Below are 57671 nucleotides of genomic sequence, written 5' to 3'. Positions count from 1 at the left end.
GGGCGTTCGCCTTGGCCCGCACCGTCGCGTTGCTGTCGGAGGCACTCAGGCCCTGCACGACGAGCGGGCCGGTGCTGAAGTTGTCACCCAGCACCGCCCAGTTCATGCCTCGGAACTGGTTGGTGGCGGCGGTGGCGGGCGACGACGTGACGACGATGGTGCCGACAAGCACTGTCAACGCGGTCACCAGAGTGATCGCCAGCCGACGTGCCGACCTGATCCGTGCCATGACATGTCCAATCGGTGTGGGCTCAGACGACGTTCAGCTGGTCACGCGGAATGTGGCGTCGGCGCGGCTCTGCGCGTCGGTGACCGGATCGAGCCGGAGCAGGTAGTTGTAGTGCCTGATGTAGCGGTCGGGGTGGCTGTAGGACTGGAACGACGTCCACGACGAGTTTGCGAGGCCGGCGACCTGCCGGAACGTGGCGTCGGACGCGAAGGTGGTGGTGCCGTCGTTGGCTTCCAGTCGGAAGTCGAACCCGTAGTGGCGCAGGTAGTAGCCGGGGTAGTTGACCGACTGGATGGAGACCGTGCCGGAGCCGGCGAGGCCGGGCACCAACCGCCACTGGCCGTCCTGGGCGGGGCTGACGTTCGCGTCCACGCGGGCGTCGTAGTTGGCGTGCCGCACGTACCGGTCCTGGAGGTTGTACGACTGGATCCGGTTGACCGCTGTGGCGGGCCAGCGGGCGAGCACGCGGCTCTGTTCGGCGGCGGTCAGGTTGAGGATCGATCCGTGGCGTTTCTTGGTGCCACCCAGGGAGTACGAGCCGGAGGCCGGCAGCCGGAAGCCACCCGGGCTCGACGGATCGGTTGTCAGCACGGGCAGGTAACCGCGCCCGCTGGCGTACTGGTCGAGGTAGAGAACCCACTCGTTGCGGGTGTTGAACTTCAGCCACATCGGGCCTTCGACCTGGGCGCCGGTCAGCCCGATGCCGGACAGGTTTCCGAGGGTCGTCCAGGTGCCGAGGATCGAGTTGCTGCCTTCGAGTGTGATCTGACCGTCCCGGGACGCCCGCACGTAGCGGTAGGCACCGACGCCGGCCGGAACCTCGACGATCTGGGTGTCGATGATCTCCTGGTTGCCGGGTCGGCTGATGTAGAGCTGCGGTGTGGTGATGCTGCGGAAGTTCGTCGTCCGCGCGTAGTAGATGCGGTGTTTGGTGACCCCGTTGAGCGGGACGTTCGTCGCCCAGTAGAGGACGTAGTCGCCGGTGGCCGGGTTCCAGATCGCCTCGGGCGCCCAGGCGTTGCGCCCGTCCGGGATGGCACCAGCGACGTTCAGCAGCCACGGCGCCGACCAGGTGACCAGGTCGGTGGACTCCCACACGACGAAGTTGCGGCTGCCGTTGTTGATCGCTGTCGACCAGTCCTGGCCGCAGCCGATGCAGAGGTCCGTGGCGATGATCCAGTACCTGTCGCCGCCGGGCGAGCGGACCAGGACAGGGTCGCGGACACCGCGGGTGCCGATGGGGGAACGCAGGACGAGGCCACCGTTGTTGAGGTCCGTCCAGCGAAGGCCGTCGGCGCTGTGGGCGAGGTAGATCTGTTGGTCGGTCGACGACTCTCCGGTGAAGTGCGCCATCAGGTATCCGACGGTCGGGTCGAGCGCGGACGCCTCCTTCGGGGTCGCCGCCGACCATGTGGTGAACAGCAGACACGCGGCGACCGCCACCGCACACAGCCGGGAGAGGGCTCTCGACATGGTGTTTCTCCTTCGCGGATGGCCATACGAGTCAGCTGGAGGAGCGCACGAGCATCCGGCCTCGGATGATCATCAATGTTAGCGTTAACAAGATCAACCTGTTCGAGGTCGAGGACCATCGGGATCTGGAACCATGACAACCGATGCGGAGCGGTTGCCGTTTCGCACATCACGCGAAATGCGGCGCAATGTTTTGTGCTTGTTACCCTCGCGTTGCGAACAGTGTTAGCGATCGCATCGGTGAGTGTCAAGGAATCGACATGCCGGCATGGAGCAGGGCCGCGAGGCCGCTGCTGGAGGCCACCGACACCCCTCGGCCGCATCACCCCGGGGCACCGAGCGCGCCGGGACGCATCGACCCGCAACCCGCCGGACACAGCATTGACACACTTCTCTGCCTGATCTAGCGTCTGGCCGAACCGATTCGACCACCGACTGGTCCCGCGTGGGCGGCGAGACCGGTGGCGGGATCTGGTGCCGATGAGCCGGCCGGACGCCGTGCACAACGCGTCTTCTCGGGCTCCGCTGCGGCGAGTGGTCAGCGGGGGCACCCGGACGCGACGCCGCGCGGTCGCCGCGCTTCTTCTACCTGTGGATCGATCCGTGCCGAGTGGCGGGAGCCCCATCATGACAAAACGTAGACCCCTCCTTCGTTCTCTCGCGACGGCCGCGGCTGTCGTCGTGGCCGTGGGCGCGACCGCACTGGCCGGCGGTGTGGGCGGCACCGCGTCGGCCGCGAACGTCGCGGTGGCCGCCGCCACCGCCGGGTGCGGCAAGGCACCCACGTTGACAAGCGGACAACGGTCCATCCAGAGCAGCGGCCAGAACCGCAGTTTCATCCTGAGGATCCCCGACAACTACGACCGCAACCACGCCTACCGATTGATCTTCGGATTCCACTGGAACGGCGGCACCGCCAACGACGTCGACTCCGGTGGGTCGGACGGGGCTGCCTGGTCCTACTACGGGCTGCGGCAGCAGGCGAACAACAGCACCATTTTCGTCGCCCCCCAGGGCAACGGCAACGGCTGGGCCAACCCCGGAGGCCAGGACGTCACCTTCGTCGACGACATGATCAGGCTGATCGACGCAGACCTCTGTGTCGACACGACGCAGCGCTTCGCGCTCGGCTTCAGCTACGGCGGAGGCATGAGCTTCTCGCTCGCCTGTTCCCGAGCCAGTGTCTTCCGCGCTGTCGCGGTCTACTCGGGCGGGCAGCTCAGCGGGTGCAGCGGCGGCACCGAGCCGATCGCGTACATGGGAATCCACGGCCTTGGGGACTCGGTGCTCAACATCTCCGCCGGACGTTCTCTCCGGGACAGGTTCGTGCGGAACAACGGGTGCACCGCACAGAACCCACCCGAGCCCAGGGCGGGCAGCCTGACCCACATCACCACCACCTACTCCGGTTGCCGGGCCGGCTATCCGGTGGTGTGGGCCGCCTTCGACGGCGGGCACACCCCCGGCCCGGTGGACGGCGGTGGGGACAGCGGAGCCAGGACCTGGACCAAGGGCGAGGTATGGAGGTTCTTCACCCAGTTCGGCAGCACCGACCCCACGCCGGGCCCGACCACCCCGCCCCCGACCACCCCGCCGCCGAGCGGCACGTCGATCCTGCGCAACACGTCCTCCGGACGGTGCCTGGACGTCAACGGCGCCTCGCAGACGAACGGGACCACGGCGATCATCTGGGACTGCCACGGCCAGACCAACCAGAGCTGGACCTCGACCGCCTCGCAGGAGCTGCGGGTCTTCGGCGGCAAGTGCCTCGACGTCAGCGGCGCCGGCACCGCAAACGGCAGCCCGGTGATCATTTGGGACTGCAACGGCCAGTCCAACCAGAAGTGGCGGCTCAATGCCGACGGCTCAATCACCGGAGTTGGTTCGGGCCGGTGTCTGGACGTCGTCAGCGGCGGCACTGCCAACGGGACACGAATCCAGATCTGGGACTGCACCGGCGCGGCCAGCCAACGATGGAGCCGAGGCTGACCCCTGCCGAGCGCCTCGGTAGGGCAACGATCCCGCGGAGTTTTCTTCGCCCCATAGGGAGGCTCAACTGTGTTAGTTCGCAAACTCTCCACCCCCTGGATAGGGGCAGCACTGGCGCTCATGACGCTGGTCGCCGTCGGAGCGTACGTCCTCACGACCGCCGCGTCGGCGGCCGCGGCCACCACTGCCGGCTGCGGCAGGGCGCCCGGGCTGAACAGCGGCACCCACACCATCCAGAGCAGTGGGAAGAGCCGCAGCTTCATCCTTCGGCTGCCCGACAACTACAACAACACCTATGCCCACCGGCTGGCCTTCGGGTTCCACTGGTTGGGAGGCACGGCCGAGCAGGTGGCGTCGGGCGGAACCGACGGAGCAGCGTGGGCCTACTACGGCATGCAGTCGCAGGCGAACAACACCACGATCTTCGTCGCCCCGCAGGGCATCGGTAACGGCTGGGGCAATTCCAATGGTGAGGACGTGACCTTCACCGACGACATGATCCGCCTGATCGACAACGCGCTCTGTGTCGACACGACACAACGTTTCTCGGTCGGGTTCAGCTACGGCGGCGCGATGAGCTACTCGTTGGCGTGTTCCCGACCCACTGTGTTCCGGGCGGTAGCGGCAATCGCGGCTCCCGGGCCGATCAGCGGGTGCAGCGGCGGCACGCAGCCGGTGGCGTACCTGGGGATCCACGGCATCAACGACAACATCTCCAGCGGACGGGCTCTGCGCGACAGGTTCGTCCGGAACAACGGCTGTGCCGCGCAGAACCCACCCGAGCCCGCACCGGGCAGCCGGACCCACATCACCACCGCCTACTCGTGCCAGAGCGGCTATCCGGTGGTCTGGGCCGCGTTCGACGGCGGCCACCAGCAGGGCCCGGTGGACGGGTGCGCCGGCTGTGAGAGCGGCGCGCGGAGCTGGGTCAAGCAGGAGGTGTGGCGGTTCTTCACCCAGTTCGGGTCCACTCCGCCGCCCACCACTCCCCCGCCGTCGACCCCGCCATCGAGCCCGCCACCCGCCCGGCAGAACGTGCTGATCGCGGGCAGCCAGTCCGGCCGGTGCATCGACATCCCCAATTCCAGCACGAGCAACGGCGCCCGGGCGCAGTTGTGGGACTGTCACGGCGGGACCAACCAGCGCTGGACCCATACCGCCAACCGCACCCTTACCGTGTACGGCAACAAATGCCTGGACGCCAGCGGAGCCGGCAGCGCCAACGGCACCGCGGTCATCATCTGGGACTGCAACGGCCAGGCGAACCAGCAGTGGAACCTGAACTCCAACGGCACCATCACCGCGGCGCAGTCGGGGCTCTGCCTCGATGCCGTCGGCGCCGGCACTGCCAACGGGACGCAACTTCACCTCTGGGCCTGCCACGGTGGCGCCAACCAGCAGTGGAGCACGCGCACCTAGCACCGCATCAGGCAGCGCCGACCACGCGCTGCCCGGCCTCTGTGCTGGGCGGCGCGTGGTCGTCAGGCCACGTCGTCGATCGCGAACTGCCACCCCGGCAGCCGCCCGTCGACCGGGATGAGGAATTCGGTAGTGCGTTGCCTCAGAACGGAGGCGCGTCCTCGCCCATCAACGCCAGCACGGTGCCGCCCTTGCCCTGTTTGAGGCTCTGGACCACGACAGTGCCGGTGCTGCCGTCGGGCAACTCCAGACTGAAGGTCTTTCCGACTGCGTTCTTGGGGCCGTTACCGGCGCTGTTGGCAGGCCGGAAGTCGCCTGCCCACGGCGCGATCCCACCCCTGCGGGCGGGCTCGGCGAAGAGCGCGACGGTGCCGGGGGTCCTGGTGCCGTCGGACGAGAGAAGCACTGAGGCACTGCGATAGGTAGCCATATGCGGCAAGGCTATCCCGGACCGCGCTCGTTTGCGCCACGACATCCGTGCGGCCGTACGGACGGCCACGGAAGCGATCTCCTGCGGTGATCTTCTCGGAGCAGGGAGGTGGCCCACGCAGCGGCGCCCCTGACCAGGCGCGACCGGGTCAGGGGCACCGCCTGCCGTCAGCAAGAGCAGAGGAGGACTACGTGCCTCTGCCTCACCCGGCGTACCTGAACGTCAGGATCTCACCGGCGCCTTACCCTTGCCCTTGCCCCGACCCCGGTGCTGGAGTGTCGACTGGTTGCTCGACTCCCCCTGCTGGTACGCGTCGAACTCCTGCGGGGCGTATGGCGCGGTCATCCGGGCGGCCCCGCTTGTCGTCCCGTGCGACCGATGCGACGGCGGCGGGTTGAGCGTCTCGTGCGACCCGTGCTCGCTGCCGGCGTCGGTGGGGTTTGCTGCTTCCCTCCGGCGCTGCACGTTGGCCAGATAGGCGCCAGCCGTGTTCGCGAGTGCGCCAGCAGCGTTCAGGTAACCCGCCGCTTCGATGTTGGCCCTGTTGATGACGAGTTGCGTGGCCGAGGACGCCTGCCGGTCCACGCCGGAGATGATGGTGTAGCCGGCCGCGATACCGGTGGTGAGGCCGACGACGTCGGCGACGTCCCGCGCCAGCAGCGGCACGTCGACCGGCGGCGTGGTGAGGTTGTTGTAGATGCTCTGCCCTCTGTTGTAGATGTCGGAGCCGAGGACAACAGCGTTGCCTGTCGCGATGGCGTACGACACGCCAGCGCTTCGCCCGATCCCCTCGAGCGTGCTGCCGATCGCGTACCCGACCCGGGTCCGGATCTCCTCGTCCTGGACGGCCGCCCACAAACCCGCCGCGGTACGTTGCAGGAGCGTCCCGGTGTCCGGGGCCACCCGGAACGAGGGCGTCCGCCCTGCCTCCAGGTCAGCCCTGCCCGGAACGTTTCCGGTCGAGTACGCGCTGCTGGTCGGGCGGGGCGGCGATCCACTCGGGGTGTGGCTGGGGCTGGCTAGCGGGGAACCTTCGGGGACGACCACCTCGCCGCCGGTCACCGGGTAGGTCCCGAGCTGGAACCCCTCCCCGTTCACGGCGTCGGTGAGCCCGTCGGCGATCTCCTGATCCTCCCTCTGCCACGCCGCAGTGCTCTCGTCCAACTCGCCGAAGGTCGGCGGCGGTGGCGTCACCGGGGCAGGTACGGACGCCCAGTAATCAGCAGATGACGTGGCGAAGACGTCCTGCGCCTCCCGCGCCTCCTCGTAGACGGAGGCGAAGTTGTCGGAGAGTTGCTGCTGCTGCATCAGGGCGGCGAGGTGGTCGACCTGGTCGCTCTGCGCCCATTCGGTCGGGTAGGGGTACATCCCGTACGTCGAGGGCAGGTAGTAGTCGCCGGTCGAGGACGAGCCCATATCGAGCGCGGGACTGTCCTCGTAGGTGTAGGTGTAGGTGTAGGCGTTGTCGTCGCCCTGGTCGCTGGTGCCGCGGCTGGAGCCCTGGTAGCCGCTTCCGTGGTCGTAGGGTTGTCTGGAGTCCTGACTACGTTCCATTTCATCGTCTCCTGACGACGGCGGACGTGGATTCCCGCTCTACGCGGCACCCGGCGCGCCGGTTCAGTCCGGAACGGAGATCTTTTTGAATGGCCCGCCCGCCGTGACCGGCCGTACCCAGGACGGACCCCGGCCGGTCACGGCGGCAATGCCGGCTACCGACCGCGCCCGCCCCGGCGGGCGGGCTGCTGCGGGTTGCTCCCGGCGGGATACCCCTGCCCGGGGTACTCCTGCGCGGGGTACCCCTGCTCGGCGTGGTCCTGGCCCGCGCGTGCCGCGTTGACCTGGGCGAGATACGCGAGCGTCTGGCTGGGGGTCCAGCTGTGCGAGGATCCGGCCTGCTGGGTGACACTGGGCCCCGGGTCCGTCTGCCCCGGTGGCGACGGTGAGTCCGAGACCGACAGATCACTGAACTGTCCCTCGACCGAGGCGCTCCAGGCGGGGTGTCCGTAGCCGAACTGGTCGTAGGCGAAGTGGCCAGGTGCTGCGGGCTCCGCCGTCGGCGACTCCCCTTCCGAGCCCGAACCGTGGGCCGTGGGCAGCATCCGGTCCCCGAACGACAGCGATGCCGCGCCCGCGGGCAGGTAGGGGCCCAGCGCCTCGGCCTGGTCCGACGACGGCGTCAGGGGGGTGGGAGACCAGTTCTCGGGGTACACCGCGAAGCCCTGAGCGCCCGTCGCCAACAGGGTGTCCTGATTCAGTGGCCGGCCGAGGGCAGGGTCCGCGACGCCGTGGTAGGGATGTCCGATCTGGTACACGGCGTGCGCGTCGGCATGGTCCTCGATCGCATCGAGGGTCGCGGTCGCGGTGTTCGGGCTGGCAGTGATGTCCGCCCGCGGATGATTGGCGATCCACGCGTGATCGAGGTACTGGGCTCTGGCTGTGGCCAGATAGTCCCTGCCGTGCGCCCACTTCTGATAGTCGTTGTCGTACGCGTGGGCCTCACGAACCGAATAGTCGAGGGCGCCGAGGGCTCTCGGCTGGTCCGTCCACGCCTCGCAGACAACGCCCTCGGGCGAGGTGGGAGGGCCGAAGTAGACAACCACGTGATCACGAGCGGCGGCTGGCGCGCCGGGTGCGGACGTCACATCGGAGAAGTCCTTTCTCGTGATCACGTCGCCGGTCCCTGTGGCCGGGTCGTAGAGGTCGCGGTGCCCGGCGCAGGCCATCAGGGACGCGAACTCCTCGCAGCCGGCCTCCTGGTAATGCTCTGCCAGCGCCCCCTCCTGACCCATCTCGATCTCCTGGGTCGGCGGATCGAGTTTGGCCTCCGGATTACGCACCTGGGCGTGGAGGACCTCCAGGCTCTGGCCGCCGGTCGCGGCGAAGCGGCCGTGCTGATTGGCGACGTTGATCCGGCCGCGCAGGTCGTCGATCACCTGCTGGGCGTAGTGCTGCCGGGACTCCCTCAGGTCGCGTTCCAGTTCGAATTTTTCCCCGAACAGGTCTCTCGCCCGGTTCAGGTCCGCACGGTCCGCCGGGTTCACCAGCCTGCCGCGCCGGTCGAGTTCCGCGCAGCGCTGCCGTGCGGTCTCGATCAGCGCGCGGACCGGCTCGTCGACAAGCGTCCGGGCATTGCGCTGGTAGCGCTCGAAGCGTCGTGACTCGTGGGATCCGAGGTCCGGCGGGTTGTTGAGCGACGACGCGCGCAGCGCCTCGACGAACCGGTACCGCCCGACCGCCACGCCGAACTCGTTCTCGTGGCGGCTGCTGCTCCACAACCGACGCCTGATCTCCGGCAGACGGTCGATGATCCCGGCGAGTTCCTGACGCCTGTCGTCCAGTGCGTCCTGCTGGAGTCCGATCTCCCACGGTGCGTACCTGACCACTGTTGCCGCCTTCCTGTAGCACGGTGCCGAGCGCGGCGGCACCGTGCTCGTCGCACGCTTTCTGTCGCCAGCACTACGGAGGAAGGCGCGGCGCGGTTCATCTCATAACGGGAGATTTTATCGCTTTCCGAGGCGGCCGCCGAAGCCCTACGACCACCCCGTGCCGAGCTTGGCGGCGGCCCGTTCGGTGATGGCCGCGACCTCCTGCTTGGCAAGCGCCGAGATCCGTCCGGCGTCCGGCTCCTTGTACCAGGGACGCAGCTTGATCACCGCAGGACGGACGCCGGTGGCCAGCAGCAGGGCGGTCCCCTTCGGCAGCGCCCGGATCCGGTCGGCCGGCAACACGCTCTCCTGGCGGTACGAGACGGACCGCGACGAGCCATCCTTGCTGCGCGAGACGCTGACGGTGCTCACGTCGTGCTGGCCGACCAGCTTGGAGATCTTCTCCACGAAGTCGGCGTCGTCGAGGCCCGCGCCGAGCAGTTTGATGGTGGCGGCGCCCCACATGGCGTCCATGCCCGCCTCGCCCCAGACCCGGGACCCCTGCCGGTAGCTCTGCAACAGGGTCACCACGTTGATTCCGCGCGAGCCGAGGTGCGAGTAGAGGTCGGGCAGGTCGGAGATCCGGCAGACGTTCGCCGCCTCGTCGAGCACCGCCGTCATCGGCGGGTCCAGCCGCCCGCCCATCCGCTCGGCGGCGACCACTCCGGCCCGCAGCGTCGCGTCGGCGAGCCCGGCGATCACACCTGCGGCGGAGCCGCCGCCGTCCTTGGAGAGCAGGTAGAGGGTGTCCCGGCCGAGCACGTGCCGGTCCGGGCGGAACTGCGGCAGGTACGGGTCCGGGCTGACCCAGGCCAGGATCTCCGGGTCGAGCAGGCACGCCACGCACTGCCGGGCGGTCTCGTAGATGCCGTCGCGGGTCTCCACAGCCCCGCGTACGGTGCCCTGCAACTGCTCCGCCATCGCCGACATCCCCGCGTCGCGCAGCAGGTCGACAGGGGTGCGGTCGGCCGGGTCGGCCAGCCAGCCGAGCAGGTCGGTGACCGAGGCCCGCCCCCGGGCGGCGGCCAGGAAGAGCGCGGTCAGGGTGTTCTGCGCCGCCGAGATCCAGAAGTCCTTCTTCGAGCTGTCGTCGTTCACCGATGCGACGAAGTGTCCGGCCAGCCGCCGCGCGCCCTCGATCGTGACGCAGTCGGCGAGGATGTCCCACCACATCTCCCGAGGCGCGTGCGCGATGCCCTGCGGGTCGAACGTCCAGACGGTGCCCACGCGTTCCCGTTCGGCGCGGGTCACCGCGTACACGTCGGACTTGTTCGACGTGAGCAGGACCGCACCGCGGGCCCGCAGCACCCGGGGTATGGCGATGCCCGTGGACTTGCCGGCCCGGGGCGCCATCAGGTCCAGCTCCACGTCCTCGTAGGAGGAACGCAGCTCCGGGCCGTTCGGGGACAGGTCGCCGAGCAGGTTGCCGGTCTCGTCCGGCGGCAGGTGCTTCATCCCGGCCAGCGAGGGCCGCAGTTCCCGGGCGCGGGCGGCGATGCCCGCCGGTGCGAGCGATGCGAGATCGCCGCGGCGGGCCAGCCCGACGCCCTGGTTGCGCCGGTCGAGCAGCCAGCGCCCGGCCACCACGACCGGCACGACGAGGAGCGCGGCCACCACGGCCATCCCGCCGTAGACCGCGTACGGGGACGCGCCGGGCCAGAGCGTGTCGAGGTCGCCGGAGGCCAGGGCGAAGTACGAGCCCATTGTGAACGGCGGCGGGCTCCAGCCGTGCCCGGTCACGCCGGCGCCGAGCGTGCCGCCGGTCCAGGCGACGATGAAGAGTCCGAGGTTGGCGAGGACCACCAGGCTGAAGGCCCAGAAGAACAGGTCTGCCCCGCGTGGCGGGCCGGAGGACATCTTCCCGCTCACGCCTCCCACCTCCGGCCGGCTCCGTCGGTCACCTGGGCGTACTCCGGTCGGGTGGTCAGGTTGCCCAGCTCGGCCTCGGCCTCGAAGACGGCCTTGCGGGCCGCCGCCCGCTCGGCGGCCTGCTGCTCGGCGTATCCGTTCTGCACCCAGCGCTGGTTGGTGTCGTGCAGGCGGCGCTCGGTGTCGGTGATGGACACCCGGATCGGGATGCCGGGCCGACCACCCACCTTGATCAGGAACCGACCCCGGCCGGGTGGCTCCTCGTTGCTGCCGCTGCTCGCCCAGCCCGGCGGGGACGACCAGGAGGAGACCAGCTCGATCTCCCTGCGGGACAGGCCGATCACCCGGCCCAACTCGGTCATCTCGGCGGCCGGCAGCCCGGCGCAGGCGACGATCCCGGCCCGCTCCACGAAACCGCGCGCCTTGGCCCGGTCGGCGTCGGTGCCGAGCGCCTCGGCGTCCTTGAGGGTGTGGGTGATCTTCGCGTCGCCGAGGCCGAGCGAACGGTTGAGCCGGGTCAGCGCGTCGATCCGGTCGACGATGCCGGAGGCTGCCCGCAGCGGGCGCCACAACTCGTCGAGGATTGTGAAGAACCAGCGGCGCGGGGCCAGGCCGGCGTCGGCCAGGGCGTGCGCGGCTGCGACCGTGCCCAGTCCGTCAGACCAGGCGGCGAGCATCGCCGCCGCGGTGAGCTGGGTGTCCGACTCGCCGATCCGGGAGATGTCGATGCAGACGGCGGGAGCGTCCAGGTTGATCCGGGTCGAGGTGGTCGAGCCGAATGTGTCACCGAGCGCGCCGTCGAGGATGCCGAGCAGCGACCGGTGCAGCGGATCCACCGCGTCGCGGTACCGGGTCTCCTGCCCCCGGTCCAAGGTCACCGCCCGGACCCGGTCCGGGCCCTCCTCCAACACCCGCAGCAGATCCGGCAGGACCGGGGCAGACCCACTCGGGGTACGTTCCCGCAGGTGCCGAAGGCAGGCGGACAGCACCGCCTGCTCATGGTCGTCGAGGGCCCGGCCGCGCACGATTGTCAGCAGCGCCGCCACCATGTTGAGGACCCGGCCGTGGGTTTCGGCGGCCAGCGCCTGACCGGCCTTGCCGCCGATCCGTTCGGCGGCAAGGCCCATCGCCCCCGGGTCCAGCACGTTGATGCCGCCGACGCCACGGCCGATCGAGATCACCTGTCCACCGAGGGCGCGGACCGTGTCGGCGTAGTCCGGCTTCAGGTCGCCGAGGACCAGCGGCACCACACCTGTGGCGGCCAGACCCACAGCCATCCGGTTGATCAGGGTCGACTTGCCCAGACCCGGCATGCCGAGCATGAACAGCGACGGGTTGGAGATGTACTTCGCCCTGGTGAACCACGAGATCGGGTCACCGCAGACCGTCGCGCCGGTGAAGAGGTGCTGACCGAGCGGCACCCCCGACATCGGCGCGCCGGAGCCGGCCGAGAACGGCCAGAGCCCGCACGCCTGCACCGTGGTGGCCCGCCACATCGTCGGCGCGTCCAGGTAGCCGACCTTGCCGCCGCCCGGGCCGTCCCAGCCGCGTGCCGAGATCGGAAAGTCCCGGCGGGGCCTCTGTGGTTTGACCTTCGCCGGCTTGGGAGCCTCGTCGTCCGGGTCGCCGACAAGGCCCGTGAGCGCCGTGGACGCCCCGGCGTACCCGACCGGCCAGCCGGCACCGAGTGGGGTGTTCACATCGCCTCCTGAAGTTCGTGCGGCAGCATGGTCTGCTCCCAGGGCAGGATTCCGGCCGGCAGGCTGCAACTGAACGCCGCCGCCTGCATCCGGTTGGCCGAACGCATGGAGATCCGGGCGGCACCGGTCAGGTTGCGCACCACCACCGAGGCGTCGTCGAGCTGGTCGGGACGGTCGACGGTGATGGTGAGCATCAGCGAGAACTCGACAAGCCCGGCGCCGGTGGCCTCCTCGGAGGCGGCCTGTTCGGCGGCGCGTACCTCGGCGGCGGCCCGCGCCTGCACCATGCCGCGACCCGAGGTGGCCATGAACTGGGCGGTCCGTCGGTCCGCCTCGACGATCCGGGCGGAGGTGGCCGGGTCGATCGGCCGGTAGAGCAGCGCCACCCGCTTGCGGCGGGTGCCGGCGGAGGCGTCCAACATGGTCCGCAGCACACTGGAGCGGACCGTGCCCCGAGGTGCCAGGGTGAGCAGCCAGGTCCGCGACACCCCGGAGTCATGCTGGTACGCGTCGACAGTCTCCACGGCCGCCACCGGCCCGGCGTCGATCCACTCCAGCCCGGTGCGCCCGTGCTCGGCGCGGACGCTGAGCACGTCGGCGGCGCACGCGGGGTCGTACGCGACCCGGACCACCTCGGCGATCTGCTCGGCCGTGAGTGGCTCGGCCACCCCACCGCCGGCGCTGACCAGCCCGGTCAGCAGGCTCGGCACCCTGATGGCCAGGTCGGTGACGACGTCCTCCGGGTCGCGGCGGGGTCCACCCACTGGCGCGTACGTCAGGGTGATGTACGAGTTCATCTCCGACGACGCCGACGGGTAGTCGTCGACCACCTCCTGCATCACCGCCCGGGCGGCGGGCGGGGCGTCGGCGTCGAGGCGGGGAAGCACCTCGGTCGCCAGCCGGGTGCCCGGGTCGGGAGCGGTCTCCACCACCACCGATGCGCCGCGCAACCCCGGTTCGTGGGCGAGTCGCGACAACCATTCGCCCCACAGCGCCACCCAGGTGTCGACCTGGTCCGGGTCGACGAGCGACCCGCCGTCGGGTTCGCAGCGCAGCACGATCGTGTAGAGGTTGCGGCGGCGGTGGTGCAGCACCCCGAACGCCCGGTCGTAGGCGTCCCGCCCTTCCAGGGCGACCACCCCGCTGAGCATGCCGGGCGGGGCGAACCGACCCTCGGGGCGGGCCGACAGCGGCCCGGAGACGTACAGGTGCTCGCCCCGGGCCCGTCGCCGGGACCAGCCGACGCGCAGCGCCACGAGCTGGTACAGATTGCGGCCGTCCGGGGTACGCACCGCCATGGGAAGCAGGCCCAGCACGAACGGCGTACCGATCACCATCGCCGCCTGGAGCGATGCCAGCGACGCCAGCAGCACCACCACCAGCCCTCCGAAGACGCCGACCGTGCCGAGCAGACCGAACGGGCCCAGCCCGGCGCGGCGTGGTCGGCGCCAGTTGCCGTACGTCGGTTCGATGATGGTCTCCGTCGACATGGACCTCTCCCTCGTCTCTTCTGGTCGGCGGTCGGCCGCCGACCCGCAGTCAGTTGTGGCCCGCGTCGCCGTCGGCGCGTTCCACAGCGCCTGTCACCATGCGGCTGCCGACCCGGGCCGCCTGGTACGACGCTCCGATCACGGCGGCCACCGGCCCGGCGGCTGCCGCCGCTGCGCCGGTGGCGCTCGACGCGGCACCGGCCTGGCTCGGGGCGGGCCGTACGCCGACGCCGTCGCGGCCGGACGCGCCGTCGCGGCCGCCACTCCCGGAGCCGCCACCCCTGCCGTCGCGGCCGGAAGGGCCCGAGGCGCCGCTGGGTGCCCGTGCCCCGGACGGGGCGACGCTGGCTCCGGAGGGCGACGACGCGGAGCTGGCGACCTTCTTCGCACCGGAGGCGATCGCTCCGCCGGCCGCGGAGATGGCGGTGCCGGCCGGGTCGCCGGTGCCCAGCGCCGCCGTGGCCGGGACCACCAGCTTGAGCAGGGCGGGAAGTGCGATGGCCGACAGCAGCAGCACGCCGACCCCGGCTATTCGACTGTGGATGCCGTTCTCGAAGTTGTTTCCCTGCGCGATCATCTGCGAGCCGGCATACATGATCAGGCCGACCGCCGGTTTGTAGAGCAGCCAGGCGACCGTCCAGCCGATGTGCTTACGCCACCAGCCCGCACCCCAGTTGGTCATGGAGGCGGCGGCTGCCAGCGGCAGCGTGCCGAGCAGGAGGATCATCACACCGAGCCGGACGTAGAGCAGCAGGACGTGCACGATCGCCGAGATCAGCAGCAGGAAGGCCAGGACCAGGAGGAGGAACGCCTCCATCCCGGAGCCGTCGTCGATGCACGGCACGCTCTTGATGATGTTCAGGGCGGAGGTGGAGAAGAGGTGCCTGGTGTAGTCGTCGGAGACGGCGGCGGCCTTGATCGCGATCCACGAGCCCGCGCCGGCCACCAGGATCACCCGGAGGAAGCCGCGCAGCGCCACCTTGCCGGCCTCGCCGCGCCGTTCCATCGCCATCTTCGCGGCGGCGAAGAGGATCGAACCGATCGCCAGGTAGACGATGAGCCATTCGACCTGGTCGCTGATCATTGCGGGGACGGCCATTGAGGGTTCGCCGTCGGCTTCCGCCGAGAGGGTGGGCACCTGGTCGGTCAGCTCACCGAAGATCGCGATCGCCCCGGCGAGGATCAGGTTGGCGATGATCCGGACGAACATCCCGACCGGGTTGGTGATGAGCTCGAAGATGTCCCTCAAGCCGTTCAGCGGGTTCGTGTCACACACCTGTCACTGCCTCCACACGCTGAAGCCACGGCTGCTGGCGATCGTGCCGATCGGCTCGAACACCACGCCCACCCGCGACGGCGCGAGCTTCCAGTCCCCGCCGTCCCAGCGCACCTCGATCCGGCTCGCCATGTACGACCCCGCGCCCTGGACGAGTAGCTGCACGGTGGCCGCCTCCGGCGTGTACGCGTCGACCGCGTAACCGGCGTAGTTGCCGCCACCCCGGCGGTTGTTGTTGACCGCCCGGTCGAGCCGGGCAGTCAGCACCTCCCGGCCCTGGCCTGGCAGAACCTGGAGGTCGGCCACGGTCCGCCAGTCGGGGCCGTCCAACTTCACAGGGATGATGTGCGCGGCCAGCACCGCACCGATCGGAGTGTGGGCGAAGCAGCGCAGCACCCCGCCCTCGATGCGCAACGGCCCCTGACTGGCCGAGACCGGCACCTGGTAGCCGAGGTCGACGGCCCGCCAGGACACGTCCGCAGGTGGCTTCGTCGGGGCCGACGCCACTGTGGAGGTCTCCGGGCAGGGCGTGACCGGCCGCTTCGCGGACTCCGCTGCCGGCCGATCGCCCTGGCTGGACCTGTCGTTCCCGCCCAGCCCGGCGATCCAGACCATCCCGGAGAGCAGTACCGCTCCGGCGAGGAAGACCGCCGAGACGATCCACCCCCGTTCCGTCCAGAAGGGCGGTTTTTCGCCGTCGGACCACCCTCGGTCGGCGCCGGTCACTGGGCTCCGCCCTGGGTGGTGCCCCCACCGCCGCCGCTGCCGAGGAAGTAGTTCGCCACCGGCCCGGCGACGGCGATGAGGATGCAGCCGCCGAGGACGAGGCCGAGCCGGGACATGTGCTCGGAACTCTCGCCGCGCTTCACCGAGATCGCCATCATCGTGCCGGTGATCAGCACGCCGGCCACCCCGGCGGCGGTACCGCCCCAGGCGATCAACCCGAGCAGCTTGTTGACCAGGTTGGAGAGTGCGGTCGGGGCGGCAGGCGTCGGGTTGACCACGCCACCGCCTCCGGGCGCCGGCTCCATCGGCAGCCGGGTGAGCACGTGGACGGCGACGGACTGGGCGAGGCTGGTGATCGACATCGGAAAACTCCTTGTGGAGAACTAGCGGATCAGGACGATCGGCGATCCGGGAACGCCCGGTCGACCGGCGGCGAACTGGTCAGAGACCGAGGTCGCCGAAGAACGAGACGAGCGGGCCGGCCGAGGCGCCGAGGACGCAGGCGAGCGCGACGACAACCAGGCCACGGAAGTGTTCGGCTCCCTCGCCGGGCGTACCCCGGTTGAGCTGCAGGGCCATCTGGATGCCGACGATGATGAGGCCGGCCACGGCGGCGGCCGACACGCACCAGGCGAGCAGGCCGAGCAGGTCGTTGGCCGCGGAGACCGGTGTGTAGCCCGGCGGCGGCACGAACGGGCTCGGATCTGCCGCGCGGGTGAACCCGGGGTTCACGAGGTCCTCCCCCGTGTCGCCGGGCCCAGACCTGCCGCCGCGGCGAGCCGTAGCACCGCCTTGGGCAGCGTGCGTGCCTGCCGGCCCAGACGCCATTCCGGCACCCACGGCACCCGGTGCACAGGGGCGACCGAGCGCAGCACCCGGATCCGCCGGGACAGCGCCATCGGCAGCCGGCCAGGTGCGTCGGCGAGCAGCACCAGGCCGGTCAACCGCATGCCCGGTGGGTGCCGACCCTCGCGCAACGCGTTGAGGGCCCGCGACAGTGCCCGGATCCCCTCCGCGTTGGTCCTGCCGACGAGCATGACAGTTGCGGGTTCGGCCAACGCGGCGTCCGGCCATCGGCAGCCGAGGTCGGTACCGCCGAGGAGTCGGGCCAGTGTTGTCGTGCCGGCGCCCCCGTGCGCCGCGATCCAGCCGATCCCCTCGTCGGACAGGTAGCGGCGGGGCTGCGGCTCGGGGCTGTGACCGGGTGGACGCGCGGACACCGATCCCGGTGGCACACGCGATGCCGGCCCGGCCATGGTCGCGGGCATCATGCCATCCACCTCCTCCTCGTGAGTCCCGATCTGATCTGTCCCGACCGGGGTTGAACCGACCGGCCCTCGGCCCCGTTGTGCGGCCGTCCGGCTCGTTGACGGACGCCTCTACGGGGCGCCCGACGCCCCGGTTCAAGACGAGTTCCAGATTTTTCAAGCGACCCGAGGACGGGAGGCGACGTGAGTGGTTCCAGTGCGGGTGGGGAGGGCAGCGGCACCCGGATCGCCGTGATCGGCGCGGCGGTCGGCGCGGGCATGGCATTGATGAGCAGCCCGATCGCCCTGGTCATCGGCGGCGCCCTGATCATCGTGGTGGGCGCGCTCTACATCCTGCTGCTCCCGTTGATCCTGCTCATCTGGCTCTTCGGCGGATTCGGTGGAGGCGGCGGCCCGGACATCGACGTCCAGGACGCCGCCCGGCAGTCCATCGAGGCGGGCCGGGGCGACGGCAAGGGCGAACTGGACACCGAGCAGGTGCCGGCCTCCCTGCTGGAGACCATCGAGGACGCCGGCGAGGAGTGCACCCAGGTCGGCCCTGTGGTGATCGCCGCCCAGATTCAGGTGGGCTCCGGGTGGTACACCGCGAAGGTCGGCGAGGACGGGAAGGTGGGCATTTCCCAGCTCGATCCCGAGATCTTCGAGAAGTACGGCGAGGACACCGACGACAACGACAAGACCCGCCCGGAGGACCCGGAAGACTCGATCATGGCGCAGGCGAAGTACATGTGCGCGCTCGCCAAGGAGGTCCAGACCCTGCTGGACGAGGGGCAGGTGATCGGCAACGCCCTCGACCTGATCCTGTCGGCGTACCAGGAGGGGATCGACGCGGTACGCGAGGCCGGCGGAGTCAGCCCGAGCACGAACACCCGGGCCTACATCGCGAAGGTACGCGCGTACTTCGGCCAGTACATGGGGATCCTCGGCGAGCCGTACGAGACGCCGAAGACCACCGGCCCCGGTTCGGACGACGCCGACGACGACTCCGGCGGTGCGGGCGGTGGCGACAGCGCCGCCGCCGCGGGCCGGGTCCTCGAACTCGTCAACGCCCGGCGGAGCGAGGCCGGCTGCGCGCCGGTCCAGAGCAATCCGGAGCTGACCACTGCGGCGCAGCGGCACAGTCAGGACCAGGCCGAGCACCGGAGCATGTCGCACACCGGCAGCGACGGCAGCGACGTGGGCCAGCGGCTGGACCGGGCCGGCTACGCGTGGCGCACCTACGGGGAGAACGTCGCGTACAACCAGTCGACGCCGGAGGCGGTGATGACCGCCTGGATGGACAGCCCCGGTCACCGGGCGAACATCCTCAACTGCGCGTTCACCGAGGTCGGGATCGGTCGGGCCGACACCGGGGACGGCCCGTACTGGACGCAGAACTTCGCCGCGCCGAGCTGACAGTCAGCGCACCGACCAACCGAGAAGGAGAGGACATGCTGTCACAACAGGAGCAGCAGCTGGCCGCCGAGCCCACGCCGCCGACCGGGGCACCGGCTCCGCCGGACACGGGCGCGTCAGACCCACCCGCGCCGAGGAAGCCGCCGTTCATCCTCTACCTGGAGGGTGACGAGTACGCCGAGGCGCTGCGCATGCTGACGATGTGGGTACGGCACCTGCTCGTGCCGGTCTACGCCCGGGAGGTCGCCTCCACAGCGCCCTGGTGTTCCCGGTGGTGGCTGCACCCCGAGGCGATCGCCCAGCTGTACGGGTTGTGGTTGGCGTGGCAGGAACTCACCGGCCCGAACGCCGGGCTGAGCGGGCCGGCGAACTGGCACCGGGACTACCTCGGCCCGGTGATGAGCACGCTGCGCGACCCGTCCGGTCCGTTCGCAGGGTGCAAGCCGGGCGCCCACCGGGCCAAGGAGATCCCGCACGTCGAGCCGTACTGAATCCCGCCGGCGGCCTCCCGGCCGAGGGGGACGGGAGGCCGCGGCGGCTGTTTGACCGGAGCGTGCCCGGTCGGGGTCAGGGCGCTAGATCACACGGCGCCGTACCCGCCACACCACCACACCGATCAGGACCGCCGCGACGGCGACGAACAGGGCCGCCTCGATGAGCTGGAACGCCCAGAACCGGTCGGCCGGGTGGTAGACCCCGAACTCCTGGATGCCCCGCTCGTGCAGGAACTGGTTGACGTTGGTGCCGGCCCGGTTGGCGGCGTCCTCCAGCTCGTAGTACTCGGTCGAGCTCAGCCTGCGCCCGGCGGCGTCCGCGAAGCCGCGTTCGATCACCCAGTCGGCGACGCTGGGCACGGGCCGGAGCCCCGCCTGGTCCGTGCCCACACCGACGGGCTCCGTTGTGGTGAGCGGAGTGGCGTACGCGGGACGGGCCAACAGCGCCACCGACATCCGGGCGGCGAGGAACGCCCCGAACGCGACGCCGAAGGCGGGCAGGCTGCGCCGCAGGATCGCCCCGGCAGCGGTGGCGACGCCGAACGCGAACAGCGCGTACGCCACCGGGACAAGTCCCTCCAGGTCGAAGGCGTCGTACTGGAACCGCCCTTCCCACGCGTCGAATGGCTGACGGAACCAGGTGAGCACAGCGGTGAACATCCCGGTGAGCGCGACGGTGACGCCGGCCAGTGCCGCGAGCTTGGCCGCCAGCCAGCGCATCCGCGGCACGGCCTGCGTCCAGGCGAGCTGCCAGGTGCCGTCCTCCAGTTCGCGCGCGAGCAGCGGCGCACCGAGGAACGCACCGATGACGACGGGGACCAGGTAGAAGGCCGCCAGGAGGTTCTCGACGTACCCGTACTCCTCGTCGAGACGGCGGAAGGAGGCCGCGCAGGCCTCGTTGACACCGGCGTCTCCCGCACACCGGGCGGGACCGCCGGGGAACAGGTCGTGGGCCTGCGTCCCGAGCACGAGCAGGGAGATGCCGAACATGCCCACAAGCAGACCCAGGACACAGACCTCGGTCCGGTGCTGACGCCAGATCAACCACGTCATACCGCCACCTCCGAGGTGACAGCGGTGCTCGGCTCGGACGGCCGGCGCAGGTACGCCAGCACCAGGTCCTCCAGCGCGACCGGTTGGGCCTGCCACCCGGGCGCGGCCGGGATACCGCCGTCGCGTACCAGCAGTGTCGTGTGCCGGTCGCTGTGGACGGACTGGACGACGGTGCCGGCCCGGTCGAGGTCGGTGGTGGTGCGCGGGCCGACGAGCAGCCGGTGCTCGGCGAGGAGGGTGTCGATGTCACCGGTGAGCGTGACCCGGCCGTTGTTGAGCACGACCAGGTGGTCGCAGACGCGCTCCAACTCGTGCACGACGTGGGAGGAGAACAGGACGGTCACGCCGCCTTCAGCCACCGCGCCCATGAGGACCTGTAGGAACTCGTGGCGGGCCAGCGGGTCGAGGCTGGCCACCGGCTCGTCGAGGACGAGCAGATCCGGCCGCTTCGCCAGTGCCAGAGCCAACGCGACCTGGGCCTGCTGCCCACCGGAGAGCGTACCGGCCCTGCGGTCGAGCGGGATGCCCAGCTTCGCCAGCCGGCGCTCGGCCAACCCCTTGTCGAACCGCAGGTTGCAGGCTTGGCCGAAGCGGAGCATCTCGGCGACTGTGAAGCGCTTGTACAGCGGATGGTCCTGGGCCAGGAACCCGACCCGGGACAGGGTTTGCGGGGTGCTGGCGGTGACGTCGTGGCCGAGGACCTCCACAGTGCCGGTGCTCGGTGCCAGCAACCCGACGACCAGTCGCAGCAGCGTGGTCTTGCCCGCGCCGTTCGGCCCGACCAGGGCGATCACACCGCCCGCCGGCAGGGCCAGGGTGCAGTCGCGCAGCGCCCAGCCCTTCCGGTACCGCTTGCCCACACCGTCGGTGCGCAGCGCGAACTGGGTCTCTGTCACGCCGCGTCCTCATTCCTCGTCTGCTGGTGGACGGACGTAAAGAGCGCGTCGACCGCCTGCTCGTCGAGGCCGGCCGCGTAGGCGCGGCGCAGCCAGGTCGCCAGGCCACGGCGCAGCGACGTGTACGTCGATGCCGACATCACGGCCGACTGCTGCTCGTTGACGAACGTGCCCTGGCCCGGCCGGCCCGTGACCAGGTTCTCCTGCTCCATCTGCCGGTACGCCTTGGCGACGGTGTTCGGGTTGATCGCCAGGTCCTCGACCACCTCGCGGATGAGCGGTAGGCGGTCACCGGGTTGAAGGAAGCCCAGCAGCACCGCCTGGCGTACCTGCTGGACGAGTTGCAGGTACGGCGGCACGCCGGAGTGGGTGTCGAGCCGGAAGACGAACACGGTAGCCCCTTACTGCTTTACTAGGACCATAGTAAAGCAGTAAATCGGCGGTCAAGAGAGGCGCCCGCCTCCGCGGGCGGCCTCCCGGCCGGGGGCCGGACGGGAGGCCGCGGGTCAGTGAGACGACCGCCGCATTGGGCTCCGGCTCGGCGCGGGGGTCAGGGCTATTGCGAGGTCGGGCAGCAGCCCGCCGTGCTCACCGTCGGTGACTGGCACTGCCTCGGTGATGGATTGCCCTGGGCGACACGCGTTCGGCACCCGCCGGGTCACGTCAACCGTGGCGCCGACCATCCGCGGCAGGGTAATGCGAACGCTGCCGTCGCTGGTTGCCGGACCTGATGACCTGTCGCCGGCTGCTGCCCGGCTCACAACTACTTGCTCGTCATCGTCGGCCGTTCCGCGTAGGTGGCGAGCCCCCAAGCCATCCGGCGCATGAAGCGGAGCAGGTAGAGGCGCATGAACGGACCCAACAAACGGATGTTCGTCTCGAACTCGGCCTGCCAGCTGATCCGGGTTCCGGAGCCGTCAGGTATCAGTTCTATCTGGCCGCGGTAGCTGCGAAACGGTCCGGAGGGATTGATGTAGACGAAGCGGCGATCGGGCTCAAGTTCTTCGATTGATTCGCGGCTCAGAGCCCGTCCTGTGCGGAATAGCCGGACGTCGCCTACACGGCCGCGATCCCACGGGTCGCGACCGTCTGCCAGGGTCACCGAGTCGATAGGTGACCACAGTGGCCAGGAGCCGGCACGCAGCAGCGCATCATAGACAGCCGTGGGAGCGGCGTCCGAGCGCGCGTTGATAGAGTAGCGGTGAGGCATGCCCCGACGGTAGAAGCGTGGGCGTGATCGTTTGTTACGTGAGATTGCGGACAGCCGCAGCAATCTTGCGGTGTTAGCGTCGACTTGCGGTGTTAACGTCGATCTGTGAATCGCGAGGCCCATTTCGACTTCGCCGCCTACGCGGGATACGACACGTCACGACTCCACACGAATCTGTACAGCTGGGACGCCGCAGGCTGGCGGGCTCTGCTTGTCCAGAGCTTCGATCATCTGGACAAGGCCGCCGAAATCGACCTGCCCGCCACATCCAGCTACCACGTGTGGCTGGTCGTGGCCGGGCAGGGCACGATGCGGATCGAGCAGGGCAACGAACGCAAGACCGTTCCGGTCGCCCCGGGGTTGATCGGCGGGTCCGTGGGCGGCGATCAGAGCCGCCTGCGGTTCGAGCTCTCGGAACCGATGTCCACTGTCCACCTACATCTGCCCGGCCACACGGTACGCAGGGTGGCAGCCGAGATGAGTCTCCCGACTGCAACACACATCCCCAGCGATGACGAACTACTCCCGTCGCTACTGCCATCACTCGCGAGCGCGGCACGCCGGGGCGCCGGCGACCTTCATGCTCAAACGGCTGCTGAGTTCCTCGCGGTTCACCTGCTGGGCCGGCCCGGAGAGGCCGAACGGGTGGGTCGTGAGGACAAGCGGGTCCACGCCGCTATCGAGCTCATGAACGAGCGTATGGCTGAACCACTGAGACTGGCCGATCTGGCACGGGAGGTGCACCTCAGCACCTTTCACTTCCTGCGGGTGTTCAGGCAGACCACCGGGCTGACCCCGGCCCGGTACCTGACCCGTTTGCGCATCGATCAGGCCCGCCGCTACCTGGAACGTGGGATGGGGGTAGGACAGACTGCGATCCGCTGCGGGTTCGGCGGCACCGCGCAGTTTTCGGCGGCCTTCCTGCGAGAGACCGGTATTCGGCCGTCGGCGTACCGGATGGGTAACTGATCAGGGCTTATGCGAGGGGTCACTGACCCGGCCACGCTTGGGATGCACCCAGATCAGCGTGTACTTGCCGGTGGTGGCCACGTGCACCCGGCGCGGGCGTGCGCGGCGGCGACCGCGGCCACCCGGCCGAGGGAGACGGGAGGCCGCGGGCCAGCGAGGCTACCCCCGCGTTGGCCCCCGACTCGCCACGGAGCTGCTCCGCCGCCGGCTGACCGGCGAAACCGGCCGGGTGCTCGGCGTCAGCTCGGGCGACGACCGGACGGCAGCCGCTCTCGCCATCGGCGTCTCCGGCTCGCGCTGGGAGGACAGGGTGCGGCCGCCGTCCGGGCTGACGAGCGCGGCCATGTTGGCGATGGTCGGCTCGGCCGGTGCCCGGTCGAGCCGCGCCTCGGCCCCCTCCGGTTCGACCCCGCGGCCCTTGAGGAAGTGGGACACCGTGGGCAGGTCGACCTGTTTGTACAGCTCGCTCAGCGCGTGGTTTTCCTTCAGCATCGATTCCACCGCATCGGTGAGTTGGCTGCGCAGCACCGCTTCGTCGAATTCGGACGTTGGCCGGCTGCCGAGCGGTAAGTCGTGGAGAGGCAGCCCGAACGGCGTGCCGGACGGGACCGGAGGCTGCCCCGCCGGCCACGGCTCCGACCCCGCCGGCCACGGCCCCGACCCCGTCGGCCACGGGCCCCGCGTCGCGTGCGGTGGCCCCTGCGAGGTTGGATACGCCGCTGTCGCATCCGACGTCCCGTCCAACATGTGCCGCAGCTCCTGTATGAGGCGCCCGATGATGGCGTCCCAGTCCTGGCGGACAACGGGTTCGGGCTGCCACTGCACTTCCGTTGGGTCCAGATCCTGATCCGGATCCCGGTCGCGCCGCCTCATCCCACCGGGCGGGGGCGGCCCTCCGCGGTCGAGTTCGCGCTGTTTGCGGTCGACGAACGTGCTCGCGTCGCTCCATTTGTTCGCCAGTTCGGGCGAGCGGGTGCTTGCAATGCCCCCGATCAGGCGCAGGTCGTCCTCGACGATCTTCAGCGCCAGCCGCTCGACGTGTGGGTTGGTCGCTCGCTTCTGCTCGGGCACGGACACCTCCGGTGGGCCTCGGTCATCGCCGTCGGAGGCCCTACGGCTGCCATCGGCGTTCGGTTCAGCCCGATCCGCGGGAGCCGTCCGAACGCCGGTCAGCGGGAGATCGGAGCGGTGACGATCGCCGTGCCGTCGACAAGCCCCACCGTGACGAACGCGAGGTCGTTCACGGGCAGCGACAGCTCGGCAGTCACCTCCTGCGGGCCGGACGACGCCGTCCAGTCGCGTATCACGTGGGTGGCGCCGTCCCGGGTCACGCCGAAGAGGCGGTACCGCAGGCCCTGACGCAGACCGATGGCGGTGACCTTGATGCTGGATCTGTCCTCGTCGGTGGTGATCGTGACGGCGAGACTCACGCCCTGGGCGGGCGCCTCCCCGTTCGCGGTGAGCACCACGTCGCTGTTCGTGAGGCCCAGGCCGGCTACGACACCACCGCCGGCAACGACGACGGCCAGCACCGCGGCGGCCACGCCGGCCCAGAGCTTGAGCCGGCGACGCCGAGGGTCGCCCGGCCGCCCCGGGCGGCTGTCGGACCCCGTTGGCGACCCCGGTCGGTTTCCGGCAGGCCGGTCCGACCCGACGGTACGTGGACCGGCGCCGCCACGGTTACCTCTGCGGCGGGCCACGTCAGCCCCGCCGCTGGCCGGCGTCGGAGCTGTCACCCCTGCCGGAGTGCCGACCGAGGGCTCAGCCGGGTCGGCTGCGGCCTCGACCGGGTCGACGACGACCCTGGTCGGGTCGGCTGCGGCCTCGACCGGCTCAGCTGCGGCGCTGATCGCGAGATCATCCGCCGGGAGAGCCGGACCGCTCGCCAGCGGTACGACCGTCGACGTGTCGGGCCCGGTCGGGAGCGCGGCCTCCGACGGCAGGGCCGCGAACGCCTCCCAATCGGCGGCGTCCAGCTCGGGGAGGGCGCTGGTCACGCTCCCCATCTCCCCCGCCGCGGACAGACACTCCCAGCAGCCCGCGAGGTGCGCCTCGAACGCGACGCGCTCGGGCTCGTCCAGGGCACCGAGCAGATAGCGGGCCAGCGTGGCGTGCTCGGCGGTCGAGTTCTCCTCGCCGGTTCGCATCACGCCCCCCATCTCGGACCCAGAGCACCGCGAACGGCGGAACGCCACACGCGACGACCTCCGTGCCGGAGATCTGGCGAGGAAACGGGGCGACGAGACATCAGGAGAGATGACATCAGGACGACTCGATCGGACCAATTGCCGCGTGCAGCGCGCGCACCGCATAGTACGTCCTGGACTTTACCGTACCCTCCGGAATTCCTAGTCTCTCCGCGGCCTCGGCGACCGACGAGCCCTTGTAGTACATCTCGATCAGCACCGCGCGATGCTCTGCGGAGATTCGCTGTAGCGCCAGCCGGACGGTGTGCGCGGACGCCACCCGGTCCATGTCGTCAGTCGCGACGGAGAGCCGGTTCAGGTCGGGGATGGCGACCTCAGGTGGACGTGCCTGCCGGGCGCGCATCGCGTCGATCGCCACGTGCCGGGCGACGGTGTAGAGCCACGGGGCGATCCGCCGCGGATCGGCGGCCAGCGTCTCCAGATTGCGCCAGGTGCGCAGAAACGTCTCCTGCACCAGATCCTCGGCCAGCTCGTGCTGGCCGAGGACGAGCCGGGTGAGAAACCGCAGCAAGGGCGCCCGGTACTGCTCGTGGATCCACCGCATCAGGGCATCCGGAGAGGTCTGCCCGCTCACGGTGTCGCTGACGACCTCAGATCCCAGCGCTTCGTTGGGCACCGCCGACACAGAACGCCTCCCCCTCGCGTACGGGGTGTGCCCGTACGGTCGCGTCGACGTGTCAACGTCGATCACAGCCTGAGGGGAAGGATAGCCGGATCCGGTCGACAGCCACTGTGGACGCCGCCCGATGGGCTCCCGTGGTCGCGCGTCGGCACTGCCGCTTGCGGGCCGTCGCCCGCCGCTGGTGCGCTCGTCTGTCCGGTCGGCACCGATGAGGACGGCGGCGCTCACGTGCTGAACCGCAGCCAGCGGACGTTCGCGTACTCCTCGGGCTGTCCGCTGGAGAACGTCAGATAGACGTCGTGCGTGCCGGTGACCGGGGCGAGGGTGCCGGGCACCGTCGCCCAGCTCTGCCAGCCACCGGTGTTCGCCACCGCGATCGAGCCCACCGGCGGACCGTCCGGGGCGTCGAGGCGTACCTCGATCAGGCCAGAGACGCCGTGCGGCGCCCCGGAGGCGACCCGCACCTGGAACTGCGTGACAGGCTTACCGCCGAACTCGACCCCCCGGTAGCCGGCCCAGTCACCGTTGGCGAGGAAGCCGATGTGCTCGCCACCCTCGTTGGATGCCTCGGTCTGGACCCCGTGCTGGCGGTCGAAGCTCGCGGCGGCGATCTCCTTGCCCACCTCCCGGGCGCCCGGTGCGGCGGCCGCGGCCACCACCGGCGGCGGCACGACGACCGTCTCGTTGGCCTGCGGCTGCGGCACGTTCACCCGTCCCCCGCCGAACGGGGTGAGCGTGATGGTCATTTCCTGGGGCGCGGTGTCCTGGATGTACGAAGCGTCATCGATCACGTCATCGAACGGAAACCCGTACGCCTTACCGTCTGCGGCGTTCCGGTGCAGAATCCGCGAGTAGTGGTTGGTGATCGGATGCTGGTAGAAGGCGCTGCGGTTGGTGGTGGGATGGTCGTTCTGGCCCAGGGTCGATCGGTTGAACCCGGCGCCGAGGACCCGTGCCACCTGGTTGGCGGCCTCGTCACCGGTCATGCCGAGCGCGCCGGCACAGTAGAAGACATCAAGCGACGAGGGCCTGTCGAAGGCTCGCACGCCGCCGTCGAAGGCCAGTCGCCCGTCGACCACGCGGCCCCGGCGCGTGCCGGACGGGGTGTGCACCCGCAGCTCGGTGCGGCTGTAGCGGTCCCACACCTCGTTGACGTAGCCGTCGTAGTAGTGCGGGTCGAACCGGCCGGTCTCGATGCCCTTGCCCGGTGCTATCACCCGCAGCCCGTCGCCGATGACGAGGCGCTCGTAGCCGGGCTGGCGGGACAACTCCGCGAAGATCGCCTCGCGTCCACCGTCAACGAGTTTGCCGGTGACCTGCTCGTCGTTGCCGCGCAGCCGGATCGCCATCGGGATGCTGAACATGTCGACAGTCGTGGTGTTGCAGGCCAGCACGGAGGCGTTGTAGGTGAACTCGCAGCAGTCGTGCAGCACCTGGAACGCCGGGTCGCCCTCCGCCCAGCCCACCGGGTACTGCAACGCCGGCTGGCCGTCACCGCCGCTGACCACTGTGAGCCGCAGCCGTCCGTTGATCGCGAAGTAGATCCGCCCGGACATCCTCGGCAGCACGAACCGGGTCGTGCCGGAGGCGTCAAGCCGTACCCCGATGTCGGCGAAGCCGTCCGGGCCGTTGTGTGCCGGGTTGGCGGGGGTGAACCGGCCGCTCTCGCGGACGTACCCCATCCGGCCGGTCGCCAGGTCGGTGCCGACGACGTACATGGTGATCGCGGCGCTGTCGAAACGGCCGGTGCTGTTCACGATTGTCAACGGCAGCCCGTCCGCGGCGTGTGCCCGGGAGATCAGCGGTGCGGCCACCAGGGGTGCCCCGACCACGGCAGCCCCGGCAAGTCCGATCCGGAGCATCCTGCGCCGAGTCAGCATTCATCAACTCCGATCAAAGGTCTGACGGTCAGCCGTCGGCGTCGTTGCGGTGTGACACACAACGCGGGCCGGCGGTTGCTGCGTTGACGGCTCGGCATGCCCCTCGGTTCAATACCCCGGCAGAAAAAAGATTTTCGTCAGATCCGCACACGAGCCGGTGAACCGAGGGCATCGCCCGCCCGTCGAGACAGCGATGCCAACACCGGAAGGGATACCCCGTGGAATCCGATCAGCCCTCCCCCCTGCGCCGACTGGGCCCGATCTCACGACGCGCGGCCGCCGGTGTGGTCGCCGGCCTGGCGGTGCTGTCCGCGGTCGTCGCCACCGTCAGCTGGGGAGTCGCCTCGGCTCAGGACGATGACTTCGTCGGCCGTGCCGTGACCGACGAGCAGCTGACCACGATCCGGGCCGCCGCCCGGTCCTGCCCGGCCCTGACACCGGCCCGGCTCGCCGGCCAACTCATGGCCGAGTCAGGGCTCGACGGTCGGGCCAGGAAGACCGCCTCCGGCGGCCGGGGCATCGCCGGCCTGGACGACGCCGCATGGGAGGCCTGGGTGCCGTGGCCAGGCGCGCGACGCTCGGACAGCGCGGCGAACATCCTCGCCCTGGCCCACAAGATGTGCGATCTGAGCGGCCAGGTCCGGGTGACCAAGATCGAAGGCGACCCGTGGCGGCTCTCGCTTGCCGCGTTCAACGCCGGCATCGACGAGGTACGTAAGGCCAAGGGGGTCCCGTCCAGCGCCGTCGACTATGTCGACCACGCCAGCGGGTACGCCGCCTTCTACGCCGAACTGGTGCCCTTCGGTGGGGCCGGTGAGCCCCGACCGAACAACAAGCCGCAGCAGCCGAGGGCGGTCCCCGAGGGGTACCTCCCGCTCGTCGTGCGCGCCGGGGCGGCCTGTCCCGAGGTACCGCCCGCGGCGGTCGCCGGCCAGGTGATGGCGCTGTCCGGCTTCGACCCCAACATGCTCGGTGACGAGGGGCAGCGCGGGATCGGGCAGTTCCTGCCCGAGGTGTGGCAGGAGCACGGCCCGGCACGGGGTTCGGTCTGGGACCCACAGGTGGCCGTACCCGCGGTCGGCACCGTGATGTGCGCGCTGCGCAACGAGCTGAGCGGTATCGAGGGTGACCCCTACCTGCTGGCGCTTGCCGCGTTCCGCAACGGGCCCACGGCCGTCCGGCAGACCGGCGGGGAGTTCGACGGCCCGACCCAGGTGTTCCTGCGCACCGTTCGGGAGAACACCGAGTTCTACGCCCTCGACTCCCGACTGAAGCCGACGGCACCCACCAAGCCGGTCGTGCCGCCGAAGCCCGGCGCTTCACCGTCCCTGTCGCCCTCCCCCACCGCCACCGCTGCCAACCCCCGGCCTCCGGTGCCGCCCGCGCAGCCGGAGCGGCCCGACGAGCCCACCAAGGCACCGGCACCGCCGGTCCGACCCGCCGGCGCCAAGCAGATCGTCGGCAAGGAGACCGGACTCTGCCTCAGCGGCGGCGAAGGCGACGGCGTTCGGGCCACTGTGCGCAAGTGCCAGGAGGTACGGAACCAGTGGTGGTCCTTCTCGTCCGACGGCACCATCCGGGCGAACGGCCTCTGCCTGGACGTCGCCTGGGGCGAGAAGCGCGACGGCGCTCCCGTGCAGTCGGCCCACTGCACCGCCGTGCCCGCCCAGAAGTGGGAGTGGATCGAAAGCAATGGACGCCGCTCACTCTTCAACCGGGCGACCGACAAGTGCCTGGACGTCGACGGCCACGCGCCGGGCGCACCCATGGTGATCTGGATCTGCGTGTTCAACCCGAAGCAGACGTTCAGCCAGAGGTAGCCCCGCCTCGCAGGGAATGTTCGTAACAGCCGGTGCCCGGCGGCCCATCCCGAAAGGGCGGCCGCCGGGCACCGGCGTCTGTGGTGAGACGATCAGCCGGCGAAGCGGCGTCGACGCATCCGAAGGCCGAAGACCACACCAACTCCGCACACCAACGCCAGGCCCAGCAGGACGATGATCGCCGCGCCCGAGCCTCGCCTGTCCTGCCCGGCGGACACCGGACCCTTGTTGTCCAGAGCGCCCGCCACCGACGTGGCCAGGTTGATCATTCCGGCGCCGAACGCCCGGTGCTGGTCCTGTCCACCGAGCGGATCTGCGGTGCCGAGAATCCGCTCCTTGACCTGGGCTGCCGTAAGGTCGGGCTCGGCCGCCCGGATGAGTGCCGCCTGCCCCGCCACGAAGGCGACAGCGAGTCCGGTACCAGTCCGGCCGGTCACCCTGCCGCCGGTGCCGAGGCTCGCCACGTCGACACCAGGTGCGACGACCTCGACGGTCCCTTCCAGATATTCGTCAGCGAACTGGTCGGCCGGGCCCACCCCGCCGGTGAGCAGCAGCGCGCCGCCTGCGGCACCATTGCCCGGGGACGGCAGCGGTGCCGGTTTGGTCGGTGCGCCCGCCACCACCAGCACGTCGTGGTTGAGGGCGGTGGTCAGCGAGGCCGCCACCGCGGGAGCGGCCAGGTCCACGTGGGAGCCGAGCGCGACGACTGACGCGCCCGCGCTGACCGCCACCTCGATGGCGGTCGCCGCGTCGGCCGCCCGGGCAGCGCCGGAGCCCACCATCCGGACCGGCAGAATCGTGGCATCCGGGGCGATCCCGACCGGGCTGCCGTCGACGCTGCTGTCAGCGGCGATGATGCCCGCCATCGCGGTGCCGGAACCGACGCAGTCGGTGTCGCCGCGACCGTTGCCGACGGTCACGTCCGCCCCGACGGCCACCCGGCCGCTCAGCTGCTGGAGGCTCGCGTCGACGCCGGTGTCGACCACCGCGATCTTCACCCCGTTGCCCCGGGTCAGGGTCCATGCGCTGTCGGCGGCCATCCGCAGCTGCGCCCAGTCCGAGCGGCTGCTGGACCCGGCGGCGGCGGTGCACTTCTGGGTGCCGCCGGTGGCGCCGGGTCCGGGGCTGGCCCTGGTCGGGCTCGCCGTGGGCGACGGGCTGCCGCTGGGCTTCGGGGTGCCACCGGGCTTCGCGGTGCCACCGGGACGGGCCGACGGTGTCTGCGCCGGTGGCGCAGGAAGCTGGCCGTACTTGACCCCCTCACCGGCGGCGTCCCAGGGCAGCACCAGATACCAGCCGGCGGTCAGGACTCCCGGGTCGGTCAGCCGGAGCCCGTCCGGCTGCACCCGTCCGGTGTTGAGGTGATAAATCTCATCGGATCGCTCGCCGCTGCCGAGCAGCCGCCACGCGATGTCGGTCAGGTTCTCCGGCTGGCCCTGAAACTGGGCCGCGACCACGTAGTACTTCACGTACGGCCGGTTGTCAGGTGTGGGGTTCGCCGCCGACAGCCGGGGTACGGCCAACAGCACGCAACCGGTCATCACCACCACGAGCAGGCGGGCAAGGATGGGGTGCTTCGCCAGCACTGGGTGTCCTCCTTCAGTCACCACGGCCATGAACGTCGCCGCGTTCCACCGTCTATTGCGGATTCGCGCCGCGTTAGTTCAAATCAATTTGAACCGGGCCCCGACGAACCTCGTCATGAGGTCGGCCGAGCGTACCGGCGAGGGCTGAGAGACGATCTTTTCAGGACTCGCGTATACGGCACGTTTCGCCGACCGTGCACAGTGGTCAAATCACGACGATGGTCCAGTGGGGACGAAGGCAGGGCGGCGGTGACAGCACTCGGACGGACCGCCAGGGCGGTGGCGAGCAGGGATATCGACCGGGTCCCGGTGACCCGGCGCTTCGACCCGCGCCGGCACCGGCGGGTCGCCGGGCTCTTCGACCTGTGGCTCGCCCCGGGCCCGAAGGGCCGTCTCATGGTGCCCACCGACCCCAACCGGTTGCTCGACGCCCGGTCCATCGCCGACCTCGTACGGCGCGCCGGGGACGCCGCCGACGACGTCCGGATCCTCACCGACGACGGCGCCCGGCACGCCGACCTCTTCACCGAGGTTGCCGGGCTGCTCGGTCACGACGTGCTGGTCAGCCCTGAGGGCACCGACATCCGGCACACCGCCCACCGGGTCAACGGCGCCGACAGCGCGAGCGCGGGCAGCGCCGGTCCGCTGCACGCGGTGCCGCTGCACCGGGTAACCCGGCAGCCGATGGACTGGCTCGTGCTCCAGCCACCCGACCTCGCCACCCACCTGCCCGGCTGGTTCGCCCTAGACGAGGGCCTGGTCCGCCCCCGCACCGGCGTCGTACGCCTGCCGCTCGCCGACGGGCTCGCCCTGGCGACGCGAGCCGACTTCGTGGCCCGCCGGGCCACCGCGCACCGGCTCGGCCTGGTCTCCGAGGGCATCGTCACCATCGCCGTCACGGCCCGCGCCGACGGCTTCCTGGTGGGCAACTACAGCGGCACCCAGGGCGTACACAGCGGCCGTCAGCTCGCCGCCCTCGTGGGCGACCTTCCCCTCTACGGCGCCGACCTGCGGCTCTGGCTGACCTGGCCCTCCGATGCCGGCGAACAGGCCCGGCTCGCCGAGCAGACCATCGAGCTGGCCGAGACGACCGGCGCCACGGTCTGGACCCCGCCGCCGGGAGGGCGCGCGGAACTGATCGACGACCACCGGGACCTGCGTGCGCTCGACGCGGCGGGCGCCGTCGCGCCGTGGCGGGCGTACCGGCCGAGGTACGCCGACGGTCCGGCGACCCTCGACGCCACCCCCGACGGGCTGCTGGTGTCCCGGCTCACCAGAGAGCGGGTCACGCTGACCCTCGCGAATGGTGTCGCCGCTGGTTTGGCCGTCACCGCGCCGAACGACCCGGCGTCCGGCGTGGTCGGCTCGGCGCCGGGCGTCGGCGGGTCGGCGCAGGACCCCGCCGGGTCGCCGGCGGGCGTCGACGGCTCGTCGGAGGCGGGCCGGGAGGCTGCGGACGGAACTCCGGCGAACGGCCGCGTGACGGACGCCGCACCGACGAAAACGACGACGGTCGGCGCGTCGAAGGAACCGACCGCGCCCGATCCGCCCGCCGTCGCACCCACTGCGGTGCTGACCCCGCCGCTGTCCCGCCCCGCGCTCGTCACCGAGCGACGGCGCGCGTCCGACTACGGTCCGCCCTGGCTGCGCCGTGGCCAGCAGGTCAACGCGGAGACGTTCGAGGCGTTCGTCCAGACACCGGGCGACCCCGCCGAGGTGGTCGCCGACGGCATGCCCAGCGCCGAGCTGTTCCTGATCGCCTTCCTCGACCCCCGGTCCGCGCCCGAGGGCTGCAACCTGCTGCGGGTACGGATCGAGCCGGGCGGGGCGATCGCGGTCGCCACGCTGCGATCACACGTGCCGGCCCGGTTGCAGTACCTCCTCGGCACCTCGGACACCTACCTGCTGCCGGCGGCCCGACTGGATCGGGTACGCGCGGTCAGTGGGTTCCGCACCGAGGGCATCGGATGGCTCCTGCCGGTCGGCGACGCATACGACGCGATGGTGCGCATCCGGTCCGCGCCCACCGCCCGCTCGACCGCCGGCCTGCCCAACGACGTACGCCGCTGGCCCGAGTTCGGCACCAGGAGGGCATACGCCCTCCTACCGGCGCGGTCACGCGGTCTCCCCAAGGGCTGGCTGCGGTTGTACCGGCAGCCGCCACCGGCGCGACAGGGCCGACTGCTTGTCGACGTGCGGGTGCCCCGGAGCCGTACCGTCGATGTCGGCGCCACCGCCGCGATGCTCGCCCCGCTCACCTCGGTGCGGACCCGGGCGGACGCGCTGCACCGGGCCGGGGTGGAGCTGATCCTGGGCAGCCGCTCCTACGACCGGATCCAGGTACGGCGCGTCCACCACGCCCGCGACGGCGCCTGGCAGCGCAGCCCGGGTGCAGCCTCCGGGCCGCTGCCAGCCACGCTGCGCCGGCTTCAGTCCGGCGCCACCACCCCCGCATCCGGCCCGACCTGAATCGACCACCGGCCGCCGGGGACCGGGCCGATCACCACGGGGACGCACCGTCCGCCCGTCGTGGCGGCGAGGCTCCGCGCGCCGGCCGCGTCACCGGCGGCCAACCCGGCGGTGAACACGACGTACGGCTTCGGCAACTCCTCTTCCGGCGTGGGCGGCTGCGGCAGGGCGTCCAGGACCCGGCTGCCGCCGGGGGCCTGCGTGCCGAGCGCCGCGCCGACCACCGCCACACCGATCCCGGCGGCATGCAGCCGCCGGGCGAGGAGCACCGCCGCACGCCGGCAGGCACCGACGGGCCCCACGAGAGTGAGTACGTCCGGAGCCCGACCGAGGTCGACGTGCAGCCGCCACGGACCCCTGTGGCCCAACACCAGCGGGAGGATGGCCGGTGGGGCGGGCTCCCGCTCACCGAGCCAGGCGTACGCGGGCGCGGCACCACGCCCCGTCGCCACCCCTGCCAACCGGACCCGCATCGGACCGGCCTCGCTGTCCAGATCGGCGCTCAGGTAGGGAACGTCGTCGCCGCCCGGCACCGTCGGTCGTGGCACCTCCGGCATCAGTGCCTGCGTTGGCTCCTGCTCACTCGATGGCCCCGCCGCCACGGGGCCCGGCACCTGGTGCTCGGCATTCGTCGCCGGCTCCGGAGTGGTCGGTGACACGGAAGCTTCGCCTGGCCGCGTGCCGCCCTGGATCTGGGACGGCGTCGGCGGCGGTGTTGGCGCGGGCGTCCGCGTCGGTGTTGGAGATGGTGTCGGCGTCGGCGGGATGACGGGCACCGTGGGTTCAGAACGCCCCTGTTCCGTGGACGGCGGGGCGGTAGACACCGAGGGCGGAGCGACGGGCGGCCGGGCGTGACCGTTGCCCGAGTCGGTGGCGAGTTCGGCGGGGGTCGGGGTGTGGTGCCGCTGCGGCGGCCATGGCCCGTCGTCGGTGAGGGCGAGCGCACCCCGGCGTGATCCCGCACGGCGCAGCAGCATCAGCGCCACCACTGCGAAGATCACCGCCAGTACGCCCGCACCACCCCGTACCAGCAGCGGGTTGACGGGATCAGTGGTGACGTCCCGCTCGTCCCGCGGCCTGGCAATCGTTTCGGTATCCGTGGCCGCCACGGCAGGGGCCGAGGGTGGCGGCGGGGCAGCCGTGGACGGGGCAGCCGTCGAAGGGGCCGGTGTGGAGGGCGCGACCGACCGGGGAGCCGGCCTGGACGGAACGGCGCTCGGCGTCAGTACGCTCGGCGACGGTCGCGGCGATCGAGCGGCGATCGTCGGCATCCGGCCGATGCGTACCCCTTGGCCCTTAGCGTCTGCGGGCAGCACCAGCATCCAGCCTGGTTCGAGCACCAGGCCGTCGGTGAACGTCGCACCGTCAGGCTGCTTCCGCCCCACGTTGAGTTCGACGATCTCCCGGTACCGGTTGCCATTACCGAGGGTGCGCAGGGCAATCGCGTACAGATACTCCTTCTGGCCGTCGACCGCCGGCCCCACCACGTAGTACCGGCCGGTCTCAGCCGGGGCCGCACGCGCCTGCCCCGCTGGGGCACCCACGACGAGCCCGACCAGCACCAGTGCCGCCGCCACGGCTCGCCGTATCAGCACCATCGCCTCCGTACCCTCGGTCCATCCACATCCTGCCGTTCCGGTCCTGTAATACGAGCCGGGGTCACGACGGTTCAACGCGACAGTCATCGGTTCTGGGGCAGGGCAACCGGCGGTGGGTCCGGCGGCTCCGGCCGTCGACCGCAGGCCGGATGTCCGACGCGGTGACATCGCCCGTTCCGCGCCGCCATGTTCGACTACCGCGGGTCCGTGAACCTCGCGCTCCCCCCTGCGTCGTCTAACTCGTGGACGATGAAGAATTCACGGTTCTCCGACCTGGGCAGTTCCTGTGGTGACGCCGGTCTGAGCGTCCACCAGCAGCAGGGCCGCCTGGTCAGCAGCCGCGACGAGGAACGTATCGGCCGTGGAGCCGCTCGGCAGGTCCCAGCGGACGGGCAACGGCCATGCCAGGCTGCTGCCTGGCGTGAGCCCCGGAATCCGGCCCGGCAGAGGCTGGCCGTTCGTCAGGTCGAGCCGCGTCAGCCCGCGGTAACCGCGCCACCCGCCCAGGAGAACGACAGATCCGGCAACGCTGACGTGGTGGCGCAAGCTCAGGTCCGGCGTCGACCACCTCCGCTGCCCGGTGTGCATGTCGAAGCAATGCAGGACACCGGCCTGACTCAGATAGAGACAGCATTCCCCCGCGACGGCGGTGGTGCCCCAGCAGTCCTCAACGGCCTGGTCCCACAAGGAAGCTCCGGTCTCGGGGTCCAGTCGGACCAGACGGGAGTGCCGCTCCGCCACGACAAGGGCACCGGGCGAACCCGCCAACGTCGACTCGTTCGAGCGCAGGTGCAGGAGCCGCGACCAGAGCACCTGCAACGCGTGATCCACTAGCCCAGTGTCGCGCACCAGGTCCCGGTCCGCCGTACCGTCGACGGCATCCCACTGGCGACGGCGACGCATGACGCCGGCGACCGGCACTCGCAACCCTGGCGTTGCCGGCCACGGCCACGAGCGGACTGCAGTGGGTGCGGATACCGGCTGGCGCATGGGACTCGCGCGGGTGAAGCTGAGGTGTGATCGTCATCCAGCGGGTTCGTGTGCGGTGGACGGCTGCGGCACGGGGTGCGCCGGCCGCGAACGCCCGTCGCGGCCTCGACCAGGCGGTGGTCCTGCCTCAATCACTGCCGGATACCGACGTGGTGGTCCATGAGGTCCTTGCCGACGAGGCGGTCAACTACCAACCCCAGGGCAAGGTGCTCGCCGGAGGCGTCAGGCAGGCCATCGACATCGGCCTCCGGCTGGGCCGTGACGAAGCGGCGGTCACCGTCGACCGGCTGTCCGGTTCGGCGGCCTATCCGCGCCCGTACGCGCCAGCTCGCCTGTTCACGCTGACCCGAGGGCAGGTTGGCCGCTACCGGGCCAACTTCCGGTTCACCGGCTGCGCGTGCAGCCCGAGCTGGTACTACGAGGACTGGCTGGTCCATGTCAGCTACGGCCGAGTGACCCCTGACCGCTTCGTGCGCGGCCAGCCGGACCACGATGCCGACCAGCGCGTGCATCTCTACGGCGGGACCAGCCGACGCGCAGTCACCCACCCATGAACTAGGCAACCTTGTGATCGGCAAACCTCGACGAGGTCGATCTCAGGCGCTCACGTCCGCGAACAACGCCTCCACAAGCCTGGAGCAAGGCCGGTCGAACCGCGTCGGCAATCAGGATGGCGGGATCGGTGCGGCGCTGTCCGGCCGTACCGGGGATGGGTTGTGTTGCCTGATTTCCGGGTGGGTGTGCACTCTCCGGTCTGGAAGCCGGTGTAGGCGTACCTCCCGCGACCGCTGTGGTCGCGGGAGGTACGCCTCGGTCGGGACCGTCCCGGCCGCCTACTGGTGGCTGGGTGGGCGCGCTGTCGGCGGGGGCCTGGGCCCGGTGAGAGCACGCGGTGGAACGCGACGAACGACGTCAGCAGCCGAGCCGCTTTGTGGACAGAGCGATGTCGTCGATCCAGATGTCGAACTCGCCCGGCGTGGTGCCGCCCTGGTAGAGCTGCCAGCCGATCTTCACGGTGTTCACCGTCGGCAGGATGAACGGCACGTCGTTGCCGCCGTGTTGCGTGGTGGAGGCGGTCAGCTCCGGGTTCGCCACCCCGTCGATCCACACCACGACGCGGTTGTCTTTCGGGTCGAGTTGCCACTCGAAGCACTGCCAGGTGTCCTCGACCACGGGTGCCGACTCCCGCCAGTTGGTCCAGTCGCCGGTCGGGCCACCGTCGGCGCCCACGCCCCAGAAGATGCCGGGGACTGTGGGCGCGTACTGGCCGCCGACCGGACGGACGACCTCCGAACTGCCGGTGCCTGTCGCCTCCACAAGCGTGAAGTGCGCCCAGTCGGGGGCGGTGGGGAACTCATCGACGCGCAGGCGCATCCGGCCGTAGAAGCGGTTGCCCGGCGCGGCGAAATCGTCGACGCGCAGGAAGGCCCGGCCGTTGTCGACAGTGTGCACGTGCAACACCTGGTTGCCGTGGCGTGCACGCTCGACGGTGAGCGTGCCGTTGCGGGTGTCGACGCCCCAGTCCAACGTACTGGCGCCACCTCGCGGCAAACGCTCGAAGTCTTCGCAGAAGAGCAGGGCACGGGTGCACGAGCGGTGGGAGGCACCCGACGCGCCGGCGGGGACGCTGCCGGCTGTGGTGCCGAGGATCAGGGCGGCGGAGAACACCGCGAGGAAACGGCGCATGGTCATCCTTCATGGCGTGGGGTCCCTACCGCGCGGGCAGGGACCGGATCAGTGCTGTCGGACATCGCGATCGCTGCTCACTCGTCACCGGTTCAGGTGCGTCGGGTCGACGCATCGGACGCCTCCGGCGTACCAGAGGTCGAACGACTCGGTGTCGTGGGAACACGAGACGTACGGCGGACACCTGCACGTCGTCGTGGAGATGGTTCGGCGGTGCGGCGCGCGTCCGCCGAAGCGGCGCTCTGCCAGCATTGCGATGCTCCCGCGCTGACCGTTCCCAGCGCGGTTGCCTCCGCGCTGCAGCGATGTTCGCCATTCCAGCACACCCGCAACCGTTCGGGCAACATCGACGTTCGTCGCTGGGAGTGGCCGGTAGACGTCAGTGACCTCGGTCCGGGCGGAGGAAGCACGACAGTAGTTGCCTGAACTCGTGCGGGTGCTCGATCGCGGGCACGTGCCCGCATCGGCCGAACACGTGCAGACGGACATCGGCCAGGTATTCGAGCAGGGGCTGTGCTGCCGTCCCGAGCGGGGTGACCCGGTCCTGGGCGCCGTGCACGAGCAGCACGGGCACGCGGATCGCTGCCAGTTGCTGCGCCGAGAGGGCGAGTTTGTCGGCCCATCGTGTCCTGGGCGGAGGGAACAACGACGCGAATGCGGTCGCCCCCGCCCGCATCGCGGCCGCTCGGGCATCGACTGCCGATTCGGTCACGAGCGCCTGGTCGAAAAGGAGCCGACTCAGCATGTCCCGTGCCCCGAGCGGGCCGGCGGGGGCGGCCCAGATCGCGTCGAGATCGGCGGACAGCGGTGCTCCGGGGGCGCCCATCGTCGAGACCGCCACGACACTGGTGACCTGCTGGGGGCGCGCGGCCGCCAACGCCAGCGCTACGGCGCCGCCCATCGAGTGACCCACCACTGCGTAGTTGTCGATACCGAGGGCATCCATCAGGCCCGCGGCCTGCTCCGTCCACAGTCGGAGCCCGCCCTTGGCGCCTGCCGGGACAGGTGTACGGCCGAACCCCGCCTGGTCAGGGGCCACCAGGTGCCAGGACTCGCCCAGCGCCTGCATGGTCGTTGCCCAGGCTCCGGACCCGGTCGTGCCGGGTCCGGAGCCGTGCAGCATCAGCACCGCGGGTCCGGTGCCGCTTTCCAGGACGTGGACGGGGGAACCGTCGACTGTGACCGTCCGAAGTGGTGTCACCGGGTTAGGCCGGGTGCGCTCATGCCGCCGCGGAGTTGAGGGACTTCGAGAAGACCTCCATCATCGCCCTGCCGAACTGCGGCATGTCGGGCCATCCCCGGCAGGAGACGAGGTTGCCGTCCACGACGTCGGGAGCGTCGATGACCGTCGCGCCCGCGTTCTCCATGTCGCCGGTGATGGGCGGGAAGCACGCCGTCTTGCGACCCTTCAACAGCCCGTACACCGCAGGGACCTGCGCGCCGTGGCACACCAGCGCGATGGGGAGGTTGCGGGCGAAGAAGTGCTCGGTGATGCGCCTGACGTCGGCGTCGACCCGGATCCACTCGGGGGCACGGCCCCCGGGAATGATGAGGGCGTCGTAGCGCTCGACGTCGACCTCGGCCCAGGGCACGTCGACAGGCAGCTTCCGGCCGTTCTTCTCCACGTAGGCGTCGGAGTTGGGGTCGAACTCGTGGATGACCAGTTGCACGTCACGCATCGTCCGGGACGAGACGTCGACGTCCCAGCCGCCCTCCTGCACGCGGTAGTAGGGATACATGGTGTCGAGTTCCTCGGCGGCGTCGCCGGTCAGGAGCAGCGCTCTGGGCACCTGCTTCTCCTCGCATTTGGTGGTGGGTGAGGTAGATCCAATCCGATCCGATCCGGTTGAGCAAGCATTCCCCGGCCCATCTCCACCGTCAAGCCTCTACCGCCATCGCGTCCGCATCCTTGACCTCCTCGAACAACCGACGGAAACGCTCGCCGGAGCGCAGGATGTGCCGTCGCATCGCGTACGCGGCGGCATCGGGATCGCGCGCGGCGATCGCCGCCACGATGTCCTCGTGCTCGGCCATTGCCAGGTGAGTGACCTGGGCGTCGCGGTGCAGCCGGAAGAGGTGCACGTGGCTGTGCAGGCGGGCGAGCGCTTCACGGATGACCTGGTTCTCCGCGCTCAGGGCGACAAGATCGTGAAAAGCGGCGTCGCGTAGCCCGAAGGCGCCATAGGCGGTGGGCCCGCTGCCTCCCTCCAACTCCGCCATCTCCTCCAGCATTCGTCGCAGACCGGCCACCTGCTCCGACGATGCGCGCTCGGCGGATCGGCGTGCCGCCGCCGGCTCGAGCAGCAGTCGGACCTCGAGCATGTCCTCGAATCGGTGGCGGGTGATCTGGGGCGGAATGCGGTAGCCGGCGTGCGGCACGCGAACGACAAGACCCTCGGCCTCCATGCGGTTCAGAGCGTCTCGGATCGGCGTCTGCGAGACCCCCAGCTCTCGCGCCAGGACGTCGATCGTGACGCGGGAGCCAGGCTCGATCCGTAGCGACATCAGCTGTTCGAGCAGCGTGTCGTACACCTCGTCAGCAAGCCGGCCGCGAGCTCTTCCCGACGGCATTCCGTCCGTCGCGGCCCTACGGCCCCGCGTGATCATCGCTTCGTCGTCCATCGTGACCTGAGGTCCTCTCGTGCGCCTTCGGGAACCTATTGACATCAGTTACAACGCTGCGACATGCTGACGCCCCCAACCGGATCGTATAGGAAAAGTGGCGGATGATCATCCTCCACATCGCGGCGTACTCGTGACGCCGGGCCGCAGGTCGGCCCTCGCGACCGCCCGGCAACGCGCGCCATGGCAACCCAGCAACTGCTCGACGAAGCACATAGCGAGGCCCTAGAAGTCCCCACCCAGAAAGCAGGCCAGACGATGCGATACCCGAAGCGAATAGGGCGATCGGCTACTCCCAGACGAAAGGTGCAGTTGGCGGCAGCGGCCATGCTGCTGCTGGCCACGACAGTGGCAGCGTGCGGCGGTGACGAGGACGACGGCGGGAAGGCGAGCGCCCCCAAGGCACCGGCGACCATCCCGGAACTCACGAAGGACCCGCTGACCCTCAGCTTCATCTGGTTCGACTGGCCGCCCGCCCACGCCTTGGAAGACTTCGCGAACGCGGAGTACAAGAAGGAACGGCCGAACGCGACCATCAAGGTCAACACCGTGCCGAACGCGAACTGGCACGACGCGATGTTCACCCAGTTCGCCGCGCGCAAGACCGACTTCGACATCGCGATCCTGGACTCGCAACACATCGGTGAGGCCGTGACGAACGGCAACATCCTCGACCTCACCGACTTCGTCAAGGGCAACATCGACGTCAACGCCTACAACCCGTACCTCCTGGCCGCATACGGCCAGTTCCCCCAGGCGGAGACCGGTAAGCGTGACGAGAACGCCAGCCTGTACGGGCTGCCGCTGCTCGGTGACACCTGGACGATGATCTACCGCAAGGACCTGATCGGCGACAAGCCACCGCAGACCTGGGACCAGATGATCTCAGTGGCCGAGAAGTGCCAGGCGGACAACCCCGGTGTCAGCGGGCTGGCTTTCCACCAGGCCAACGGCTCCGACGCCGCGGCCGTCACCTACAACACGGTAAACGGCGTCTACGGCGGCAACCTCTGGGACCCCAAGACGCGCAAGATCGAGGGCGTCCTCAACGACGCTGCGGGCCAGGAGGCGATGGACGTCCTGGTCAACAAGATGAAGCCGCTGACCGCCAAGGGCTCCGGCAACTGGTTCATCGACGAGGTGAACGCGGCGGTCGCCCAGGGCAAGGCCTGCATCGCGTTCAACTGGATCGCCGCGAGCGGCGGCCTGCTCGATCCGAAGCAGTCGACGCTCGGCACTTCTCGTGAGCAGATTCTCGACAAGCTGGGTTTCGCCACCCTCCCGAGCCAGAAGACGAACCTGGTCCCTCTCGGCGGCATGGGAATGCACGTGTCGGCCTACTCGGCGAAGGCGAACCAGGCGGAGGCCCTGAACTTCATGAAGTGGTTCCAGCGGGCCGATATCCAGAAAAAGTGGGCCGCGGCCGGTGGCGTGCCATCGCGTACGGACGCCCTTCAGTCGCCTGAGTTCCTCAACGCCGGGCCGTTCAACCAGGTGTACGCCGACTCGGTTCCGCGGATGCGGGACATGTGGAACGTGCCTGAGTACGCGCGCCTCGTCGACATCGAGAACACCAACGTGAACGCGGCGCTCAACGGCGCGAAGAAGCCGAAGGATGCGCTCGACGACATCGCCAAGGAACAGCAGGGCGTGCTCGACTCCAGCGGCCGCAAGGGCGGCGGCGGGCTGTGAGCGATCCCGTCCCTCTGACGACCGACCAGCCCGGGCAGGTGGCGTCCGCGACGCCACCTGCACCGGGCCGGTCCCGCCGGCTGAGCGACCGCGGGCTTGCCGTGGCCTTCATCTCCCCCGCATTGCTGCTGTTGCTCGCCATGTCGGTGTTCCCGTTGCTGTGGGCGTTGTACCTGTCCTTCACCGACTACTCGGCTACCCGCGGGGGGCCCGCCAACTTCGTCGGATTCGGGAACTACACGGCCATCCTGACGTCGGCGCAGGTCCACCAGCGGGCCCTCACGACGTTGATCTACGTGATCGGCGCGGTCGGTCTGCAGACCGTGCTCGGTTTCGGCATCGCCTACCTGATCTCACGGCGTACGCGCGGGCGGGGAGCGCTGACCACCCTGTTCCTGGTGCCGATGATGCTGTCACCGGTCGTGGTCGGGCTGTTCTGGAAGTTCATGCTCGACGCGCAGTTCGGCGTGGTCAACAGCATGCTGGGCTCGCTCGGCCTGGGGCAGGTGGAGTGGCTCACCCGGCAGCGGACCGCACTGGTGTCCCTGATCGTGGTCGACACCTGGCAGTGGACGCCGTTCATCATGCTGATCGCCCTCGCGGGCCTCACCGCGGTACCGAAGTACCTGTACGAGGCCGCCTCGATCGACCGGGCGTCCGAGTGGTTCAAGTTCCGCACCATCACTCTTCCGCTGGTGTGGCCGTTGCTGCTCATCGCCGTGATGTTCCGGGCCATCGAAGCGTTCCGGCTGTTCGACCTCGTCTACATCCTCACCAGCGGCGGTCCGGGTGTCTCCACCGAGACGCTGTCGTTCCACGTCTACAAGGTCGCGTTCCTGGGCTTCAACACCGGAACCGCCTCGGCGTACGGAATTCTCATGGTCCTCGTCGTCATCGTCCTCACGCAGCTCTACCTGCGCTATCTGAACAAGCTCAAGGAGGACTGATGGCAGTCTCCGTCGACGAGGCCGTGTCCACGGGTCCTGCCCCGGATCGCACGCCGCCCGCACGCCGCAGTGGCGGCCGGGGCCGCTCCGCGCTGGAGATCGTGCTGCTGATCGTCCTGGCCGTCGTGATGCTCTTCCCGGTGCTCTGGATGATCGAGACATCCATCAAGGAGAACCGGGACGTCTACGCCATTCCGGCCAAGTTCTTCGGCTTCACGGTCACCATGGACCACTTCAAGGACGTGTTCGTCGCCCCCGGTGGCGGTCGCTCGGCCCTGTCCGTCGCGTTCCTCAACTCCGTCGTGGTCGCCGGGATCTCCACGGTGCTTGCCACGGTGCTTGGGGTCCCGGCGGCCTGGGCCTACTCACGCTTCGGTGTGAAGGCCAAGAAGGACCAACTGTTCTTCATCCTGTCCACCCGCTTCATGCCGCCCGTGGTGGTCGTGGTCCCGATCTTCCTCATGTACCGGCAGGTCGGACTCATCGACAGCAAGCTCGGCCTGATCCTCATCTACACCGCGTTCAACGTCCCGTTCACGATCTGGATGATGAAGGGATTCGTCGACGAGGTGCCAGCGGAGTACGAGGATGCCGCCATGCTCGACGGCTACACCCGCTTGCAGGCGTTCTGGAAATACACCCTTCCCCTGCTCCTACCCGGCATCGCCGCGACAGCGGTCTTCGCACTCATCTTCTCGTGGAACGAGTTCGTGTTCGCCATCTTCCTCACCTCCAGCGACGACGTCCGGACGGCCCCACCCGCCATCGCCGGTCTCATCGGTGGCACCACAGTGGACTGGGGTCTCGTGGCCGCCGCCTCCGTGGTGTTCGCCCTACCGGTGCTCGTCTTCGCGTACCTGGTGCGCAAGCACCTCGTCGCCGGTGTGACGCTCGGGGCGGTGCGACGCTGATGGCAGGCATCGAGGTCACCGCGCTGCACAAGCGCTACCCGGACGGAACGGTCGCGGTTGATCGCGTGGACCTGTCCATCGACGACGGCGAGCTGTTCGTGATGCTCGGCCCTTCGGGTTGCGGCAAGACGACGACGTTGCGGGCCATAGCCGGTCTGGAGAGGCAGACGACGGGCGACATCCGCATCGGCGACACGCTGGTGAACGACCTGCCGCCCGCAGAGCGCGACATCGCCATGGTGTTCCAGTTCTACGCGCTCTATCCGCATCTGAGGACCCGCGACAACCTGGCGTTCCCACTGCGGGCCGAGGGACTGCCCAAGTCGGAGGTGCACAAGCGGGTCGACGAGGCCGCCCGGCTGATGCGCCTCGGACCGCTGCTGAACCGGCGACCGCGCCAGCTGTCCGGCGGGGAGCAGCAGCGCGTCGCGCTCGCTCGTGCCCTGGTACGACGGCCGCGCGCCTTCCTCATGGACGAACCTCTCACCAATCTGGACGCGGAGCTGCGGGCGGACATGCGCACGGAGATCAAGCACCTGCAGGGGGAACTGGGAGCGACGATGGTCTACGTCACCCACGACCAGGTCGAGGCGATGTCGCTCGGTCACCGGATCGCCATCCTCAACAAGGGTCGCGTCGAGCAGATCGGCACGCCGCTGGAGGTCTACGACCGTCCGGCGAGTCTTTTCTGCGCCGCGTTCATCGGCTCACCGCCGATGAATTTGATCGATGTGGAGGTGGCCGACGGGAAGCTGCGCGGTCAGGGCGGACTGGTCCTCACGCCACCGCCGGGCGTACCGCGCGACCGTCAACTGGTGGCGGGCGTCCGGCCGGAGGCGCTGGAGGTCACCGCGCCAGGGGCGGATCGCGCGGTCCCGGCCCGCGTGGTCTCGGCGGAGTGGCTGGGCGACGAGATCATCTACGTGGTCGACCACAGCGGGCAGCGCGACGTACGGGTTCGGATGCCTCCGACTGTCCGCTTCGCCACTGACGCACAGGTCGGGCTGCGGCACACCGGCGGGACCCCGGCGGTCTACGACGTGAGCACGGAAGAGCTGGTGGCCTGATGGGAACCGTGGCAGTGCAAGGGCTGCGTAAGTCCTTCGGAAAAGTCCAGGCCCTGGACGGGGTGACGTGCGATGTGCCGGACGGCTCGTTCTTCGTCGTGCTCGGGCCCTCCGGGGCAGGCAAGACGACGACCCTGCGAGCGATCGCCGGCCTGGAGAAGCTCGACGCGGGGTCGGTGCATCTGGACGGCAGGGACGCGACAGGTGACGCCCCTGCCGCACGCGACCTGGCAATGGTCTTCCAGAGCTACGCTCTCTACCCGCGACACACGGTGTACGAGAACATCGCCTCGCCGCTGCGGGCACGCCGCTGCTCCTCGAGCGAGATCGCCGCTGCCGTCGAGCAGATGTCGAGCCTGCTGCACATCGAACGTCTGCTGCAGCGTCGTCCCGCGCAGTTGTCGGGCGGCGAGATGCAACGTGTCGCCCTGGCCCGGGCGCTGGTCCGTCGCCCGCGCGCGTTCCTCATGGACGAGCCGCTGACGAACCTCGACCTCAAGCTCCGCGTCGAGATGCGCACCGAGCTGACCCGCATTCACCGGAGCCTCGGAGCAACCTTCATCTACGTGACGAACGACCAGGTCGAGGCCCTGTCGATGGCCGACCAGGTCGCCGTTCTCAAGGAGGGGAAGGTGCAGCAGGTCGGAACGCCGACCGAGGTGTACGAGCGTCCCGCCAACAAGTGGGTCGCAGGGTTCGTCGGGAGTCCGCCGATCAGCCTGCTCCCCTGCCACGCCGAGGGGGATCGTCTGGTCGGCGCGGGAGGCTGGACGCTGCCACGGCCCCGCTGGACCACTGCCGAGGACGGTCGTGCGCTGCTGCTGGGCCTGCGCGCGGAGGATCTGTCCGTCGAGCAGCGTGGGGACGCGTCGTTGTCGGGGGAGCTCTACGGGCTCGAACCGCTCGGTGACCGAACGGTGGTCGACGTCCGAGTGGGGACGGCGATCCTCAAGGTCAAGGCACGACCCACCGTCGCCGGTACGCCGGGCGAGCGGCTGTCGGTGACTGTCGACCTGGACCGCGCGCACTTGTTCGATGCGGACACCGGGCTGTCGCTGTCGGAGGCCGGGCGGTAGCCGCGCCGGCAGCGACGGCGCCATTGCGCCCGCACATGGCAATCCGGCCTCGCGAACCGTCACCGGTCAGAAGGCGATCGGTGGCGCGGTGCGTCGCCTGCACATCACCACGAAGAGCAAAGGAGGCGGCGCAATGAGTGACCCGATGAACGTCCTGGCCCCCGAGCACCGGCGGCTCCGGATCGGCGACGCCTGGCGGAACGCCGCGAGCGGAGCCACATTCGCCGTCGAGGACCCGGCCACCGGCAAGACCATCGCCGAGGTGGCGGACGCCGGCGTCGCCGACGGGCTCGCCGCTCTGGACGCGGCGACCAGGGCGATGGCGCAGTGGGCTGCGACCCCGCCCCGGAAACGGTCGGAGTTGTTGACAGCGACGTACCGGGCACTGACCGCGCGATCCGAGGAGATCGCCCGGCTGATAACGCTCGAGATGGGCAAGCCGCTGGCCGAGGCTCGGGCAGAGGTGGCCTACGGCGCCGAGTTCTTCCGGTGGTTCGGCGAGGAGGCGGTACGCGTCGAGGGGCGCTACAGCACCGCTCCCGCAGGTGGATACCGCATCCTCACCGTGCCGAAGCCGGTCGGACCGTGCGTATTCGTGACGCCCTGGAACTTCCCGTTGGCAATGGGTGCCCGCAAGGTCGCCCCTGCGTTGGCCGCGGGCTGCACGACGATCACCAAGCCGGCTGCCCAGACGCCCCTCACCATGCTGTTGCTGGCCCGCATCATGGAGGAGGTCGGCGTACCTCCGGGCGTCGTCAACGTGATCACCACCAAGCGTTCCGGCGAGGTCGTCTCCGCACTGCTTGCCGACAGGCGCACCCGCAAGCTGTCGTTCACCGGCTCGACAGAGGTCGGGCGCGTGCTGCTCCGGCAGGCCGCTGACAACGTGCTGCGTACCTCGATGGAACTGGGCGGCAACGCGGCCCTGATCGTGTGCGCGGACGCCGACCTGGACGTCGCGGTCGACGGCGCCATGGTGGCCAAGATGCGCAACATCGGCGAGTCGTGCATCGCGGCCAACCGGATCTACGTCGAGGAGCCGGTGCGCGAGGAGTTCACGGCGCGCTTCGCCGAGCGGATGGGCGCACTGTCGGTGGGCCACGGTCTCGACGACGGCGTGGACGTCGGAGCGTTGATCGACGACCCCTCGGTCACCAAGATCGACGAACTCGTGGCCGACGCTGTCGACCGTGGCGCCCGGGTCCTGGTGGGCGGCGAACGGCCGGACGGGCCGGGCCACTTCTACCCGCCCACCGTCCTCGTCGACGTGCCCGACGACGCGCGGATGTTGCAGGAGGAGATCTTCGGCCCGGTGGCGCCGATCATCTCGTTCACCTCCGACGACGAGGTGCTGGCGAAGGCCAACGACACCGAGTACGGCCTGGTCGGCTACGTCTTCACCCGTGACCTCCAGCGGGCGCTCCGGTTCGCCGAAGGGCTGGAGACGGGGATGATCGGCGTCAACCGCGGTCTGATCTCGGACCCGTCAGCTCCGTTCGGAGGCGTGAAGCAGTCCGGCATCGGCAAGGAGGGGTCACACGAGGGCATCCTCGAGTACCTCGACCTCACCTACGCGGCGATCGACCTGCCATGACCCGCCCGCTGCTCCGGCCGTCCGGCGCGCGCACCTGCGCCACCCGGGCGGCCAGCCTTGCCGACTCCGTCGGGGTCCCGCAGGTGACCCGGACGTCCGCCCCGCACATCGCCGCCGACGTTTCGGAGAGGCACCGACATGCTTGAGACCGTCCGCGGACCACGCCAGCTCATAGTGGGCGAAGGGGTCGCGCAGAACATCCCACGGGTGGTGGCCGAGAGCGGCTCGCGAGTCCTCATCGTCACCGACAAGGTTCTTCTGGGACAGCCGGGCGTGGCCGAGATCGTGGCCGCCGTACGGGAGAAGGTCGAGGCCGTCGAGGTGTTCTCCGACGCGACTCCTGACGTGCCACTCACCGATGTCGCACTGGCCGTCTCCGCCGCCGCAGTGGTGGACGCCGACGTGATCCTCGCCATCGGAGGCGGCACGGTGATCGACCTGGCCAAAATCGTCGGCGTCATCCGCCGCCACGGTGGGACGCCACGCGACTTCTACGGCGAGTCGAAGGTGCCGGGGCCGACGATCCCTCTCGTCGCGGTCCCGACGACATCAGGCACCGGCTCCGAGCTCACACCCGTCTCGGTGTTGACCGACCCGGACCGCGAGCTGAAGGTGGGGGTTTCCAGCGTCCACATCGTGCCCGACTTCGCCATCGTCGACCCCGAACTCACCTACACCTGCCCTGCGACCGTCACCGCCCACTCCGGCATCGACGCGTTCTGTCACGCGGTGGAGAGCTACACCGCGCGACCCCGGCCCCACGGGCCACGCGACCCGGTGGAGCAGGTCTTCCTCGGCCGCAACCCGATCACCGACCACTACGCGCTCCTGGCGGCGGAACGGATCGCCCGGAGCCTGCGTCGTGCCTTCCGGGACGGAGGCGACACGGACGCGCGCGCCGACATGTCCTACGGGTCCATGCTCGCCGGGCTCGCGTTTTCCCACGCGGGTAACGCAGCCCCGCACGCTCTCCAGTACCCCATCGGCGCCGCCACGCACACGCCGCACGGCCTGGGCGTCGGACTCTTGCTGCCCTACGCGCTGGACGCTGCCAAGGACGCCATCAGCGACCGGCTGGCCATTCTCGCCAAGGTGTGCGGGCTCGACGTGACCGACGCGTCGGATCGCGAGGCCGCAGATGCGTTCCTCACCTGGCTCGACGGGCTCCTTGCCGACATCGGCATCCCTGGAACCCTTGCCGACGTCGGCGTGGCGCGCGCCGACCTCCCGCGCTTCGCGGAGATGGCCAGTGGCGTCACTCGCTTGATCCAGAACCATCCGGGGCCGACCGACACCGCCAGCCTGACAGCGATCCTCGAAGCGGCCTGGACCGGGGATCGGACGCGAAACGCCTGACTCCGATTATCGCGCGTTCGGACTCGGCCCCAGCGCGCGAGCCGCTGCCGGGCATCCGGCGGCATTCTCAAGCAGGCCGGCCAGATTTCAGCGGGCAAGCTTGGCACGTACCTGCTCTGCCTTCGGGTGGTCAATCGCGACGAAGATGGTGAGGGCTTTCTGCCACGCTACTAGCGCAGCCCTCGCGTTCCCTGCGGCAGCCTCCGTGTCACCGAGATGGTGCAGGGTTTCCGCCTCGTAGTACCGATCGCCCAGTGCCTCGTAGATGGCGATGGCCTGCTGGTAGTGGTGTGCCGCCTCGGCGTACCGCTGCAGATGTTGAAGGCTGTACCCGATGCTGTCCAAGGTGTGGGCCCGGTAGGTACGGTCGTCGAGTTCGTCGAACAGAGCCAGGGCCTGTGAGCAGTGCTCAAGCGAGCTGTCGTAGTCGCCCTGTAGCGCCCGGTACCAGCCCAGCGCATTCAGTGCCTGCGCCTCGCCTGTTCGGTCAGCTATCTCCCGGTAGAGACCCAGGGCAGAACTGGCATGCTGTTCGGCCGCGCGGAAGTCCCTCATTTGTTCACTGGCGTACCCCATGGCGCGTTCGGTGCGGGCGACGCCCTGGATGTCACCGGCCTTCCGGAAGAAGCCAACCGCCAGCCGGTGGTGCGTCATCGCCTGGTCGTACTCCCCGAGCTGCGCCAGCGCGTTAGCGAGATTACGCAGTGCGACACCCTGTGCGCGCCCATCGCCCATCTGCTCGGCAGCCTCCACAGCGAACCGGTACAGGTCGGCGTACTCACGCCAGTACCCGCGCCGGTGAAGAAACGTCGTCAGGCTCCACGGCAGAAGGAACGCCGGTCGGTGCCGGCCGCGCGCGGCAGCGAGTCGGGTCACCGCGGAGAGGTTGCCGTACTCCTGCTCGAACCACAGGGCCGCGCTCTCGGCCGAGGAGAGCCTGACCGACTGGATTCCGTCCTCTGGAGCAGGCGTCGGGAAGGTCTCCCGAAGCGGGTCCAACAGACGGTCACCACGGAGAGCGGCCTGGAGGTAATAGTCGACCAACCGATCGTGCGCATCGGAACGGTCGGCGGCGGAGTCGTGCTCCTCGGCCAGCTCGTCCGCATAGGCACGCAGCAGATCGTGAAGCCGGTAGCGACCCGGGCAATACTCCTCGATTAGGTGCTGAGCTGCCAAGGTCCTCAGCAACCTGTCGGCGAACCCCGCTTCGGCACCGGTCAGACTGGCGGCGGCACCGACGGTGAAGTCGGGGCCGGAAAGCAGACCCAGGTATCGGAACAGCCGCGCGGCATCCGGGTCGAGGGCCCGGTAGGACCAGGAGAAGACGGTGGGCAGGTCCGACTCTGCGTCGTCGACCTCGAAGTCCCGTAGTGAAGGTCCACCGCCCGTAGCCTCCGCGACGAGTCGGTCCAGTGGGAGGTCCGGTGCGAGCATGATCCTCGCCGCTGCGACGACAAGCGCCAGCGGCAGCCCGCCGCACAGGGTGAGCAGCGTGGCGGTCGCCTCCGGGAACGCGTCCAGCCGCTCGCGGCCTATGCGGTCATCGAGCAGCTGTCTCGCCTGCTCGCGAGGAAGAACGTCCAGTTTGAGCGGGAGAGCCTTGTCACGGGCGACGATCCCGGTGAGCTGGTTGCGGCTGGTGACGATCGTGAAGCACGACGGGCTGCCGGGCAGCAGTGGGCGGACCTGCTCGGCGGTGGCGGCATTGTCCAACAACAGCAGCAGGCGTCTGCCGGCTACCACACTGCGATACAGGCTGAGTTGAGCGTCGAACTTGGCCGGTATTCTCTCGGCCGGCACGCCGAGCCCGTCCAGCAGCTCGCGCACAGCATGGGTAGGCGCGACCGGAGGTTCTCCATTGAACCCGCGCAGGTTGAGGTACAGGTGGCCATGGGCGAACTGTCGTGCGTTCGTGTGCGCCCAGCGCAGCGCGAGCGCAGTCTTACCGATGCCCGCAGTGCCATGCACGGCAGATATGACCGCTACTCCGTTGCGCGCCCTCCGGTACAGGGCGGTGAGCTGGTCCAGTTCGGCCTGTCGACCGACAAAAGGGCTGGTGTCCATCGGTAGCTGCCTGGGCAGCACACCGCCCTGCGTGCCAGGTGACGGTGCTCCCGCTGTGGCGTGTTGACGTGCCGTGGCCCAGGCGTGTTCCCACGCGCGATAGCGACGCGTACCGGTGCCGACGCCGCAGACGTTGATATACGCGCGAAGCCAGTCCAAGCGCGGCAGCTCACCGCCCTCCACCTTGCTGATCTTCGTACGGGTCAGCCGCACATCGCCAAAGCGCGTCCGCGCGTCCATCTCCCTCGTGGTGAGGCCAGCTCTCTCCCTGAGCGCCTGAAGCGCCGCGCCGAGGTCGGCCGGTGTCAACACGCTCGTCGGGTCCCGGTCCACTCCGTACACCTCGCAGTCGTCCCACAGGTGTCTGCAGCTTCTCTGTGGTGTCTCGATGGCAGCCGCCCTAGCAGGCGATCCACATCGATTGTGTCCCGGCTTGTCCCGCAGAGCCTCACCGAGCGGCTCGGGCGTGAAGGTGCGATCAGAACTGCGGAGCGACGACAGGGAAAGCGGCGAGGTGGACCAGTGGACCTTGAGCGGTATCTGACGTACGGCCCATGGGTGGCGATCGTGGCCGTGGGGCTGCCCGTGTTTGCCAAGGTGGTCGTCGCGCTGATCGTGACGAAGGGTGCCCCACCTCGTGAGAAGGCGGCGATCCTTCGTGCGGTGGGGGACATGTTCCGGCCGTGGCGTCGCGGCGGCGATCGCCGGTGAACGCGACGACGGTGCCGTCGCCCGCCGGTCCGCGCGCAACCTCGATCGGGTACGCGACCAACAGGGGTCTTGCCTCCCCCGACGCCGACGGTGAACCTTAATCCACGGGCGGGCGCACGCCAGTCGTCCGCGCCGCACGGCCGGGAGGAACGCGGTGCATCCGTTGCGGGCAGGCCATCAGCGGGGGGTCTACTGCGTCGTGGCCGCCGCCGGTTATGGCAAGTCCACCGCGCTGCACCGTTGGTTTCCCCGAGCGGGCGCCCGCTGGTGCAGGGGGGACGACGCACCAGTGCGCCAGCTCGTCGCCGACGCCGTCGCGGCCGGCGACCGCCTGGTCGTGGTCGACGACCTGCCGCCGACCTCGGCGGAGCAGCTGCACCTTCTGTTGAAGGAGGTCGGGCGGTGGGAGGACGACGTCACAGTCGTCCTCGCCTCGCGGTGGCCACTGTCGGCACCGGCTACCCGCCTGCTCGGCAGCGGCCTCTGGACCGAGTTGGGCCCGGCCGACCTTGCGCTCTCCCCGGCACGGATCGCCGACCTGATCGCCGAGGAGTACGGCCTCTCCACACCGGACCTTGCCGACCGGTTGTACGAGGCGACCGGGGGCTGGCCTGCGCTCGTCCATCTGTCCGCCGAGACTCTGCGGCTGGGTGGGGTGCCGCCCGGGCCGCTCGCCCCGATCCTCAGCGAGCCCGGTGGGCCGATCGCGCGGTACGTCGCCGACGAGGTGCTGGCCGGGCTACCAGCGGATGCGAACCGGCTACTGCGTCAGGTCGGTGCGCTGACGCCGGTGAGTGTGGGGCTGTGCCGCGCGCTCGGCCATCGCGGCGCCCAGCGCATCATCGACGGGCTGCGCCGCACCGGCCTGCTGACCCGGCCGGCCTGGGCCGCGGCCGGGCCAGGTGCACCGGCGCCCGAGGAGCTTTTCGTGCCGATCGTCGTCGAGACCGCCCGGCACGGGCGCCGGGCGCCGACCGCCGATCAGATTCGCGACACGGCCGCCGCAGCAGCAGTCTGGTACGACGAGCACGGGCCGCCGGTCGCCGCGGCCCGGGAGTACCTGCGGGCCGGAGACCTTGCCGCGGGCGCCCGGGTGCTCGAAGCGTACGGCGATCGGATGATCGCGGCGGGTCGCTCCGTCGCGGTGACCGAGCTGGTCGGCATGCTGCCGGAGCGGCATCGCAGCCGGCGGCTGCGCCTGCTGCTCGGCGACGCCCTGCGCACCAGCAGCGACCTGGGCGCGGCCACCCACGAGTACGACACCGTCGCCGAGGAGGCCTGGGACGCCGGCCTGGCCTGGCGGCTGGGTCGGATCCACTACCAGCGGGGTGACGCCCGGTCGGCCCTGGCGATCCTCGACCGGCCGCTCCCCCGGCCCGCTCCGCTGGCCGATCAGGCGCTGCTGCTCGCCTGGACCGCACACGCGCACCTGCTGGCCGGCGACACCGAGACCGCGACCGCATGCGCACGGCGGGCACTCGCCGCCGCGACAAGCGCCGGGCAGGACGATGTGCTGGCCGCGACCCACCTCAGCGTCGCCCTGTGCCTCAGTGTGGCCGGTGACATCGCGGGCAGCCAGGAGCACTTCGCCCTGGCGTTGCCGATTGCGGAACGCATCGGTGACGTCCTGCTGCTCACCCGGATCCACACCAACCGCACCCACCAGTTCCTGCGTACCGGACGGTTCGCCGAGGCGTTGACGATGGCCGAGCGGTCGGCCCGCTACGCCGCGCTGGCCGGCGCCCCGAGCCTGCGCGCGATCGCGACGAGCAACGAGGCGGAAGCGCTGGCGATGCTCGGCCGTTACGACGAGGCGGTGCAGCGGTACGAGGCGGCGCTGGGGTTCTACCAGCAGAAGGGTTCCCGTCGGTTCATCCATGCGCTGCTCGGACTGGGTGAGCTGTACCGCCGGCGAGGCTGGCGTGAGCAGGCGCGCGCCGCCTACGAGGAGACGATCCGGGTCACCGAGGAGACCGGCAACGTGCACGTCCTGGTGTCCGCGCTCGCCGGGCTGGCGCTGGTGCGACTGGACGACGACGTACCGGCCGCCGCGGGGCACGCCGACCGGGCCGCTCGGGACGTCGGGGACGAGATCGTCGTACCGGCACTGCTGGCCCAGGGCTGGGTCGCGCTCCGGATGGCCGCGCCCGACCGGGCCACAGTGCTCGCTGACGAGGCCGCCCGCATCGCACGTGTTCAGGGCGACCTTGCCGGGATGGCCGACGCGCTGGAGCTGCGGGCCGCCGCCGAGCAGGACCTCGAACGGGCCCGCGAGGCGCTGCGCGAGGGGTACGCCATCTGGACCCGGGCCGGTGCGGCGGTCGAGGCGGCTCGGCTGCTCGTCCTCCTCGGGCGGTTGCCCGGGGCCGACATCGACGATCGGCTGGCCGGCCTGCTCGCAGGCGAGCAGGTCGCCCTTGCCGGCGCTCTGGTGGACCGGACAGCGAGCAGCTTCGGCGGGTGGGCGGCTGGCGCCGGACCGGTCTACCAGCGGGTCGTGATCCGGGCCCTCGGCCGCTTCGAGGTGCATCTCGACGGTCACCCGGTACCGGCCTCGCAGTGGCAGTCCCGCAAGGCGCGTGACCTCGTGCGTATCCTCGTCGCTCGGCGTGGCCGGCCGGTGCCACGAGGCGAACTGTGCGAACTGCTCTGGCCGGACGACGACCCGGATCGCACCGGTCACCGGCTGTCGGTCCTGCTCTCGATCGTGCGCGGGGTGTTCGACCCGACGAAGACGTTCGCGCCCGACCACTTCCTCATCGCCGATCAGGCGTGCATCGCGTTGGATGTCAGCCGGTTGCGGGTGGACGTCGAGGAGTTCCTCGCGCACGTCGCGCACGCGCGACGCCTGCTGGAACGAGGGGCGATGGCGGAGGGGCGGACTGTGCTGCTGTCCGCCGACCGGCAGTACCGCGCCGACGCGTTCGAAGATGAGCCGTACGCCGACTGGTCCGGCCCACTGCGCGAGGAGGCGCGGGCGGCGTACCTCGGCCTCCTGCGCATGCTGGCCCAGGTCAGCCGGGCCACTGCGGGCCCGGCGGCGGCGGTGACGTACCTGCTGCGGCTCCTCGAACGGGATCCGTACGACCAGCCGGCGCACCGGGCGTTGGTGCGCGCGCTGGTCGCCGCCGGCCAGCACGGCGAGGCCCGCCGGGCACTCGCCCGATACCGCGAGGCGATGCGGGCAATCGGGGTGCACCCGCCGGACGAGCTCATCCTCGCGCCGGCCGGGCAGGGCCGACAACCGCGGGCCGCCGTTCGTCAGGGTCCGCCGGCCGCTGGCAACGGCCGGCGGGACCCGGCGCCCGATCGCGGGCGTTGACCGGCCGCGGGATGCCGGCGCCCGACCGGGGTCGCCGGCCGGCTCACGGCGACCGTCAGTGGAAGACGGCCGATTCCAGGGCAGCTACGGCGAGCGAGCCTTCGCCGTCGCCTTCGGCATCGTCCCGGGCGGCGGGCGACCCCGGCAGTTGGCTCGCCCGGACGGCCTCGGCGCCCGCCTGACGGAGGTCCGGGCTGGGGACGAGCGCGCTGAGGAAGAAGGGTCCCGCGCCGGTCACGCGGGCGCCGACGCCGTACACGTGGACGTCCGGGCCGGCTTCCTCGGTGACGACAGTCTTCGGCCACGTGCCGTCGTACCCGGTGGCGGCCTCGACGCGTTCGCCGGGCGGCCCGGTCGGTTGTGTGGGCTCCTTGCAGATTCCGACGGCGGTGAGACTTTCCGGCTCGGCACCGCCCGCATGCACCCGCACCGTCCGCAGTCCGGGGCCGAAGCCAACCTCGTCGACGTACGTCTGGTCCACCGGTCCTTCGAAGCGGAAGCCGGTGCCGAACAACCGTGTGCTGCCCGGGCAGTTCACCTCCACCGTTGACGCCGATTCCACAGTGGCTGTCGCCCGCACCGGTGGGCTCGTCGACACGTCGCACGTGGCATACGCCACCACCGACCACGCGCCCGCGTACCCCGTGCGGGCTGTCGCGGTGACTGTCACAGTGTTGAGTTCCGCGTCAGGCTCCATCGCGGTCAGTACGACTCCGCCGTTGCCGTTCACGATCCGGGCGCCCGCCGCGAAGACGGATAGCGCCCCCGGGCAGGTCGCGGTGACGACCTTGGTCCCGCTCCCGTCGTTCTCGCTGGCCTCCACGACCCGTACCGGTGCGAGCCCTCCCGCGTGGGCCTGCCGGTCCGGTGCGGCCGTCCCGGCCGCCGTACCCAGCACGACAACGACCGCGCCTGCCACAGTCCGCCGTGCGATGTCCCTTGTGCGCATATCGCTCCTTCGCTCGCCGACCCGGCCGGGTCAGACTCTGGTCGATCTCGCTGGCCCGGCGGGCCGGCGATGGTCGATTCCGCCGATTCCGCCGGGCCACTCGGGCCTGGCGAGGGTGGGTTTCGTCCCGGCCCAGTGGGGACCGGGCATCATCCATGGTCCGGTCGGACCTCAGGGTGGCGTCATGGTGCGCCCGCCCCGAGCCGCCACCCGGAGCGGAGCGTGACGTGACCCTGACGCACCTGCCGAGACTCGATGACGAACGCCGCGCAACGGCCGCGGCGCGATCGAGGAGGAAGACATGCGATTCAGCAAAACGGCGACCCGGCTCCTGGTGTTGCCCGTGGTGTGCGCACTCGGGCTGATCGGGGCGAGCCCGGCGCAGGCTGCGTTGAAGCGGACCGACCGGTTCTCCATCACCCAGCCACACTTCGACTTCGGCGACGGCGACCTGGGCAGCATCTCCGGGGATCCCAAGGCTGACGGCCGGCTGGAGTGGGATCTGGTCAACGGCACCTGGGAGCCTCGGCTGCTCGGACGCATCTACATCAACAACGCCTCGGGCGAGTGTGTCCGGGTTCAGATGGTCATCACCTACCAGAACGGCGTGGTGGTGCCCTACACCGACACCGCGTCGGACTTCTGCGCCCCGAACGGGAGGAGCTGGCACAACGACGTCGATTTCACCCCGGTCAGCTCGCCGTACATCGCGCACGTCGTCGTCAAGCTGCAAAGCGCGCCGGCGGGCGGATGGTCCTTCTCGGACGAGGGAGCGTCGGTGCCGTACCTCGCACCGTGGTGGCTGCCCTAGGCGTACCCCGACCCCGGGCGGGTCGGTGATCAGCGACCAAAGCGAGGGAGTGCCCCTGCAGCCGCGAACGCGTCAGCAGGGGCACTCCCCTGTCGTTAACGTCGATAGGTCCCGCTGACGGGCGAGATCTACCTCGAGCAGGCACTCATGATGGCGGGCGGGCTGCTCGTCGTCGTACACCTTGGCCAACCCGCGGCCTGCTCGCGTGGATCACACCGCCGTCGAGGTGGCCCAAGCCCTGCACAACCTCGCCTAGCGGTCACTCACGCACAAGGTGCAACACCTGGGATTGGCCCTGCGCATGCAGGGCCCCGGCAAAGTCGTGACGGTGTCTGACTTGTGGGGCTTGGAGTAGAAGCGCCGCTGTTGGTGGCAGCAAG

The 57671-nt window shown here is 70.1% G+C and carries 48 protein-coding genes (1 of these 48 running past the window's edge); 18 read left to right on the top strand and 30 right to left on the bottom strand.

What is annotated here, in order from left to right:
• Window positions 1-229, bottom strand: the beginning of a protein-coding gene (locus tag ACLQ23_RS21140; RefSeq protein WP_425880977.1) for an RICIN domain-containing protein. The gene continues 1256 nt to the left of window position 1, outside the view; the window shows 229 of its 1485 coding nt (coding positions 1-229); the start codon lies at window positions 227-229; its stop codon lies beyond the left edge, outside the window.
• 33 nt (window positions 230-262) lie between these two features.
• Window positions 263-1702 (bottom strand): glycoside hydrolase family 43 protein, encoded by a 1440-nt coding sequence (locus tag ACLQ23_RS21135; protein WP_425880976.1) that lies wholly within the window; start codon window positions 1700-1702, stop codon window positions 263-265.
• A 627-nt stretch (window positions 1703-2329) separates the two neighbouring features.
• On the opposite strand from ACLQ23_RS21135, the gene ACLQ23_RS21130 reads away from it, so the two are divergent.
• Entirely contained in the window at window positions 2330-3691 is a 1362-nt protein-coding gene (locus ACLQ23_RS21130; RefSeq protein WP_425880975.1) for a lectin, read from the top strand.
• A gap of 69 nt (window positions 3692-3760) precedes the next feature.
• Window positions 3761-5110, top strand: coding sequence for an RICIN domain-containing protein (locus tag ACLQ23_RS21125; protein WP_376767495.1), 1350 nt, complete (start codon window positions 3761-3763; stop codon window positions 5108-5110).
• Between the two features lie 142 nt (window positions 5111-5252).
• On the opposite strand, the gene ACLQ23_RS21120 is transcribed toward ACLQ23_RS21125, so the two are convergent.
• From ACLQ23_RS21120 to ACLQ23_RS21070, 11 genes are all read right to left on the bottom strand, one after another.
• Window positions 5253-5540: a hypothetical protein gene (locus ACLQ23_RS21120; protein ID WP_355591975.1), complete on the bottom strand. Its 288-nt coding sequence runs from the start codon at window positions 5538-5540 to the stop codon at window positions 5253-5255.
• 222 nt (window positions 5541-5762) lie between these two features.
• Window positions 5763-7094: a hypothetical protein gene (locus ACLQ23_RS21115; RefSeq protein ID WP_355627682.1), complete on the bottom strand. Its 1332-nt coding sequence runs from the start codon at window positions 7092-7094 to the stop codon at window positions 5763-5765.
• Window positions 7095-7249: 155 nt separating this feature from the next.
• A complete protein-coding gene (locus tag ACLQ23_RS21110; RefSeq protein ID WP_355627679.1) occupies window positions 7250-8923 on the bottom strand; it encodes a hypothetical protein in 1674 nt (557 codons plus the stop codon).
• A 147-nt stretch (window positions 8924-9070) separates the two neighbouring features.
• Window positions 9071-10834, bottom strand: coding sequence for a type IV secretory system conjugative DNA transfer family protein (locus tag ACLQ23_RS21105; protein WP_355591981.1), 1764 nt, complete (start codon window positions 10832-10834; stop codon window positions 9071-9073).
• Window positions 10831-12534 carry an ATP/GTP-binding protein gene (locus ACLQ23_RS21100; protein WP_355591982.1) on the bottom strand — a complete coding sequence of 568 codons (1704 nt, stop codon included), beginning with the start codon at window positions 12532-12534 and terminating at the stop codon, window positions 10831-10833. Before ACLQ23_RS21100 ends, ACLQ23_RS21105 begins: the two co-directional genes overlap by 4 nt.
• Complete coding sequence (locus tag ACLQ23_RS21095) at window positions 12531-14024, bottom strand: SCO6880 family protein (protein WP_425735316.1); 1494 nt, start codon at window positions 14022-14024, stop codon at window positions 12531-12533. The genes ACLQ23_RS21100 and ACLQ23_RS21095 overlap by 4 nt, the downstream gene beginning before the upstream one ends.
• A gap of 49 nt (window positions 14025-14073) precedes the next feature.
• Complete coding sequence (locus tag ACLQ23_RS21090) at window positions 14074-15300, bottom strand: hypothetical protein (RefSeq protein WP_355627676.1); 1227 nt, start codon at window positions 15298-15300, stop codon at window positions 14074-14076.
• A 3-nt stretch (window positions 15301-15303) separates the two neighbouring features.
• Window positions 15304-16026: a hypothetical protein gene (locus ACLQ23_RS21085; RefSeq protein WP_355591988.1), complete on the bottom strand. Its 723-nt coding sequence runs from the start codon at window positions 16024-16026 to the stop codon at window positions 15304-15306.
• A complete protein-coding gene (locus ACLQ23_RS21080; RefSeq protein ID WP_355591990.1) occupies window positions 16023-16388 on the bottom strand; it encodes a hypothetical protein in 366 nt (121 codons plus the stop codon). The genes ACLQ23_RS21085 and ACLQ23_RS21080 overlap by 4 nt, the downstream gene beginning before the upstream one ends.
• Before the next feature lie 79 nt (window positions 16389-16467).
• A complete protein-coding gene (locus ACLQ23_RS21075) occupies window positions 16468-16758 on the bottom strand; it encodes a hypothetical protein (protein ID WP_355591991.1) in 291 nt (96 codons plus the stop codon).
• Complete coding sequence (locus ACLQ23_RS21070; protein WP_355591993.1) at window positions 16755-17297, bottom strand: hypothetical protein; 543 nt, start codon at window positions 17295-17297, stop codon at window positions 16755-16757. Before ACLQ23_RS21070 ends, ACLQ23_RS21075 begins: the two co-directional genes overlap by 4 nt.
• Window positions 17298-17477: 180 nt before the next feature.
• Between ACLQ23_RS21070 and ACLQ23_RS21065 the strand changes: the two genes are divergently transcribed.
• A complete protein-coding gene (locus ACLQ23_RS21065; RefSeq protein ID WP_355591995.1) occupies window positions 17478-18689 on the top strand; it encodes a CAP domain-containing protein in 1212 nt (403 codons plus the stop codon).
• Between the two features lie 35 nt (window positions 18690-18724).
• Window positions 18725-19180, top strand: coding sequence for a DUF4913 domain-containing protein (locus ACLQ23_RS21060; RefSeq protein ID WP_355591997.1), 456 nt, complete (start codon window positions 18725-18727; stop codon window positions 19178-19180).
• A gap of 84 nt (window positions 19181-19264) precedes the next feature.
• Here ACLQ23_RS21060 and ACLQ23_RS21055 read toward each other — a convergent pair whose 3' ends face one another.
• The 4 genes from ACLQ23_RS21055 to ACLQ23_RS21040 form a co-directional block, all read right to left on the bottom strand.
• Complete coding sequence (locus ACLQ23_RS21055) at window positions 19265-20236, bottom strand: ABC transporter permease subunit (protein ID WP_355627673.1); 972 nt, start codon at window positions 20234-20236, stop codon at window positions 19265-19267.
• Window positions 20233-21132 (bottom strand): ABC transporter ATP-binding protein, encoded by a 900-nt coding sequence (locus ACLQ23_RS21050; RefSeq protein WP_355627670.1) that lies wholly within the window; start codon window positions 21130-21132, stop codon window positions 20233-20235. The genes ACLQ23_RS21055 and ACLQ23_RS21050 overlap by 4 nt, the downstream gene beginning before the upstream one ends.
• The gene (locus ACLQ23_RS21045; RefSeq protein WP_355592003.1) at window positions 21129-21524 is read right to left on the bottom strand and encodes a GntR family transcriptional regulator; all 396 of its coding nucleotides are present in this window, start codon (window positions 21522-21524) and stop codon (window positions 21129-21131) included. Before ACLQ23_RS21045 ends, ACLQ23_RS21050 begins: the two co-directional genes overlap by 4 nt.
• A gap of 371 nt (window positions 21525-21895) precedes the next feature.
• Window positions 21896-22342, bottom strand: a complete 447-nt coding sequence (locus ACLQ23_RS21040; protein ID WP_355592005.1) for an SRPBCC family protein — start codon at window positions 22340-22342, stop codon at window positions 21896-21898.
• A gap of 105 nt (window positions 22343-22447) precedes the next feature.
• On the opposite strand from ACLQ23_RS21040, the gene ACLQ23_RS21035 reads away from it, so the two are divergent.
• Complete coding sequence (locus tag ACLQ23_RS21035) at window positions 22448-23311, top strand: helix-turn-helix domain-containing protein (RefSeq protein WP_355627667.1); 864 nt, start codon at window positions 22448-22450, stop codon at window positions 23309-23311.
• A 159-nt stretch (window positions 23312-23470) separates the two neighbouring features.
• Here the strand turns inward: ACLQ23_RS21035 and ACLQ23_RS21030 are convergent, their stop codons facing one another.
• From ACLQ23_RS21030 to ACLQ23_RS21015, 4 genes are all read right to left on the bottom strand, one after another.
• A complete protein-coding gene (locus ACLQ23_RS21030; RefSeq protein ID WP_425880974.1) occupies window positions 23471-24382 on the bottom strand; it encodes a hypothetical protein in 912 nt (303 codons plus the stop codon).
• 98 nt (window positions 24383-24480) lie between these two features.
• Window positions 24481-25458, bottom strand: a complete 978-nt coding sequence (locus ACLQ23_RS21025; protein WP_355627784.1) for a zf-HC2 domain-containing protein — start codon at window positions 25456-25458, stop codon at window positions 24481-24483.
• A 115-nt stretch (window positions 25459-25573) separates the two neighbouring features.
• Window positions 25574-26143, bottom strand: a complete 570-nt coding sequence (locus ACLQ23_RS21020; RefSeq protein ID WP_355592013.1) for a sigma-70 family RNA polymerase sigma factor — start codon at window positions 26141-26143, stop codon at window positions 25574-25576.
• Between the two features lie 221 nt (window positions 26144-26364).
• A complete protein-coding gene (locus ACLQ23_RS21015) occupies window positions 26365-28002 on the bottom strand; it encodes a beta-1,3-glucanase family protein (RefSeq protein ID WP_425880973.1) in 1638 nt (545 codons plus the stop codon).
• Window positions 28003-28238: 236 nt separating this feature from the next.
• On the opposite strand from ACLQ23_RS21015, the gene ACLQ23_RS21010 reads away from it, so the two are divergent.
• Window positions 28239-29840, top strand: a complete 1602-nt coding sequence (locus ACLQ23_RS21010; protein ID WP_355592017.1) for a ricin-type beta-trefoil lectin domain protein — start codon at window positions 28239-28241, stop codon at window positions 29838-29840.
• Between the two features lie 92 nt (window positions 29841-29932).
• On the opposite strand, the gene ACLQ23_RS21005 is transcribed toward ACLQ23_RS21010, so the two are convergent.
• The gene (locus ACLQ23_RS21005) at window positions 29933-31426 is read right to left on the bottom strand and encodes a S8 family serine peptidase (protein WP_355592019.1); all 1494 of its coding nucleotides are present in this window, start codon (window positions 31424-31426) and stop codon (window positions 29933-29935) included.
• Between the two features lie 249 nt (window positions 31427-31675).
• Between ACLQ23_RS21005 and ACLQ23_RS21000 the strand changes: the two genes are divergently transcribed.
• Complete coding sequence (locus tag ACLQ23_RS21000) at window positions 31676-33895, top strand: hypothetical protein (protein ID WP_355627658.1); 2220 nt, start codon at window positions 31676-31678, stop codon at window positions 33893-33895.
• On the opposite strand, the gene ACLQ23_RS20995 is transcribed toward ACLQ23_RS21000, so the two are convergent.
• Window positions 33856-35490, bottom strand: coding sequence for a hypothetical protein (locus tag ACLQ23_RS20995; RefSeq protein ID WP_355627656.1), 1635 nt, complete (start codon window positions 35488-35490; stop codon window positions 33856-33858). The two genes, ACLQ23_RS21000 and ACLQ23_RS20995, sit on opposite strands and share 40 nt — an antisense overlap.
• 261 nt (window positions 35491-35751) lie before the next feature.
• Window positions 35752-36324, bottom strand: a complete 573-nt coding sequence (locus ACLQ23_RS20990) for a PQQ-binding-like beta-propeller repeat protein (RefSeq protein WP_355627653.1) — start codon at window positions 36322-36324, stop codon at window positions 35752-35754.
• Window positions 36325-36632: 308 nt separating this feature from the next.
• Between ACLQ23_RS20990 and ACLQ23_RS20985 the strand changes: the two genes are divergently transcribed.
• The gene (locus ACLQ23_RS20985; RefSeq protein ID WP_425880972.1) at window positions 36633-37037 is read left to right on the top strand and encodes a hypothetical protein; all 405 of its coding nucleotides are present in this window, start codon (window positions 36633-36635) and stop codon (window positions 37035-37037) included.
• A gap of 358 nt (window positions 37038-37395) precedes the next feature.
• Here ACLQ23_RS20985 and ACLQ23_RS20980 read toward each other — a convergent pair whose 3' ends face one another.
• From ACLQ23_RS20980 to ACLQ23_RS20965, 4 genes are all read right to left on the bottom strand, one after another.
• Window positions 37396-38169, bottom strand: coding sequence for a hypothetical protein (locus tag ACLQ23_RS20980; RefSeq protein ID WP_425880971.1), 774 nt, complete (start codon window positions 38167-38169; stop codon window positions 37396-37398).
• Between the two features lie 379 nt (window positions 38170-38548).
• On the bottom strand, window positions 38549-39370 hold the full coding sequence (locus tag ACLQ23_RS20975; RefSeq protein ID WP_425735307.1) for an alpha/beta fold hydrolase: 822 nt from the start codon (window positions 39368-39370) through the stop codon (window positions 38549-38551).
• A gap of 19 nt (window positions 39371-39389) precedes the next feature.
• Window positions 39390-39959, bottom strand: coding sequence for a DJ-1/PfpI family protein (locus tag ACLQ23_RS20970; protein ID WP_355592030.1), 570 nt, complete (start codon window positions 39957-39959; stop codon window positions 39390-39392).
• A gap of 88 nt (window positions 39960-40047) precedes the next feature.
• Window positions 40048-40791 carry a GntR family transcriptional regulator gene (locus ACLQ23_RS20965; RefSeq protein ID WP_355592032.1) on the bottom strand — a complete coding sequence of 248 codons (744 nt, stop codon included), beginning with the start codon at window positions 40789-40791 and terminating at the stop codon, window positions 40048-40050.
• A gap of 183 nt (window positions 40792-40974) precedes the next feature.
• Between ACLQ23_RS20965 and ACLQ23_RS20960 the strand changes: the two genes are divergently transcribed.
• The 7 genes from ACLQ23_RS20960 to ACLQ23_RS20930 all read left to right on the top strand — a co-directional run bounded on the left by ACLQ23_RS20960 (window position 40975) and on the right by ACLQ23_RS20930 (window position 49434).
• Window positions 40975-42483, top strand: coding sequence for an extracellular solute-binding protein (locus tag ACLQ23_RS20960; RefSeq protein ID WP_425880970.1), 1509 nt, complete (start codon window positions 40975-40977; stop codon window positions 42481-42483).
• Window positions 42480-43430 (top strand): carbohydrate ABC transporter permease, encoded by a 951-nt coding sequence (locus tag ACLQ23_RS20955; protein WP_355627649.1) that lies wholly within the window; start codon window positions 42480-42482, stop codon window positions 43428-43430. Before ACLQ23_RS20960 ends, ACLQ23_RS20955 begins: the two co-directional genes overlap by 4 nt.
• Complete coding sequence (locus ACLQ23_RS20950; protein ID WP_425735305.1) at window positions 43430-44341, top strand: carbohydrate ABC transporter permease; 912 nt, start codon at window positions 43430-43432, stop codon at window positions 44339-44341. Before ACLQ23_RS20955 ends, ACLQ23_RS20950 begins: the two co-directional genes overlap by 1 nt.
• On the top strand, window positions 44341-45408 hold the full coding sequence (locus ACLQ23_RS20945) for an ABC transporter ATP-binding protein (protein ID WP_425880969.1): 1068 nt from the start codon (window positions 44341-44343) through the stop codon (window positions 45406-45408). Before ACLQ23_RS20950 ends, ACLQ23_RS20945 begins: the two co-directional genes overlap by 1 nt.
• Entirely contained in the window at window positions 45408-46484 is a 1077-nt protein-coding gene (locus tag ACLQ23_RS20940; protein WP_425880968.1) for an ABC transporter ATP-binding protein, read from the top strand. Before ACLQ23_RS20945 ends, ACLQ23_RS20940 begins: the two co-directional genes overlap by 1 nt.
• 133 nt (window positions 46485-46617) lie before the next feature.
• Window positions 46618-48078, top strand: a complete 1461-nt coding sequence (locus ACLQ23_RS20935) for an NAD-dependent succinate-semialdehyde dehydrogenase (protein ID WP_355592044.1) — start codon at window positions 46618-46620, stop codon at window positions 48076-48078.
• 138 nt (window positions 48079-48216) lie between these two features.
• The gene (locus tag ACLQ23_RS20930) at window positions 48217-49434 is read left to right on the top strand and encodes an iron-containing alcohol dehydrogenase (RefSeq protein WP_425880967.1); all 1218 of its coding nucleotides are present in this window, start codon (window positions 48217-48219) and stop codon (window positions 49432-49434) included.
• Window positions 49435-49521: 87 nt separating this feature from the next.
• Here the strand turns inward: ACLQ23_RS20930 and ACLQ23_RS20925 are convergent, their stop codons facing one another.
• Complete coding sequence (locus ACLQ23_RS20925) at window positions 49522-51831, bottom strand: ATP-binding protein (protein ID WP_355627635.1); 2310 nt, start codon at window positions 51829-51831, stop codon at window positions 49522-49524.
• A 189-nt stretch (window positions 51832-52020) separates the two neighbouring features.
• Here ACLQ23_RS20925 and ACLQ23_RS20920 point away from each other — a divergent pair, with 189 nt between their 5' ends.
• Both ACLQ23_RS20920 and ACLQ23_RS20915 read left to right on the top strand, forming a co-directional pair.
• The gene (locus ACLQ23_RS20920) at window positions 52021-52209 is read left to right on the top strand and encodes a hypothetical protein (protein WP_355627633.1); all 189 of its coding nucleotides are present in this window, start codon (window positions 52021-52023) and stop codon (window positions 52207-52209) included.
• A 289-nt stretch (window positions 52210-52498) separates the two neighbouring features.
• Window positions 52499-55531, top strand: a complete 3033-nt coding sequence (locus tag ACLQ23_RS20915) for a BTAD domain-containing putative transcriptional regulator (RefSeq protein WP_355627630.1) — start codon at window positions 52499-52501, stop codon at window positions 55529-55531.
• A 55-nt stretch (window positions 55532-55586) separates the two neighbouring features.
• Here ACLQ23_RS20915 and ACLQ23_RS20910 read toward each other — a convergent pair whose 3' ends face one another.
• Complete coding sequence (locus ACLQ23_RS20910; RefSeq protein ID WP_355592049.1) at window positions 55587-56480, bottom strand: hypothetical protein; 894 nt, start codon at window positions 56478-56480, stop codon at window positions 55587-55589.
• 301 nt (window positions 56481-56781) lie between these two features.
• Between ACLQ23_RS20910 and ACLQ23_RS20905 the strand changes: the two genes are divergently transcribed.
• Window positions 56782-57291 (top strand): hypothetical protein, encoded by a 510-nt coding sequence (locus ACLQ23_RS20905; protein WP_355627627.1) that lies wholly within the window; start codon window positions 56782-56784, stop codon window positions 57289-57291.
• The last annotated feature ends 380 nt before the right edge of the window (window positions 57292-57671 follow it).

The organism is Micromonospora sp. DT41 (genome assembly GCF_049841715.1).
Taxonomy (GTDB): domain Bacteria; phylum Actinomycetota; class Actinomycetes; order Mycobacteriales; family Micromonosporaceae; genus Micromonospora; species Micromonospora profundi.
This window is presented reverse-complemented; position numbering and strand designations above follow the sequence as displayed.

What these genes read in the sequence shown, in the direction of transcription:
- ACLQ23_RS21135 (WP_425880976.1), bottom strand. Translation starts at nt 1,702, where the DNA reads ATGTCGAGAGCCCTCTCCCGGCTGTGTGCGGTGGCGGTCGCCGCGTGT.
- ACLQ23_RS21130 (WP_425880975.1), top strand. Translation starts at nt 2,330, where the DNA reads ATGACAAAACGTAGACCCCTCCTTCGTTCTCTCGCGACGGCCGCGGCT.
- ACLQ23_RS21120 (WP_355591975.1), bottom strand. Translation starts at nt 5,540, where the DNA reads ATGGCTACCTATCGCAGTGCCTCAGTGCTTCTCTCGTCCGACGGCACC.
- ACLQ23_RS21115 (WP_355627682.1), bottom strand. Translation starts at nt 7,094, where the DNA reads ATGGAACGTAGTCAGGACTCCAGACAACCCTACGACCACGGAAGCGGC.
- ACLQ23_RS21095 (WP_425735316.1), bottom strand. Translation starts at nt 14,024, where the DNA reads ATGTCGACGGAGACCATCATCGAACCGACGTACGGCAACTGGCGCCGA.
- ACLQ23_RS21080 (WP_355591990.1), bottom strand. Translation starts at nt 16,388, where the DNA reads ATGTCGATCACCAGCCTCGCCCAGTCCGTCGCCGTCCACGTGCTCACC.
- ACLQ23_RS21070 (WP_355591993.1), bottom strand. Translation starts at nt 17,297, where the DNA reads ATGATGCCCGCGACCATGGCCGGGCCGGCATCGCGTGTGCCACCGGGA.
- ACLQ23_RS21060 (WP_355591997.1), top strand. Translation starts at nt 18,725, where the DNA reads ATGCTGTCACAACAGGAGCAGCAGCTGGCCGCCGAGCCCACGCCGCCG.
- ACLQ23_RS21055 (WP_355627673.1), bottom strand. Translation starts at nt 20,236, where the DNA reads ATGACGTGGTTGATCTGGCGTCAGCACCGGACCGAGGTCTGTGTCCTG.
- ACLQ23_RS21040 (WP_355592005.1), bottom strand. Translation starts at nt 22,342, where the DNA reads ATGCCTCACCGCTACTCTATCAACGCGCGCTCGGACGCCGCTCCCACG.
- ACLQ23_RS21025 (WP_355627784.1), bottom strand. Translation starts at nt 25,458, where the DNA reads ATGCGAACCGGCGAGGAGAACTCGACCGCCGAGCACGCCACGCTGGCC.
- ACLQ23_RS21015 (WP_425880973.1), bottom strand. Translation starts at nt 28,002, where the DNA reads ATGCTCCGGATCGGACTTGCCGGGGCTGCCGTGGTCGGGGCACCCCTG.
- ACLQ23_RS20980 (WP_425880971.1), bottom strand. Translation starts at nt 38,169, where the DNA reads ATGCGCCGTTTCCTCGCGGTGTTCTCCGCCGCCCTGATCCTCGGCACC.
- ACLQ23_RS20965 (WP_355592032.1), bottom strand. Translation starts at nt 40,791, where the DNA reads ATGGACGACGAAGCGATGATCACGCGGGGCCGTAGGGCCGCGACGGAC.
- ACLQ23_RS20960 (WP_425880970.1), top strand. Translation starts at nt 40,975, where the DNA reads ATGGCAACCCAGCAACTGCTCGACGAAGCACATAGCGAGGCCCTAGAA.
- ACLQ23_RS20950 (WP_425735305.1), top strand. Translation starts at nt 43,430, where the DNA reads ATGGCAGTCTCCGTCGACGAGGCCGTGTCCACGGGTCCTGCCCCGGAT.
- ACLQ23_RS20945 (WP_425880969.1), top strand. Translation starts at nt 44,341, where the DNA reads ATGGCAGGCATCGAGGTCACCGCGCTGCACAAGCGCTACCCGGACGGA.
- ACLQ23_RS20940 (WP_425880968.1), top strand. Translation starts at nt 45,408, where the DNA reads ATGGGAACCGTGGCAGTGCAAGGGCTGCGTAAGTCCTTCGGAAAAGTC.
- ACLQ23_RS20935 (WP_355592044.1), top strand. Translation starts at nt 46,618, where the DNA reads ATGAGTGACCCGATGAACGTCCTGGCCCCCGAGCACCGGCGGCTCCGG.
- ACLQ23_RS20930 (WP_425880967.1), top strand. Translation starts at nt 48,217, where the DNA reads ATGCTTGAGACCGTCCGCGGACCACGCCAGCTCATAGTGGGCGAAGGG.
- ACLQ23_RS20910 (WP_355592049.1), bottom strand. Translation starts at nt 56,480, where the DNA reads ATGCGCACAAGGGACATCGCACGGCGGACTGTGGCAGGCGCGGTCGTT.
- ACLQ23_RS20905 (WP_355627627.1), top strand. Translation starts at nt 56,782, where the DNA reads ATGCGATTCAGCAAAACGGCGACCCGGCTCCTGGTGTTGCCCGTGGTG.